46 protein-coding genes and 1 pseudogene (1 of these 47 only partly in view) are annotated in these 57,111 nt (G+C 55.5%); 30 read left to right on the top strand and 17 right to left on the bottom strand.

Annotated features, from left to right (window positions below; all coding sequences use genetic code 11):
- From RW65_RS23075 to RW65_RS22455, 7 genes and pseudogenes are all read left to right on the top strand, one after another.
- The coding region (locus RW65_RS23075; RefSeq protein WP_231564400.1) for a hypothetical protein at positions 1 to 284 on the top strand (284 nt) is incomplete at its 5' end.
- A gap of 371 nt (positions 285 to 655) precedes the next feature.
- Positions 656 to 2,263 (top strand): dipeptide ABC transporter periplasmic-binding protein DppA, encoded by a 1,608-nt coding sequence (gene dppA, locus RW65_RS16440; RefSeq protein WP_039057866.1) that lies wholly within the window; start codon positions 656 to 658, stop codon positions 2,261 to 2,263.
- A 111-nt stretch (positions 2,264 to 2,374) separates the two neighbouring features.
- On the top strand, positions 2,375 to 3,394 hold the full coding sequence (gene dppB, locus RW65_RS16435) for a dipeptide ABC transporter permease DppB (RefSeq protein WP_039057864.1): 1,020 nt from the start codon (positions 2,375 to 2,377) through the stop codon (positions 3,392 to 3,394).
- A gap of 9 nt (positions 3,395 to 3,403) precedes the next feature.
- Complete coding sequence (dppC, locus tag RW65_RS16430) at positions 3,404 to 4,306, top strand: dipeptide ABC transporter permease DppC (protein WP_039057863.1); 903 nt, start codon at positions 3,404 to 3,406, stop codon at positions 4,304 to 4,306.
- A 10-nt stretch (positions 4,307 to 4,316) separates the two neighbouring features.
- On the top strand, positions 4,317 to 5,309 hold the full coding sequence (dppD, locus tag RW65_RS16425) for a dipeptide ABC transporter ATP-binding protein (RefSeq protein ID WP_039057862.1): 993 nt from the start codon (positions 4,317 to 4,319) through the stop codon (positions 5,307 to 5,309).
- Positions 5,296 to 6,309, top strand: coding sequence for a dipeptide ABC transporter ATP-binding subunit DppF (gene dppF, locus RW65_RS16420; protein WP_039057861.1), 1,014 nt, complete (start codon positions 5,296 to 5,298; stop codon positions 6,307 to 6,309). The genes dppD and dppF overlap by 14 nt, the downstream gene beginning before the upstream one ends.
- 565 nt (positions 6,310 to 6,874) lie before the next feature.
- Positions 6,875 to 7,326: pseudogene (locus RW65_RS22455) on the top strand (glycosyl hydrolase family 8); the annotation flags it as partial.
- A 39-nt stretch (positions 7,327 to 7,365) separates the two neighbouring features.
- On the opposite strand, the gene bcsG reads toward RW65_RS22455, so the two are convergent.
- From bcsG to bcsE, 3 genes are read right to left on the bottom strand one after another with little or no spacing between them, the layout of a single operon-like run.
- Positions 7,366 to 9,045: a cellulose biosynthesis protein BcsG gene (gene bcsG, locus RW65_RS16410; protein ID WP_039057860.1), complete on the bottom strand. Its 1,680-nt coding sequence runs from the start codon at positions 9,043 to 9,045 to the stop codon at positions 7,366 to 7,368.
- Entirely contained in the window at positions 9,038 to 9,235 is a 198-nt protein-coding gene (gene bcsF, locus RW65_RS16405; protein WP_039057859.1) for a cellulose biosynthesis protein BcsF, read from the bottom strand. The genes bcsG and bcsF overlap by 8 nt, the downstream gene beginning before the upstream one ends.
- Entirely contained in the window at positions 9,232 to 10,791 is a 1,560-nt protein-coding gene (gene bcsE / locus RW65_RS16400) for a cellulose biosynthesis c-di-GMP-binding protein BcsE (RefSeq protein WP_039057858.1), read from the bottom strand. The genes bcsF and bcsE overlap by 4 nt, the downstream gene beginning before the upstream one ends.
- A gap of 172 nt (positions 10,792 to 10,963) precedes the next feature.
- Here bcsE and bcsR point away from each other — a divergent pair, with 172 nt between their 5' ends.
- From bcsR to RW65_RS16350, 10 genes are all read left to right on the top strand, one after another.
- Positions 10,964 to 11,152 (top strand): cellulose biosynthesis protein BcsR, encoded by a 189-nt coding sequence (bcsR, locus tag RW65_RS16395; RefSeq protein WP_039057881.1) that lies wholly within the window; start codon positions 10,964 to 10,966, stop codon positions 11,150 to 11,152.
- Positions 11,153 to 11,164: 12 nt separating this feature from the next.
- Entirely contained in the window at positions 11,165 to 11,920 is a 756-nt protein-coding gene (bcsQ, locus tag RW65_RS16390) for a cellulose biosynthesis protein BcsQ (protein ID WP_039057857.1), read from the top strand.
- Positions 11,917 to 14,514, top strand: coding sequence for a UDP-forming cellulose synthase catalytic subunit (bcsA, locus tag RW65_RS16385; protein ID WP_039057855.1), 2,598 nt, complete (start codon positions 11,917 to 11,919; stop codon positions 14,512 to 14,514). Before bcsQ ends, bcsA begins: the two co-directional genes overlap by 4 nt.
- Positions 14,515 to 14,539: 25 nt before the next feature.
- Positions 14,540 to 16,933 carry a cellulose biosynthesis cyclic di-GMP-binding regulatory protein BcsB gene (bcsB, locus tag RW65_RS16380; protein WP_072037781.1) on the top strand — a complete coding sequence of 798 codons (2,394 nt, stop codon included), beginning with the start codon at positions 14,540 to 14,542 and terminating at the stop codon, positions 16,931 to 16,933.
- Positions 16,934 to 16,939: 6 nt separating this feature from the next.
- Positions 16,940 to 18,046 (top strand): cellulose synthase complex periplasmic endoglucanase BcsZ, encoded by a 1,107-nt coding sequence (bcsZ, locus tag RW65_RS16375; protein WP_072037785.1) that lies wholly within the window; start codon positions 16,940 to 16,942, stop codon positions 18,044 to 18,046.
- Positions 18,028 to 21,516 (top strand): cellulose synthase complex outer membrane protein BcsC, encoded by a 3,489-nt coding sequence (gene bcsC / locus RW65_RS16370; protein ID WP_039057853.1) that lies wholly within the window; start codon positions 18,028 to 18,030, stop codon positions 21,514 to 21,516. Before bcsZ ends, bcsC begins: the two co-directional genes overlap by 19 nt.
- Before the next feature lie 217 nt (positions 21,517 to 21,733).
- Positions 21,734 to 23,731 (top strand): sensor domain-containing phosphodiesterase, encoded by a 1,998-nt coding sequence (locus tag RW65_RS16365; RefSeq protein ID WP_039057852.1) that lies wholly within the window; start codon positions 21,734 to 21,736, stop codon positions 23,729 to 23,731.
- 156 nt (positions 23,732 to 23,887) lie between these two features.
- Positions 23,888 to 25,174: a dicarboxylate/amino acid:cation symporter gene (locus RW65_RS16360; RefSeq protein WP_039057851.1), complete on the top strand. Its 1,287-nt coding sequence runs from the start codon at positions 23,888 to 23,890 to the stop codon at positions 25,172 to 25,174.
- A gap of 214 nt (positions 25,175 to 25,388) precedes the next feature.
- A complete protein-coding gene (locus RW65_RS16355) occupies positions 25,389 to 26,888 on the top strand; it encodes a M16 family metallopeptidase (RefSeq protein ID WP_039057850.1) in 1,500 nt (499 codons plus the stop codon).
- A 190-nt stretch (positions 26,889 to 27,078) separates the two neighbouring features.
- Positions 27,079 to 27,318, top strand: coding sequence for a type II toxin-antitoxin system RelB/DinJ family antitoxin (locus tag RW65_RS16350; RefSeq protein WP_039057849.1), 240 nt, complete (start codon positions 27,079 to 27,081; stop codon positions 27,316 to 27,318).
- Between the two features lie 138 nt (positions 27,319 to 27,456).
- Here the strand turns inward: RW65_RS16350 and kdgK are convergent, their stop codons facing one another.
- Positions 27,457 to 28,386, bottom strand: a complete 930-nt coding sequence (gene kdgK / locus RW65_RS16345; RefSeq protein WP_039057848.1) for a 2-dehydro-3-deoxygluconokinase — start codon at positions 28,384 to 28,386, stop codon at positions 27,457 to 27,459.
- A 230-nt stretch (positions 28,387 to 28,616) separates the two neighbouring features.
- Here kdgK and pdeH point away from each other — a divergent pair, with 230 nt between their 5' ends.
- Positions 28,617 to 29,387, top strand: coding sequence for a cyclic-guanylate-specific phosphodiesterase (gene pdeH / locus RW65_RS16340; RefSeq protein ID WP_039057847.1), 771 nt, complete (start codon positions 28,617 to 28,619; stop codon positions 29,385 to 29,387).
- A 67-nt stretch (positions 29,388 to 29,454) separates the two neighbouring features.
- Positions 29,455 to 31,509 (top strand): AsmA family protein, encoded by a 2,055-nt coding sequence (locus RW65_RS16335; protein ID WP_039057846.1) that lies wholly within the window; start codon positions 29,455 to 29,457, stop codon positions 31,507 to 31,509.
- Between the two features lie 36 nt (positions 31,510 to 31,545).
- Here the strand turns inward: RW65_RS16335 and RW65_RS16330 are convergent, their stop codons facing one another.
- The 3 genes from RW65_RS16330 to RW65_RS16320 all read right to left on the bottom strand — a co-directional run bounded on the left by RW65_RS16330 (position 31,546) and on the right by RW65_RS16320 (position 35,136).
- The gene (locus RW65_RS16330) at positions 31,546 to 32,862 is read right to left on the bottom strand and encodes an MFS transporter (RefSeq protein ID WP_039057845.1); all 1,317 of its coding nucleotides are present in this window, start codon (positions 32,860 to 32,862) and stop codon (positions 31,546 to 31,548) included.
- Between the two features lie 272 nt (positions 32,863 to 33,134).
- Positions 33,135 to 34,184, bottom strand: a complete 1,050-nt coding sequence (gene yhjD, locus RW65_RS16325) for an inner membrane protein YhjD (protein WP_039057844.1) — start codon at positions 34,182 to 34,184, stop codon at positions 33,135 to 33,137.
- Positions 34,185 to 34,233: 49 nt separating this feature from the next.
- A complete protein-coding gene (locus tag RW65_RS16320) occupies positions 34,234 to 35,136 on the bottom strand; it encodes a LysR family transcriptional regulator (RefSeq protein WP_039057843.1) in 903 nt (300 codons plus the stop codon).
- Positions 35,137 to 35,255: 119 nt separating this feature from the next.
- Here RW65_RS16320 and RW65_RS16315 point away from each other — a divergent pair, with 119 nt between their 5' ends.
- Positions 35,256 to 36,014 carry an SDR family NAD(P)-dependent oxidoreductase gene (locus RW65_RS16315; RefSeq protein WP_039057842.1) on the top strand — a complete coding sequence of 253 codons (759 nt, stop codon included), beginning with the start codon at positions 35,256 to 35,258 and terminating at the stop codon, positions 36,012 to 36,014.
- Positions 36,015 to 36,058: 44 nt separating this feature from the next.
- Here RW65_RS16315 and RW65_RS16310 read toward each other — a convergent pair whose 3' ends face one another.
- Positions 36,059 to 36,457 (bottom strand): YdeI family stress tolerance OB fold protein, encoded by a 399-nt coding sequence (locus tag RW65_RS16310; RefSeq protein WP_039057841.1) that lies wholly within the window; start codon positions 36,455 to 36,457, stop codon positions 36,059 to 36,061.
- Between the two features lie 69 nt (positions 36,458 to 36,526).
- On the bottom strand, positions 36,527 to 37,063 hold the full coding sequence (locus RW65_RS16305) for a GNAT family N-acetyltransferase (protein ID WP_039057840.1): 537 nt from the start codon (positions 37,061 to 37,063) through the stop codon (positions 36,527 to 36,529).
- A gap of 155 nt (positions 37,064 to 37,218) precedes the next feature.
- Here RW65_RS16305 and RW65_RS16300 point away from each other — a divergent pair, with 155 nt between their 5' ends.
- Positions 37,219 to 38,808, top strand: a complete 1,590-nt coding sequence (locus tag RW65_RS16300) for an STY4199 family HEPN domain-containing protein (RefSeq protein WP_039057839.1) — start codon at positions 37,219 to 37,221, stop codon at positions 38,806 to 38,808.
- A gap of 39 nt (positions 38,809 to 38,847) precedes the next feature.
- Here RW65_RS16300 and RW65_RS16295 read toward each other — a convergent pair whose 3' ends face one another.
- The 3 genes from RW65_RS16295 to aguB form a co-directional block, all read right to left on the bottom strand.
- Entirely contained in the window at positions 38,848 to 40,488 is a 1,641-nt protein-coding gene (locus tag RW65_RS16295) for an alpha,alpha-trehalase (RefSeq protein ID WP_039057838.1), read from the bottom strand.
- A 572-nt stretch (positions 40,489 to 41,060) separates the two neighbouring features.
- Positions 41,061 to 42,143, bottom strand: coding sequence for an agmatine deiminase (aguA, locus tag RW65_RS16290; RefSeq protein ID WP_039057837.1), 1,083 nt, complete (start codon positions 42,141 to 42,143; stop codon positions 41,061 to 41,063).
- Between the two features lie 3 nt (positions 42,144 to 42,146).
- On the bottom strand, positions 42,147 to 43,031 hold the full coding sequence (gene aguB / locus RW65_RS16285; RefSeq protein ID WP_039057836.1) for an N-carbamoylputrescine amidase: 885 nt from the start codon (positions 43,029 to 43,031) through the stop codon (positions 42,147 to 42,149).
- 131 nt (positions 43,032 to 43,162) lie between these two features.
- On the opposite strand from aguB, the gene RW65_RS16280 reads away from it, so the two are divergent.
- The 4 genes from RW65_RS16280 to RW65_RS16265 all read left to right on the top strand — a co-directional run bounded on the left by RW65_RS16280 (position 43,163) and on the right by RW65_RS16265 (position 45,895).
- Positions 43,163 to 44,059 carry a LysR family transcriptional regulator gene (locus RW65_RS16280; protein ID WP_039057835.1) on the top strand — a complete coding sequence of 299 codons (897 nt, stop codon included), beginning with the start codon at positions 43,163 to 43,165 and terminating at the stop codon, positions 44,057 to 44,059.
- Positions 44,060 to 44,318: 259 nt separating this feature from the next.
- The gene (locus tag RW65_RS16275) at positions 44,319 to 44,852 is read left to right on the top strand and encodes a type VI secretion protein (RefSeq protein ID WP_072037780.1); all 534 of its coding nucleotides are present in this window, start codon (positions 44,319 to 44,321) and stop codon (positions 44,850 to 44,852) included.
- Positions 44,853 to 44,867: 15 nt separating this feature from the next.
- Positions 44,868 to 45,290 carry a putative T6SS immunity periplasmic lipoprotein gene (locus tag RW65_RS16270; protein ID WP_156124016.1) on the top strand — a complete coding sequence of 141 codons (423 nt, stop codon included), beginning with the start codon at positions 44,868 to 44,870 and terminating at the stop codon, positions 45,288 to 45,290.
- On the top strand, positions 45,287 to 45,895 hold the full coding sequence (locus tag RW65_RS16265) for a histidine phosphatase family protein (RefSeq protein ID WP_039057832.1): 609 nt from the start codon (positions 45,287 to 45,289) through the stop codon (positions 45,893 to 45,895). The genes RW65_RS16270 and RW65_RS16265 overlap by 4 nt, the downstream gene beginning before the upstream one ends.
- Positions 45,896 to 45,957: 62 nt before the next feature.
- On the opposite strand, the gene gorA is transcribed toward RW65_RS16265, so the two are convergent.
- Both gorA and RW65_RS16255 read right to left on the bottom strand, forming a co-directional pair.
- Positions 45,958 to 47,310, bottom strand: coding sequence for a glutathione-disulfide reductase (gene gorA / locus RW65_RS16260; protein WP_039057831.1), 1,353 nt, complete (start codon positions 47,308 to 47,310; stop codon positions 45,958 to 45,960).
- An 80-nt stretch (positions 47,311 to 47,390) separates the two neighbouring features.
- Positions 47,391 to 48,233: a 23S rRNA (adenine(2030)-N(6))-methyltransferase RlmJ gene (locus RW65_RS16255; RefSeq protein ID WP_039057830.1), complete on the bottom strand. Its 843-nt coding sequence runs from the start codon at positions 48,231 to 48,233 to the stop codon at positions 47,391 to 47,393.
- 194 nt (positions 48,234 to 48,427) lie between these two features.
- Here RW65_RS16255 and RW65_RS16250 point away from each other — a divergent pair, with 194 nt between their 5' ends.
- The 3 genes from RW65_RS16250 (at position 48,428) to rsmJ (ending at position 52,679) form a co-directional block, all read left to right on the top strand.
- A complete protein-coding gene (locus RW65_RS16250) occupies positions 48,428 to 49,696 on the top strand; it encodes an acid phosphatase (protein ID WP_039057829.1) in 1,269 nt (422 codons plus the stop codon).
- Between the two features lie 182 nt (positions 49,697 to 49,878).
- Positions 49,879 to 51,921 (top strand): oligopeptidase A, encoded by a 2,043-nt coding sequence (prlC, locus tag RW65_RS16245; RefSeq protein ID WP_039057827.1) that lies wholly within the window; start codon positions 49,879 to 49,881, stop codon positions 51,919 to 51,921.
- Positions 51,922 to 51,926: 5 nt separating this feature from the next.
- Positions 51,927 to 52,679: a 16S rRNA (guanine(1516)-N(2))-methyltransferase RsmJ gene (gene rsmJ / locus RW65_RS16240; RefSeq protein WP_039057826.1), complete on the top strand. Its 753-nt coding sequence runs from the start codon at positions 51,927 to 51,929 to the stop codon at positions 52,677 to 52,679.
- Between the two features lie 65 nt (positions 52,680 to 52,744).
- Here the strand turns inward: rsmJ and uspA are convergent, their stop codons facing one another.
- Positions 52,745 to 53,182 carry a universal stress protein UspA gene (gene uspA, locus RW65_RS16235; RefSeq protein ID WP_039057825.1) on the bottom strand — a complete coding sequence of 146 codons (438 nt, stop codon included), beginning with the start codon at positions 53,180 to 53,182 and terminating at the stop codon, positions 52,745 to 52,747.
- Between the two features lie 453 nt (positions 53,183 to 53,635).
- Between uspA and uspB the strand changes: the two genes are divergently transcribed.
- Positions 53,636 to 53,971, top strand: a complete 336-nt coding sequence (gene uspB, locus RW65_RS16225; RefSeq protein WP_039057876.1) for a universal stress protein UspB — start codon at positions 53,636 to 53,638, stop codon at positions 53,969 to 53,971.
- 59 nt (positions 53,972 to 54,030) lie between these two features.
- Here uspB and pitA read toward each other — a convergent pair whose 3' ends face one another.
- Positions 54,031 to 55,527, bottom strand: coding sequence for an inorganic phosphate transporter PitA (pitA, locus tag RW65_RS16220; RefSeq protein WP_039057823.1), 1,497 nt, complete (start codon positions 55,525 to 55,527; stop codon positions 54,031 to 54,033).
- Positions 55,528 to 55,756: 229 nt separating this feature from the next.
- Between pitA and RW65_RS16215 the strand changes: the two genes are divergently transcribed.
- On the top strand, positions 55,757 to 56,959 hold the full coding sequence (locus RW65_RS16215; protein ID WP_039057822.1) for a BaiN/RdsA family NAD(P)/FAD-dependent oxidoreductase: 1,203 nt from the start codon (positions 55,757 to 55,759) through the stop codon (positions 56,957 to 56,959).
- Between the two features lie 78 nt (positions 56,960 to 57,037).
- On the opposite strand, the gene RW65_RS16210 is transcribed toward RW65_RS16215, so the two are convergent.
- A protein-coding gene (locus tag RW65_RS16210) for a DUF1796 family putative cysteine peptidase (protein ID WP_039057821.1) crosses the window boundary here: on the bottom strand, positions 57,038 to 57,111 show its 3' end. It continues 751 nt past the right edge of the window; the window shows 74 of its 825 coding nt (coding positions 752-825); its start codon lies beyond the right edge, outside the window; its stop codon occupies positions 57,038 to 57,040.

Here is a 57,111-nt window from a genome sequence, read left to right as displayed (position 1 = left end):
CAACCGTAAGGTTGGGTTTTTTGCTTTCTGCGCCCGAAAAGAGGATGAGAACCTCCGGGGGCATGAAATTAACCCCGCCGCACAATTTCATTCGAAATATCCCTTATCGCGATTTCCCGCTGCCAGTTCCCTGTTTTGTGCACTATTCCATTGTATTTTTATATGTATGTTTAGATCTTTTTTCGCGTTGCTTATGGATAGCGGCAGCATTTTTAGCTGTGCGTTTTAACGTTCGCGGTATTAATCGCTCAGATATTCAGCAAATCGGCAGAATTTTTTCATAATATCCATGATTGTGAATCACTGATTACCGTCGCGAAATAAGGTCATTATTCTGGCTGCGCGCCAGTAGCACAAATTTCCCTGCTGAAAACAGGCGCCTGAAGTTTTTTTTAACTTTGTTTACCGATTCTCACCGTGGTTGTAAATCCTGGTTACCTGTATTGACGTTTTGACATTCTGTTGACAGATTGTAGGGCATGAGGGGCATTTCAAGGAGAATCTGCACTGCAACTCAGTCAACCTTGTGAAAGGAATCCCCATCTCTCATAACGCCTTCGGGCACAACCGACCAGACCGGGTAAAAATCTAATAAAGGTCTGTCGGATATACCCACTGCAAGGGTAACAACACATATCACATTGGAGCAGAATCAATGAGTATTTCCTTGAAGAAGTCAGGGATGCTGAAGCTCGGTCTCAGCCTGGTGGCTATGACCGTCGCGGCAAGCGTGCAGGCTAAAACCCTGGTTTATTGTTCTGAAGGCTCGCCTGAAGGCTTTAACCCACAGCTTTTCACTTCCGGTACTACGTACGATGCCAGCTCTGTGCCAATCTATAACCGCCTGGTAGAATTCAAAATCGGCACCACGGAAGTCGTTCCGGGTCTGGCAGAGAAGTGGGACGTGAGCGCCGATGGCAAAACCTACACTTTCCACCTGCGTAAAGGCGTGAAGTGGCAGGACAACAAAGATTTCAAACCGACGCGTGAATTCAATGCCGATGACGTCGTCTTCTCTTTCGATCGTCAGAAAAACGCCCAGAACCCGTACCACAAAGTTTCTGGCGGCAGCTATGAATACTTCGAAGGCATGGGTCTGCCGGACCTGATTAGCGAAGTGAAGAAAGTTGACGACCATACCGTTCAGTTCGTGCTGACTCGCCCGGAATCACCGTTCCTGGCTGACCTGGCGATGGATTTCGCCTCTATTCTCTCCAAAGAGTACGCCGACAACATGCTGAAAGCGGGCAAGCCGGAGAAAGTGGATCTTGATCCGATCGGCACCGGTCCGTTCCAGCTGCTGCAGTACCAAAAAGATTCCCGCATTCTCTACAAAGCGTTTGAAGGTTTCTGGGGCACCAAGCCGAAAATCGATCGTCTGGTCTTCTCCATCACACCGGATGCGTCCGTACGCTATGCCAAACTGCAGAAAAACGAGTGCCAGGTTATGCCGTACCCGAACCCGGCAGACATCGCGCGTATGAAGCAGGACAAGAGCATTACGCTGATGGAACAGGCGGGTCTGAACGTCGGTTACATGTCCTTCAACACCGAGAAAAAACCGTTTGATGACGTCAAAGTGCGTCAGGCGCTGACCTATGCGGTAAACAAAGAAGCGATTATCAAAGCGGTTTACCAGGGCGCGGGCGTGGCGGCGAAAAACCTGATCCCGCCAACCATGTGGGGCTATAACGACGACGTTAAAGACTACACTTACGATCCTGAGAAGGCGAAACAGCTGCTGAAAGAAGCGGGCCAGGATAAAGGCTTTACCGTTGAGCTGTGGGCAATGCCGGTACAGCGTCCTTACAACCCGAACGCACGCCGCATGGCGGAGATGATTCAGGCTGACTGGGCGAAAGTGGGCGTACAGGCCAAAATCGTCACTTATGAGTGGGGTGAATACCTGAAGCGCGCGAAAGCGGGCGAACACCAGGCGGTGATGATGGGCTGGACCGGCGACAACGGGGATCCGGATAACTTCTTCGCCACCCTGTTTAGCTGCGCGGCGGCAAAAGACGGTTCTAACTACTCTCGCTGGTGCTACAAGCCGTTTGAAGATCTGATTCAACCGGCACGCGCCACCGACGACCACAACAAGCGTATTGAACTCTACAAACAGGCTCAGGTAGTTATGCACGATCAGGCTCCGGCGCTGATTGTTGCGCACTCCACCGTTTACGAGCCAGTACGTAAAGAAGTCAAAGGCTACCTGGTGGATCCGTTAGGCAAACACCATTTCGAAAACGTGTCTGTTGAATAATAAGCACGATGCCTTTTCCCTTCCCCTGCTGTTGGGGGGAGGGAATTTACATTTGTGAGCAATACAGACGTGCCGTCGCCAGGCGTTGCGTCACTACTGAGAATACGGGTTATGTTGCAGTTCATTCTCCGACGTTTTGGGTTGGTTATCCCTACGTTTATCGGTATCACCCTTCTCACCTTTGCCTTTGTCCATATGATCCCCGGCGACCCGGTGATGATCATGGCAGGTGAGCGTGGTATCTCTCCTGAGCGTCATGCCCAGCTGCTGGCCGAGCTTGGCCTGAATAAGCCGCTGTGGCAGCAATACGTCAACTATGTCTGGGGCGTGTTGCATGGCGATTTAGGCGTCTCGCTGAAAAGCCGTCTTCCGGTGTGGGACGAGTTCGTACCGCGTTTTAAAGCCACGCTGGAACTCGGTCTCTGCGCCATGATTTTTGCGGTGGCCGTGGGTATTCCGGTCGGCGTCATGGCCGCGGTGAAGCGCGGCTCTATCTTCGATCATACCGCGGTAAGCCTCGCGTTGACCGGTTACTCCATGCCTATCTTCTGGTGGGGCATGATGCTGATTATGCTGGTCTCGGTGCAGCTTAACCTGACGCCGGTATCGGGGCGCGTCAGCGATATGGTGTTCCTTGACGACAGCAATCCGCTGACCGGTTTTATGCTGATTGATACGGCTATCTGGGGCGAAGAGGGCAACTTTATTGACGCCCTTGCGCATATGATCCTGCCAGCGATCGTACTCGGCACTATCCCGCTGGCGGTCATTGTGCGTATGACGCGCTCCTCAATGCTGGAAGTGCTGGGCGAAGATTATATTCGTACCGCGCGCGCCAAGGGGCTGACCCGCATGCGCGTTATTATCGTTCACGCGCTGCGCAACGCGATGTTGCCGGTGGTAACGGTGATCGGCTTACAGGTCGGTACGCTGCTGGCGGGAGCGATCCTGACGGAAACTATCTTCTCCTGGCCGGGCCTTGGCCGCTGGTTGATTGATGCGCTGCAACGCCGTGACTATCCGGTGGTGCAGGGCGGGGTCCTGCTGGTTGCGACGATGATTATTCTCGTTAACCTGCTGGTCGACCTGCTGTACGGCGTGGTGAACCCGCGTATTCGGCATAAGAAGTAAGGGGCCATCATGTCACAGGTTACAGAAAATAAAGTTGTCTCCGCACCGGTGCCGATGACGCCGATGCAGGAGTTTTGGCACTATTTCAAACGCAATAAAGGCGCGGTTGTTGGGCTGGCTTATGTGGTGGTGATGCTTATTATCGCCATCTTCGCCAACTTCCTCGCCCCGCATAACCCGGCGGATCAGTTCCGTGATGCGCTGCTGGCGCCGCCGGTGTGGCAGGATGGCGGCACCTGGACGCACATTCTCGGTACCGATGATGTTGGCCGCGACACCCTGTCGCGCCTGATGTTTGGTGCGCGTCTGTCGCTGCTGGTGGGCTGCCTGGTGGTGGTGCTGTCGCTGATCGCCGGGATTATCCTCGGCCTCGTGGCCGGTTACTTCGGCGGCTTTATCGATAACATTATTATGCGTGTCGTCGATATCATGCTGGCGCTGCCGAGCCTGCTGCTGGCGCTGGTGCTGGTGGCGATTTTCGGCCCCTCCATCGTCAATGCCTCGCTGGCGCTAACCTTTGTCGCCTTGCCGCACTATGTCCGTCTGACCCGCGCCGCGGTGCTGGTGGAAGTGAACCGCGATTACGTGACCGCTTCCCGCGTGGCGGGGGCAGGCGCAATGCGCCAGATGTTCGTCAATATTTTCCCAAACTGCCTTGCGCCGCTGATCGTTCAGGCGTCGCTCGGTTTCTCCAACGCCATTCTCGATATGGCCGCCCTTGGCTTTCTTGGCATGGGTGCGCAACCGCCAACGCCGGAGTGGGGCACCATGCTCTCCGACGTTTTGCAGTTCGCACAAAGTGCCTGGTGGGTTGTGACCTTCCCCGGTGTCGCGATCCTGCTGACGGTGCTGGCATTTAACCTGATGGGTGACGGCCTGCGTGATGCGCTCGACCCCAAACTGAAGCAGTAAGAGGCGCGAGATGGCGTTATTAAATATAGATAAGTTGTCGGTGCATTTCGGCGACGTAGGTTCTGAATTCCGCGCCGTAGACCGCGTGAGTTATAGCGTAAATCAGGGCGAAGTGGTCGGCATCGTCGGTGAATCCGGTTCCGGTAAATCCGTTAGTTCGCTGGCCATTATGGGGCTGATTGATTTCCCCGGCCGCGTGATGGCAGAAAAACTGGAGTTTAACGGTCAGGATCTGAAACGCATTTCGGAAAAAGAGCGTCGCAGTCTGGTCGGCTCTGAAGTGGCGATGATTTTCCAGGATCCGATGACCAGCCTGAACCCGTGCTACACGGTCGGTTTCCAGATTATGGAAGCCATTAAAGTTCATCAGGGCGGTAATAAGAAAACCCGTCGTCAGCGGGCCATTGACCTGCTGACGCAGGTGGGTATTCCCGATCCGGCGTCGCGTCTGGACGTTTACCCGCATCAGCTCTCCGGCGGTATGAGCCAACGCGTGATGATTGCGATGGCGATTGCCTGCCAGCCGAAACTGCTGATCGCCGACGAACCGACTACCGCGCTGGATGTGACAATCCAGGCGCAGATCATCGAGCTTTTGCTGGAGCTACAGCAAAGAGAGAACATGGCGCTGATCCTGATCACCCACGATCTGGCGTTAGTAGCGGAAGCGGCGCACAAAATCATTGTCATGTACGCAGGCCAGGTGGTGGAAACCGGCGAAGCGAAGGATATCTTCCGCGCGCCGCGTCATCCTTATACCCAGGCGCTGCTGCGTGCGCTGCCGGAGTTTGCTCAGGATAAAGCGCGTCTGGCGTCGCTGTCGGGCGTGGTGCCGGGCAAATATGACCGTCCGCAGGGCTGCTTGCTGAATCCGCGCTGCCCGTACGCAACGGACAAGTGCCGCGAGCAGGAACCGGATCTGAACACCGTCGATAACGGCCGTCAGTCCAAATGTCACTACCCACTCGATGACGCCGGGAGGCCGACCTATGAGCACGCATGAGGCCACTGTGCAACAGCCGCTGTTGCAGGCTATCGACTTAAAAAAATATTACCCGGTGAAGAAGGGGATGTTCGCCCCGGAACGGCTGGTAAAAGCGCTGGATGGTGTCTCATTTAACCTCGAGCGCGGTAAAACCCTGGCGGTGGTGGGCGAGTCCGGCTGTGGTAAATCCACTCTTGGTCGCCTGCTGACGATGATTGAAACCCCAACCGGCGGTGAACTTTACTACCAGGGGCAAGATCTGCTCAAGCATGACCCGCAGGCGCAGAAGCTGCGTCGGCAGAAAATCCAGATCGTTTTCCAGAACCCGTACGGTTCGCTGAACCCGCGTAAAAAAGTGGGGCAAATTCTGGAAGAGCCGCTGTATATCAACTCGTCCCTCGGTAAAGAGGCGCGTCGGGAAAAAGCGCTGGCGATGATGGCGAAAGTCGGCCTGAAAACCGAACATTACGACCGTTATCCGCATATGTTCTCCGGCGGTCAGCGCCAGCGTATCGCTATCGCCCGCGGTTTGATGCTGGACCCGGATGTGGTGATTGCCGACGAACCGGTTTCCGCCCTCGACGTTTCCGTGCGGGCGCAGGTGCTAAACCTGATGATGGATTTACAGCAGGATCTGGGGCTCTCCTACGTCTTTATCTCCCATGATTTGTCGGTGGTTGAGCATATTGCGGATGAAGTGATGGTGATGTATCTCGGCCGCTGCGTTGAGAAAGGGACCAAAGAGCAGATCTTCTCTAACCCGCGTCATCCCTATACGCAGGCGCTGCTCTCGGCCACGCCGCGCCTGAACCCGGACGATCGTCGCGAGCGCATCAAACTGACCGGCGAGCTGCCCAGCCCGCTGAATCCGCCGCCGGGCTGTGCCTTTAACGCCCGCTGCAGCCGCCGTTTCGGCCCCTGCACGCAGCTGCAGCCGCAGCTGAAAGAGTACGGCGGCCAGCTGGTTGCCTGCTTTGCCGTCGATCAGGATGAAAACGGCGAGAAACCGCACGTCTGATTCGCTCTTTCTGCCTGATGGCGCGGCGTGAATCGGGTCTATACTTTGTTATAAGCTCGGTAAACGTGGCGACATCAGGCCCGATTTGTTGCCATTTATCACCTAAAATCTTCACCCCGCGTTTAATATAATTTCCCCGGCAAAGCCCTGCCCGAAGAGAGTGAAAGAAGTGCGGAATAATAAGGGATTAGAGGAATAATTCTTTTTAAATACCGTCACGCTTTATTTCCTGTATCTGCCTCAAATATTCCTGACCCAATAATTTGTATTTAACATTTCAATCTAAATGTTTTGTTTATGGCGACATTTAAAATCGCGAATTTTCTTAAGGCATGGTTTTTATGTGGATTATTCCAGCGCGTCAGGATGTTCCTGCTTTAATATATTAGATGCAAAAAAAGATAGCACTTTCATAGACAATATTTATATATTTGCTGCAAATAAAGCGTGTGTAAGCCCCGCTAAAATATAGCATGTGAATCAAGCGAATTATCGCCGAGAATAACGTCGTATCCACGCCAAACAGCGTAGCCAAAATTCAACGTCTTTCATCGCACTTTGTCCGGACGTCCTGCTGGCGTGGGCGCTGCTAAACGCTTGGGAGCGCTGGAATCACGCCGCTTATCTCACTGCTTCCGACGCGATCACCCAGGCGGTGATAAAACACACGGTGATCAACTTTGCCGGTTACCGCGTGATGCTGCCCGGCGCGCAAGGTTTTAACCTTAACACCCAGGTGAATCTTAATCCGTCCTACTTTTCCCCGCCTGGCAGGATCCGCAAAGCGCGCTGTTAACCCCGTGGCGTAACAGGTGGCAGGGATTTAACCGCACCCGGAGCCCGGCGTGGGTGAATGTGGCGACCAACGAGACCGCACCGTACAACATGAGCGGCGGTCTGTTAGCGGTGCGGGATCTGACGATGGGCGAGGCGCGGGTGGAACCCGATATCACCGCGCAGGATGAGTACTACTCCGCCAGCCTGAAAATGCTGGTCTGGATAGCGCAGCAGCGCTAACTAAAAAGCCTCTCCCCGCCGGGGGAGAGGCCTGTCCGCTTACTGCGGGTACGGCACCCAGTCACCGCCGTTCAGGCGTACATAGGGTTTATTCTGGTACTGCAGCACCACGGCGTTAGCATTCTCAGAAACCGGCGCGGTTTGCGGCAGTTTGCTGGTTAACTGCTGCCAGTCAACACTCTCCTCGGTAAAGATTTTGCCATCCAGCACGCGGGTCACAATCTCAGAAATAGCCAGGAAGCTGCTCGGCTGGGTAATGGTGATCGGCGCGCCCTGATGCGGCGCTTTCATACCGAAGAACTTAATCGCTGTCGGCACGCTGGTTATTGACGGGCTGGGGATATCGCGCAGACCGGAGACCTGCATTTTATCCCCCTGCAGCGCCGCGCCATGTTCCGGTATCAGCACCACCATCACTTTGCGCCCGGATTTCTCGAGCTGGGTGAAGAACGCATCGAGTTCATCAAACAGTTTCTGGGCGCGTAGTTTGTAATCGGCGGTCTTACGATCGCCCGGATAGTGGTTACCGTCATGCAGCGGCAGCAGGTTGTAGTAGGTTGCGGTGCGCTGGCCCTGTTTTGCGTTTTCCGTCTCCAGCCAGCGGTTCAGCACCGCCGTATCGTCATAGATTGGCGAGCCATCAAACGAGAGCAGCACCGGCGGCAGCCCCGCCTGATTCATCAATGGCGTCTGGATACCGCCGTTGTCGCGCACTTCTTTTAAGAAACCGCCGAACTCGCCGTTATGGTCCATCATCATCTGCTGGTTAAAGCCGAGCTTTGCCAGGTTATCAAACAAGTAGCACTGGGCATTGGCCTGCTGATAAAGGTTCTTATGCGACGTCTGACCGCAGCTGGCGCGCAGCAGACGAATCGCCGCCGGGCCGCTATAAGCGGTGGCGGAATTGAAGTTCTTAAATTCGATATCAAAGTGTGACCACAGCGGGTGCGATGCCAGCCCGGCCGCTTCGACATCGGCCCAGGAGAGAGAACAGATATTAATAAACAACAGCTCGAACGGCTGGGCATCGGCCGGAAGCTGCGCCGGGAAGGTGCTCTGGCGCTTGCCTTCCGCCGCGTAGAAACTGGCCAGCCAGGCGTTGAGATTTTCGGAGGTTGGCGGTGCGGTTTGCGCCGGGATATCGCCAATTACCGGCGTATCCCCCGTCGCGGCAACCGTTGCCGCCGCCGAGCCGCCGGTGGTGGTCACGGTTGAGACGGGCTGCCCGGCAGGCCATAGCGAGAACGCCGGACCGGTGAGGGTCAGCACGTTAAGCCAGATCATTATCGCCACCACAAACACCGTGACGCGGATCCATTGCGATAAAAACATCCAGCCAATCAGCAGCACGAAAATCGCGCCAATCATCTGCCAGTTGATAAAACGCAGCACCAGATCCAGTAGGTAGTTAGCGCTAAAGCCCGCCACCTGCGAACCCTGGCTCATCATACTTTCAAGACCCGGCAGCCAGGTGTCGTGCCAGAACAGGCCAAAACCAATGGGAATGGCTATCCAGTGACGTAGACGATGCAGCTTAAGGTTTGGCAGCGGCATCAGCAAAAATGCCATAAATACCAGATTCAGCAGCGGATGAAAGTTCAGGTAGCCCGCCCACAACAGGCCGAATTTCACCAGAAAATAGAAATTCCAGCCCGACAGGCCCCGCCAGTATTGCCAGAGTGGCGAAGGCGTTGAAGTGGTCATAGTGTGATTACTCATGTTTACGGTCTGCCTTGACGAACGATTCCCGGCGCAAAACGCCGACCGGTTTTACATAGCGGGGTTTAATAAAAAGGATGCGAAACGCGCTGCGAATAGGGCGGATCCAATGGCGGACAAAGTAGCCCAGCGGGAAAAAGATCAGCGCGCAAAGCGCCACAAGCTGGAGAATATCGCTGATTGACATCATGAGGCGCGCTCCGTGGCGTCATTGAATAACCGTAACGGCTCCGGCACCCTGCGCCAGACTGCGCCGTCGTGCTCAGCGTTAATGATTTTCTTCTCTGTATGGCTGCCCGGCAGCGGTTTCGCCCATGCTTCCGGCGACAAGGTGCGCATCTGCACCAGCTCCGCGGCGATTTGATTATCTTCAAACCAGACTACGCGGTTAGAGAAAACGTCCGCCGTCGGCAGAGGGAAGATATGGTTTAGCGCCGTATCCAGATCGTTTACCCGGCAAAAAGATAAAAACAGCACCAGGCGGTTATCGCCGATGCTGATGATATCGCCGACGCGATTCGGACGACACAGCGTCAGCGCTTGTTCAACGCGGATGCCGGGCACCGGGCGCAGGGCGACCAGCACCCCTTTGCCGTCGGCGGGCAGCAGCGGGTTGTTGATCATATTGCTGACGGCGTCGCAAAACTGGTCCCACGGCTGAAAACCGCGCAGCTTCAGCGGCTGGGTCATCGAGAGCAGGGTGGCGATATCTTCCGGCACCAGGCGGTTAAACTGCTGGCCCTGCACGCTTTCGATAAGGGTCAGGCAGCGGGAAAGCGGCGCATTCCACGGAATCACCATATTTGCCCCGCAGCCTATCAGCAGGCGTTCATCCGTTGCGCGCAGGCTGGCCTGGCTTTCGCGAATAATAATTTTTAGCCCGCTGCCTCGCTGGCGGCGCAGGGTATGAACCTGACGGGCGATGGTCTCAATTTGGTTATTTTGCGTGAGGGCGAAAATCAGCGTCGCCGCCTGGCTGGAGCGCGCTTCTTCAAATAAGGCTTCGTTGGTTTTAAACAGTGTCCAGTGTTCCGACAGCGGCGGCGCGCCTTCCAGCACGGTAACATTGCTTAAAATGCGTTTCTCATCGCTGCGTGGCTGCACCGATGTCTCTTCCTGCTGTGCGAGTTGCCAGCGACCATCTTCATGATGAAGGACTAATTGCTGGCGGGCGCTAATACCTTTTTCATTACACCACCAGGCAACATCATAAAGATGCATTTCATTTCGAAAACGCAAACTCGCCAGGCCAAATAAAGAACGATATTCGCTCATCAGAATCGAGGCTTGTTTATCGTTATTGTTTCCTGGGTTAATAACCAATAAGGTGCATTTATGATATTTTGCCCAGGCCTGAGATTTTTCCAGCCATTGCTGTAAACGCGGGGTGGATATATTTTGCCAGGCATTATTTGCACACACCAGGATCAGTAAATAATTCTTAGGCTCAAACGAGCACAGCAAATCGCGGGTAAAAAAGTGTAGACTATTTTCTTGATTTGGCATGGCGAATAGCTGAATTTTTTCCGGGCCGTGATCGCGCGCTATTTTAAGATGCTCTCGCAGGTTGATTCCCATGCCGATCGCCGCCACTTTCGCGGCGCTATCCTGCGCCGCGATGGTTTGATTTATCAGGCTTAATGCGTCCTCCTCGCGATCGGTATTGACCCACCAAACGCCGCCCGCAGGCATATGACGCAATTCGTCCCATAATGACTGAATACCGATAGAAAATATGGGCTCCACGATGTCCCTCTTGATGAAAAAATGCCTGTTTCTCAGTTTACTAGCGAAAGGCGAGAAATAAACCTAACATTGAAATTAAAGAACATTCGATTTAGCATGTAAATGAATTTTGTCAGGCACGAAGCCTTGCTACATCTGTATGTGTATTTTTATTCAAAGGGATCGTGCCAGTATGCATAACAATGACACTCAAAAGCAAACAGACCCCGCTCTGGGTTATACATTCCAAAATGATTTCCTGGCGTTAAGTAAGGCCTTTTCCTTGCCCGAAATAGACTACGCCGATATTTCCCAGCGTGAACAGCTGGCGGCGGCTATTAAGCGCTGGCCGCTACTGGCTGAGTTAGCCCGTCAACAATAAGGGATATCCAGGATGGCCATCTTGGGACTACAGGGGATTCGTGGTGGCGTGGGTACGACGTCAATAACTGCGGCTCTGGCCTGGTCTTTACAACTCTTAGGAGAATCGGTGCTGGTGGTGGATGCCTGCCCTGATAACCTCTTACGCCTGTCATTTAATGTCGACTTTGTCCATCAGCAGGGCTGGGCGCGCGCGGTGCTGGATGGCCAGGACTGGCGCGACGCAGGCATGCGCTATACTTCTCAGCTCGATCTGCTGCCTTTTGGTCGTCTCACCAATAGCGAATGGGAAAACCTTCATCTACTGCATGAACCCCTCAGCCAGTTAACCGCCATTTTGCAGACGCTAAAAACACAGCACCACTATCAGTGGGTATTGATTGATATACCGCACGGCGTTTCCCCGCTGGTGCGTCAGGTCGTTGAGCAGTGCGACCATCTGTTCACGGTGATTAAGCCCGATACCAACTGCCATATCCGCCTGCATCAGCAACTGCTTCCGGCAGGCGCGCATATTTTGCTTAACGATCTGCGCATTGGTAGCCAGCTGCAGGATGATTTGTGGCAGGTATGGCTGCAAAGCCAGCGCCGTATACTGCCGACGCTGATTCACCGTGATGAAGCGATGGCCGAATCCCAGGCGTCGAAACAGCCGCTGGGTGAATACCGCGCCGATTCGCTGGCGGCGGAAGAGATTCTGACGCTGGCGAACTGGTGCCTGCTGCACTGCACGCAGCCCGCTGACGCCAGCGGGGAGCCGGGGCAATGAGCCGTCTCTGGTGGCTTGCCCCGCCGGTCAGCGCCCGTTTAAGTGAGCGCTACTGGCGCTACCGTCAGCATGGGGCTTCCGGCTTTAGCGCGGCGATGGGCTGTTTTTGGGCGATCCTCGCCTGGATAGTGATTCCGCTGGAGCATCCGCGCTGGCAGCAGCTGCGTGCGCAACAGCATCAATGGTTTCCGCATATCGATCCCAATCGCCCGCGTCCCCTTGACCCGGCGCGCTACCTGCTGCAAACGCTATGGTTACTGGTGACTTTACCGTGGGGCAATCGGAGATCGCCAAAGCGGCGACATTTAGCCAGGATGCGCGTACTGCGTGGTCGCTGGTATCACTGGCTGGATACGCTGCCGCAGCGCGTTACCCACCGCACCGGTCACCTCGATAATAAAAAGGAACTGGCGCATATTAGCCCGCGCGCCCGGCGTATTATTCTCGGCATCATTGTGGTGTTCTCGCTGCTTCTTGCCGTGGTTTGCATTACGCAGCCGTTCAATCCCCTTTCACAGTTTGTCTTCCTGATGCTGCTGTGGGGCGTGGCGCTGCTGGTACGCCGCATTCCGGGGCGTTTCTCCGCCCTGATGCTGATTGTGCTCTCGCTGACGGTTTCCTGCCGCTATATCTGGTGGCGCTATACCTCGACGCTAAACTGGAACGATCCCGTCAGCCTGGTGTGCGGCCTGGTGCTGCTGTTGGCCGAAACCTACGCGTGGATTGTGCTGGTGCTGGGCTATTTTCAGGTGGTTTGGCCCCTTAACCGCCAGCCGGTGCCGCTGCCAAAAGATATGTCGTTATGGCCATCGGTGGATATCTTCGTGCCGACCTATAACGAAGATCTCAACGTGGTGAAAAACACCATTTATGCCTCGTTGGGTATCGACTGGCCAAAAGACAAGCTCAAGATTTGGATCCTCGATGACGGCGGGCGCGAAGAGTTCCGCCAGTTTGCCAGAAGCGTCGGCGTCGAGTATATCGCCCGCCCCACCCATGAACATGCCAAAGCGGGCAACATTAATAATGCGCTGAAGTACGCGAAGGGTGAGTTTGTCTCGATTTTCGACTGCGACCATGTGCCAACGCGTTCATTCCTGCAAATGACCATGGGCTGGTTCCTGAAAGAGAAAAAGCTGGCGATGATGCAGACGCCGCACCACTTCTTCTCGCCGGACCCCTTTGAGCGCAACCTGGGCCGCTTTCGCAAAACGCCGAACGAAGGCACGCTGTTTTATGGACTGGTGCAGGACGGCAACGATATGTGGGACGCCACCTTCTTCTGCGGCTCCTGCGCGGTGATCCGCCGGGGGCCGCTGGATGAGATTGGCGGTATCGCCGTGGAAACGGTGACCGAAGATGCCCATACCTCGCTGCGCCTGCACCGCAAGGGGCACACGTCGGCCTATATGCGTATTCCGCAGGCGGCGGGGCTGGCGACCGAGAGCCTCTCGGCGCATATCGGCCAGCGTATTCGCTGGGCGCGCGGTATGGTGCAGATTTTCCGCCTCGATAACCCGCTGCTGGGTAAAGGGCTGAAGTTTGGCCAGCGTCTGTGCTATGTCAACGCCATGTTCCACTTCTTATCGGGCATCCCACGGCTTATCTTCCTGACCGCACCGCTGGCGTTCTTGCTGCTGCATGCTTATATCATTTATGCACCCGCCCTTATGATTGCGCTCTTTGTTCTGCCGCACATGATCCACGCCAGTCTGACCAACTCGAAAATTCAGGGGAAGTATCGCCACTCGTTCTGGAGTGAGATCTACGAGACCGTGCTGGCCTGGTACATAGCGCCGCCCACCATGGTGGCGCTGTTCAACCCGCATAAAGGGAAGTTTAACGTCACCGCCAAAGGCGGCCTGGTGGAAGAAGAGTACGTCGATTGGGTGATTTCACGCCCTTACATCTACCTGGTGCTGTTGAACCTTTTGGGCGTGTTGGTAGGTATCTGGCGTTATTTCTACGGCCCGGATAACGAAGTGCTGACGGTTTTCGTCAGTATCGCGTGGGTGTTTTACAACATGATTATTCTTGGCGGTGCAGTGGCGGTCTCCGTTGAGAGTAAGCAGGTGCGCCGCGCGCATCGCGTTGAAATGACCATGCCCGCAGTAATTGCCCGCGAAGATGGTTATCTCTTCTCCTGTACCGTGCATGACTTCTCAGACGGCGGCCTCGGCATCAAGATTAACGGCCAGGCGCAGGTGCTCGAAGGCCAAAAAGTGAGCTTGCTGCTGAAGCGCGGCCGTCAGGAGTATGCCTTCCCGACAACCGTCGCGCGGGTTAACGGCAACGAAGTCGGTTTGCAACTGATGCCGTTATCCACCCAGCAGCATATCGACTTTGTACAGTGTACTTTTGCCCGCGCCGATACCTGGGCGCTGTGGCAGGACAGCTTCCCGGAAGACAAGCCTCTGCAAAGTCTGATGGATATTTTGAAACTGGGTTTCCGCGGCTACCGCCATCTCGCGGAATTTGCTCCCCCGTCAGTCAAAGTGATTTTCCGCTCGTTCACCACGCTGGTGTCCTGGGTGGTCTCTTTTATTCCGCGCCGCCCGGAACGGAATGTGACGGTGCAGCAACCGATGACGTGATTGGCTTAACAATGATGAATACGCGATGAACAGAAAAATTTCATGGATTTGTGCAGTGGCTATGGGGGCAAGTGTGTTGTCCCCGCTGATGACCTATGCAGCGCCCGCGGTCCCGTCGCCGACGACACCGACCGTCGCCCCGGCGACCGAACCCGCCGTTACCCCAGCGCCCGGAGCGACGGAAACATTGACTCCCGCCACGCCCGTTGATGGACAAAACGTGGTCGGCCAGGTGATGCCTGGCGTACCGGGCGCGAACGCGCCGGTGGTGGCCTCCAATGCGCCGTCGCGCGATGTGAAACTCACTTTCGCCCAGATAGCCCCCCCGCCGGGCAGCATGGTGCTGCGCGGCGTTAATCCGAACGGCGGCGTTGAGTTCGGTATGCGCAGCGATGAGCTGGTGTCGAAAGCGGTGCTTAATCTCGAATACACCCCTTCACCCTCGCTGCTGCCGGTGCAGTCACAGTTAAAGGTCTATCTTAATGATGAGCTGATGGGCGTCTTGCCGGTGACCAAAGAGCAGCTCGGTAAGAAAACCCAGGCGCAGATGCCGATTAATCCGCTGTTTATTACGGATTTCAACCGGGTACGGCTGGAGTTTGTCGGGCACTATCGCGATGTGTGCGAAAACCCGGCCAGCAGCACCTTGTGGCTGGATATTGGCCGCAGCAGTTCGCTGGATTTAACCTACCAGACGCTGGCGGTCCAAAACGACCTGTCGCACTTCCCGATCCCGTTCTTTGACCCGCGTGATAACCGGGCAATTACTCTGCCAATGGTCTTCGCCGGCGCGCCGGATAGTACCCAGCAGCAAGCTGCCGCCATTATCGCCTCCTGGTTTGGCTCGCGCAGCGGCTGGCGCGGGCAGAGCTTCCCCGTCAGCTATAACAGCGTGCCAGATCGTAACGCCATTGTGTTCGCCACCAATGACCAGCGCCCCGACTTCCTGCGCGATGCGCCGGCGGTAACAGGGCCAACCATCAGCATGATCAATCACCCAACGGATCCCTATGTGAAACTGCTGGTGGTGATGGGCCGTGATAACAAGGATCTGTTGCAGGCGGCGAAAGGTATCGCGCAGGGTAACGTGCTGTTCCGTGGTTCACGCGTCACCGTTGACGAGGTGAAACCGCTGCTGGCGCGCCAGCCGTATGATGCGCCGAACTGGATACGTACCGATCGGCCGGTCACCTTTGGCGAGCTGAAAACCTATGAAGAGCAGTTGCAGTCAACGGGGCTGGAACCGTCGTCTATCAACGTCTCGCTGAATCTGCCGCCGGATCTCTATTTGCTGCGCAGCAACGGTATCGATATGAATCTCAATTATCGTTATACCGCGCCGCCGACCAAAGACAGTTCGCGCATGGATATCAGCCTTAACAACCAGTTTCTGCAATATTTCAACCTGACCAGCGACCAGGATACCAACCGCCTGCTGCTGCGTCTGCCGGTGTTGCAAGGGCTGCTGGACAGTAAAACCGAAGTCTCTATTCCGGCGCTGAAGCTGGGCGCGGTAAACCAGCTGCGCTTTGATTTCCAGTATATGAACCCGATGCCGGGCGGCACCATTGAAAACTGCGTCACCTTCCAGCAGGTGCCAAATCGCGTGGTGATTGGTGATGATTCCACCGTCGACTTCTCAAACTATTACCATTTTATTGCGATGCCGGATTTACGCGCCTTTGCCAACGCGGGCTTCCCGTTTAGCCGCATGGCGGATCTGTCGCAAACCATTATCGTTATGCCACCGAAGCCCAATCCTGCGCAAATGACCACCCTGCTGGATTCATTAGGCGCGATAGGCGCGCAAACTGGCTTCCCGGCGATTAACCTGCAATTGACTGACGATGGCAGCCAGATTCAGGGCAAAGACGCCGACATCATGATCGTTGGCGCAATTCCGCCACAGCTGAAAGACACTAAACATATCGATCTGCTGGTGAACGCGGCGCAGAGCTGGGTGAAAACACCGCTGCGCCAGACCGCTTTCCCGTCAATCGTGCCCGATGCGGCCGACCGCCAGGCTGAAACCCAAACCGGCGTCACCTCCGATGGGCCGATGGCGGCGATTGTCGGCTTCCAGTCGCCTTATAACGATCAGCGCAGCGTCGTAGCGCTGCTGGCCGACAGCCCGCGCGGGTATGAATTACTCAACGGCGCGATGAACGACAGCGGTAAGCGTGCGGCGATCTTTGGCTCGGTGACGGTTATCCGCGAATCGGGCGTTAACGGCCTGCGGGTGGGCGATATTTACTACGTCGGGCACCTGCCGTGGTTTGAACGCGTCTGGTATGCGCTCTCTAACCATCCGGTGCTGCTGGCGGTGCTGGCGGCCCTGAGCGTTGTGCTACTGGCCTGGGTATTGTGGCGTCTGCTGCGCATCATTAGCCGCCGCCGTCTCGACCCGGATAACGAGTAACAGATGATGAAAACGCTACGCTGGGTCGTCATAGCCACGTTGATGCTGGCGGCCATGAATGTACGCGCCGCCTGCAGCTGGCCTGCCTGGAACCATTTCCAGCAGGCCTATATCAGCGACGGCGGACGAGTCATCGATCCGAGCGATCGGCGCAAAATCACCACCTCGGAAGGACAGAGCTATGCGCTGTTCTTCGCCCTCGCCGCCAACGACCGCGACGGGTTTGCCCGGCTGCTACAGTGGACGCAAAACAACCTGGCGCAGGGCGATCTTACTGCCCATCTTCCCGCCTGGCTGTGGGGTAAAAAAGAGGACAATAGCTGGGCGGTGCTGGATAGCAATTCGGCCTCAGATTCCGATCTGTGGATAGCCTGGTCGCTGCTGGAAGCGGGGCGATTATGGCAAAACGAGGAGTACAGCCGCCTCGGTAAAGGGCTGCTGGCACGCATTAGCAAGGAAGAAGTGGTGAAGGTGCCGGGGCTGGGCTTTATGCTACTACCGGGGAAAATCGGTTTTGCTGAACCGGATGCCTGGCGTTTTAATCCCAGCTACCTGCCGCCGCAGCTGGCGAGCTACTTCAGCCGTTTTGGCGCGCCGTGGTCAACTCTGCGCGAAACCAATCTGCGACTGCTGCTGGAGACCGCGCCGAAAGGTTTTTCACCGGACTGGGTAAGTTTTCAAAAAGCGCGCGGCTGGCAACTACACTCAGAGAAAGCGCTGGTCGGCAGCTATGATGCCATTCGCGTTTATCTGTGGATTGGCATGCTGCACGATGACGACACGCAAAAAGCGCGGCTGCTGGAAAAATTCAAACCGATGGCCAGCGTAACGATTAAAAACGGTCGCGTGCCGGAAAAAGTGGATGTTTTAACCGGACAGACTCATGGCGATGGCCCGGTGGGCTTTGCCGCCGCGCTGCTGCCTTTTTTACAGGACAGGGAGGCGCAAGCCGTACAGCGCCAGTGGGTTGCCGACCATTTTCCCGGCGAGGATGCCTACTATAGCTATGTTTTGACCCTCTTCGGCCAGGGGTGGGATCAGCATCGTTTTCGCTTCACCTCTCGCGGTGAGTTACAACCTGACTGGGGCCAGCAATGCGCAAGTTCACAGTAAGTTTACTCTGTTTCTCACTCGGCCTCGCGCTGGGGCCTGCCGCGCGTGCGGCGGAACCTGGCGCGCAGCAACAGCTGCTGGAGCAGGTGCGCCTTGGTGAAAGTACTAAGCGAGAAGATCTGGTGCGCCAGTCGCTGTACAGGCTGGAGCTTATTGCGCCGGACGACCCGCAGGTCATTGCCGCGCGAATGCGCTATTTGCTGCGCCAGGGCGACCACGCCGGCGCACAAAAACAGCTTGAACGCATGAAACAGCTGGCGCCCGACTCCAGCGCCTATAAATCGGCGGTAACGACGATGGCGCTGTCATCGCCCGAAGGCCGCCAGGCGCTACAGCAGGCGCGTTTACAGGCCACTACCGGACACACGCAGGAAGCGCTTGCCGCCTACGATGCCCTGTTCAAAGGCAGTCCGCCGGAGGGCGATCTGGCGGTGGAATACTGGCAGCTGGCGGCAAAAGTCCCGGCGCGCCACGCAGAAGCAGTCAATCGCCTGCAAGCGTTGAATGCCGCCACCCCAGGCAACGATCAGTTGCAGGGGGCGCTGGCGCAAATGCTCTTTGCCGACGGGCGTAACGCGGAAGGTTACGCCTTGCTGGAACAGATGGCGAAAACGAGCAATGGCCGGGAGGCGGCGGCGAGTATCTGGTATCAGCGGATTCAGGCGATGCCGACCAGCGACGCCAGCGTGCAGGCTCTGCAACGTTTTCTGTCGGTTTTCAGTTCCGGTGATAGCGTAGACAGCGCCCATACGCTGCTTGCCGCACAGCAGAAACAGCTGGCGGATCCGGTCTTTCGCGCGAAGGCGAGCGGGCTGGCGGCGGTGGATGCCGGGCAGGGCGCGAAAGCGCTGAGCCAGCTACAGCAAGCCGTTAATGCCAACGGTGCAGACAGCGAAGCGGTTGGTGCGCTGGGGCAGGCCTTTTCGCAAAAAGGCGATCGCGCCCGTGCCGTCGCACAGCTGGAAAAAGCCATCGCCCTCGATCCCACCAGCAGCAACCGCAGCAAGTGGGACAGTTTGCTTAAAACCAACCGTTACTGGTTGTTGATTCAACAAGGCGACACGGCGCTGAAAGCGAACAATGTGGTGCAGGCGGAACGCTTGTATCGCCAGGCGCGCAATGTCGATAACACCGACAGTTACGCGGTGCTGGGTCTCGGCGACGCAGCCATGGCGCGGAAAGATAACGCGGCGGCAGAAGGCTTTTATCGCCAGGCGCTGCGTATGGACCCCGGTAACAGCAACGCCGTGCGCGGGCTGGCGAATATTTACCGTGCCCAGTCGCCGGAGAAAGCGGACCGTTTTATTCAATCTCTGTCCACCAGCCAGCGGCGTAGCATTGACGATATTGAGCGTGGGCTAAATAACGATCGATTGTCACAGCAGGCACAAGCGCTGGAAAACCGGGGGCAATGGGCGCAGGCGGCGGAAGTGCAGCGCAAACGTCTGGCCCTCGATCCCGCCAGCGTATGGATAACTTACCGGCTGGCAAGCGATCTTCGCCAGGCGGGGCAGCGCGGTGAAGCCGATTCGCAAATGAACCGCCTGGTGACCCTGAAACCGCACGACCCGGAGCAGGTTTACGCCTATAGCCTCTATCTTTCTGGCAATAATCAGGGGATTGCGGCGCTTAATCATCTGAATGGGCTGCCGAAAAGCCAGTGGAACAGCAATATTCAGGAACTGGCGGACAGGCTTCAGACCAACCAGCTAATGGAGAACGCCAATCGCCTGCGCGACAGCGGTCAGGAGGATCGCGCCGTGGCGCTGCTGCTACAGCAACCCGCCTCATCGCGTATCGATTTAACCCTTGCCGATTGGGCGCAGCAGCGCGGCGACAGCGCCGAAGGGCAACGTTATTACCAGCGTGTTCTGCAAAGAGAACCCACCAATGAGGAAGCGCTGCTTGGCCTGACGGAGCTGTATGCCGCCGATGGCGATCCGATGGCCGCGCGCGCGACGCTGGCGAAGCTGCCTGCTCCATCGACCGCACAGCCGCCGTCCATCAATACCCAACGGCGGCTGGCGCTGGTTCACAACCAGCTAGGCGATAGTGCGAGCGCCAGGCAGATCTTTGCGGATATTGTACCTAAAGCGAAATCCCAACCGCCGTCCATGGAGAGCGCGCTGGTGCTGCGTGATGCGGCGCGTGTCGATACGCAAAACGGCAACCCGCAGCGGGCGCTGGCAACCTACAGAGATGCGATGGTGGCCGCCGGTATTGCGCCTGTGCGCCCGGCGGATAACGATACCTTTACGCGCCTGACGCGCAATAATAAAAAAGATGACTGGCTAAAACGCGGCGTGCGCAGCGATGCCGCCGATCTCTACCGCCAGCAGGATATCAACGTTACGTTGCAGCATGAGTATTCGGATTCCAGCGGCACGGGCGGGTATTCGAATTTAAAAGGCCATAACACCATGTTGCAGGTGGATGCACCGCTGGCGGACGGGCGGATGTTCTGGCGTACCGATGTGGTGAATATGAATGTCGGCACCTTTAGTCTGCGTGACGATGGGACGTATCGACCGAGTTTTGGCACCTGCCGTGATAATCCGTGCGTAGGCGGCGATCGCCATCAATCCGACAGCGGTGCCAGCATCGCGGTCGGCTGGCGGAATAAAACCTGGTCGATGGATATCGGCACTACGCCGATGGGGTTTAACGTTGTTGATGTGGTTGGCGGGCTCAGCTACAGCAGCGATGTCGGGCCGATTGGCTATACCGTGGATCTTCATCGTCGTCCCATCTCCAGCTCGTTGCTGGCCTTTGGCGGGCAAAAAGATCCCGCCGGTAAAACCGGTACAACCTGGGGCGGCGTACGGGCTAACGGCGGCACGTTAAGCCTCAGCTACGATAAAGGCGAAGCGAACGGCGTGTGGGCCAGCCTCGGGGCGGATACGCTGGAAGGCAAGAATGTTGACGACAACTGGCGCGTGCGCTGGATGACGGGTTATTACCGCAAGCTTATCAATCAGAATAACCGGCGCGTTACCGTTGGCCTGAACAATATGATCTGGCACTACGACAGGGATTTGAGCGGTTATACCCTCGGCCAGGGCGGCTATTACAGCCCGCAGGAGTATCTCTCATTTTCAGTGCCGGTACTTTGGCGGGAGCGGACGGAAAACTGGTCCTGGGAGCTGGGCGGTTCGGTATCATGGTCCCATTCGCGTACCAAAGCCATGCCGCGCTATCCGTTACCTGATCTGATTCCCGCCGATTATCGCGAGCGGGTGAGGGGGATTCCAGTAGCGGGCAGCAGCAGCAATGGATACGGCTATACCGCGCGCGCGCTGATTGAACGCAGAGTGACCGCTAATTGGTTTGTCGGTGCCGGAGTCGATATTCAGCAGGCGAAAGACTATACCCCAAGCCACGCGCTGATTTATGTGCGTTATTCCGCTGCCGGCTGGCAGGGTGATATGGATATGCCGCTACAGCCGCTGGTGCCGCACGCAGACTGGTAAAAAAGGACTATTCCTGGCGGGAGATAACGGCCCTGATTATGTATCGTGACGTTATTTACCGCCGTGTATTCAAAGGGTTAATGCCTGATTTTCTGCCGCTAACACACAGTCTGATATTCTGCAAAGCCGTTTATCTCTTCAACCCCGCGATAGAGTATACTCTGGCGCGTAGTTCCCTTTATCTGTTCTGCGCTCATAGTGTTTCTGGAGAGTGATTTTGCGTGTCAGCCGTTCTTTAACCATTAAACAGATGGCCATGGTTGCAGGTGTTTCTATGGTGTTTGTTTTTATCTTCTGCGTCATTTTGCTGTTTCATTTCTTACAGCAGAATCGCTATAACACGGCGACACAACTGGAAAGTATTGCCCGCTCCGTGCGCGAACCCCTGTCAGCAGCGATTTTAAAAGCCGATATTCCCGAAGCCGCGGCGATTATTAAACAGATTAAACCGGCGGGCGTGGTCAGCCGCGCCGATGTCGTGTTGCCGAATCAGTTCCAGGCGCTGCGCATGAGCTTTATCCCCGAGCGTCCGGTGCCGGTGATGATCACCCGCATGTTTGAGCTACCGGTACAGATTTCGCTGCCCATTTATTCCCTTGAGCGCCCGGCAAACCCGCAGCCGCTGGCCTATCTGGTACTACAGGCGGATTCATACCGGGTGTATAAATTCGTTATCAGCACCCTTTCAACGTTAGTGACCGCTTACCTGCTGTTGACATTAATGCTCACCGTCGCCCTTACCTGGTGCATTAACCGGCTGGTGGTTCATCCGCTGCGAAAAATCTCTCGCGAGCTTAACGATCTGCCGCTGCAGGAACTGAGCGGGCATCAGCTGCCCGTGCCGCGCCTTCATCACGATGATGAAATTGGTATTCTGGTACGCAGTTATAACCGCAACCAACAACAACTGCTGCGCCTGCAGGACGATCTGAGTACCCAGGCGACGCATTTCCCGGTGTCTGAATTGCCAAATAAAGCGTTCCTGATGGCGCTGCTGGAGCAGACCGTTAGCCGGGACAACCCCGCCACGTTACTGGTGATTGCCTGCGATACGCTGCGCGATACCGCCGGTGTGCTGCAGGAAGCCCAGCGCGAAATGTTGCTGCTTACGCTGGTAGAGAAGCTGAAATCTGTTTTACCGCCGCCCATGGTGCTGGCGCAGGTGAGCGCCTGGGAATTCGCGATTATTGCTTACGGTATCAACGCGCCGTGGCACGCCATGGCCCTCGGTAAGCAAGTACTTACTGTAATAAATGAACGCGTGCCGCTGCACGGCATTCAGCTGCGTCCAACGGCCAGCATCGGTGTGGCGATGTTTACCGACACGCTCTCGGCAGGCCAGCTTTACCAGCGGGCGATTTCCGCTGTCGCCAGCGCGCAGCGCAAAGGGAAAAACCAGATTCAGTTTTTCGACCCGGAGCAGATGGAGCAGGCCCGGCAATGGCTGGCGCAGCAGAGTGATTTGCTTACCGCGCTGGATGAGGGACGTTTTGCGCTCTGGTTGCAGCCGCAGGTGGATCTCACCCGCGATGAAGTGGTCAGCGCGCATGCGCTGCTACGTTTATGCCAGTCAGACGGCAGTTGGGAAGCGGAAGGACTTGATGAACGTATTGCTGCCTGCGGTTTAACGGCCAACGTCGGCTATTGGGCGCTGGAAGAGGCCTGTCGCCTGCTGGCGGGCTGGCAATCCCGCGACGTAATGCTGCCGCTGACGGTGAATCTTTCTGCCGGGCAGCTTCTGCATCACACGATGGTCGCCGATCTGCTTGAGCTGATGCAGCGTTACCAGATTGCGCCGCAAACGTTGATTCTGGCGGTGTCAGACAGTCGCACGTTTGCCGATCCCGAGATGACCCTGGTACGCGCGCTGCGGGAGGCTGGCGTGCGCGTTGCGCTGGACGATTTCGGCATGGGTTATGCCGGGCTGGGCCAGCTGCAGCAGAGAAACGCGCTGCCTGTCGACCTGTTAAACATCGGTAAAACCCTGGTCGCAAGCCTGCCGGACGATAGCCGCATGCTGGCGGCAGTTATCCAGCTGGCGCACAGCCTGGATCTGCAGACGATGGCCGCCGGTGTGGAGAACGACGCGCAACGGAGGTGGCTGGCGGAGGCGGGCGTGGACCTTGCGCAAGGGGATCTCTTTGGCGACGCGGTTCCGGCAGAGGAGTTTGCAGGACGCTTTTTTGCCGCTGCGCAACAGCCTGCAAACGGGTAAATTGTTACGGGGTTGTGCGAGCCAGCTCAAAGTTTTTAACATTATTGTTTCGGAAATGATGTAAGTTCATTTCTGTCATGTATTACGGGTGTTATTTTTAAACCGCAGGTAAACGAAAACCCTATAAAGCCTGTGGTTTAATCTCAAGGACACCCAATGAAAACCTCCCTGTTTAAAAGTCTCTACTTTCAGGTTCTGACCGCGATTGCCATCGGTATATTGCTGGGCCACTTCTACCCTGAACTCGGTGCGCAGATGAAACCTCTTGGTGATGGCTTCGTGAAGCTCATCAAGATGATCATCGCGCCGGTGATTTTCTGTACCGTTGTTACCGGTATTGCCGGTATGGAAAGCATGAAGGCGGTCGGCCGCACCGGTGCGGTTGCGCTGCTCTACTTTGAAATTGTCAGTACCCTGGCGCTGATTATCGGCCTTGTTATTGTGAACGTGGTGCAACCCGGTGCGGGCATGAATGTCGACCCGGCTACGCTTGATGCCAAAGCGGTGGCGGTATACGCCGAACAGGCGCAACAGCAGGGGATAGTCGCCTTCCTGTTGGATGTGATCCCGGGCAGCGTTATCGGCGCGTTCGCCAGCGGCAATATTCTGCAGGTGCTGTTATTTGCGGTGCTGTTCGGCTTCGCGCTGCATCGTCTCGGTCATAAAGGCCAACTGATTTTTAACGTCATCGAAAGCTTCTCGCAGGTGATCTTCGGCATCATCAATATGATCATGCGCCTGGCACCGATCGGCGCGTTCGGCGCGATGGCCTTCACCATCGGTAAATATGGTGTCGGTACGCTGGTACAGCTCGGCCAGCTGATTATCTGCTTCTACGCCACCTGTATCCTGTTTGTCGTGGTGGTGCTGGGAACGATTGCTCGCGTGACCGGTTTTAGCATCTTCAAATTTATCCGCTATATCCGCGAAGAGTTGCTGATTGTGCTGGGAACTTCCTCATCTGAATCCGCGCTGCCGCGCATGCTGGAGAAGATGGAGCGCCTGGGCTGCCGCAAATCGGTGGTGGGGCTGGTTATCCCCACCGGCTACTCGTTTAACCTTGATGGCACCTCTATTTATTTGACGATGGCGGCGGTATTTATTGCTCAGGCCACCAACACCCATATGGATATCTTCCATCAAATCACCCTGCTGGTGGTGCTGCTGCTGTCATCGAAAGGCGCGGCCGGGGTAACGGGCAGCGGCTTTATTGTGCTGGCGGCGACGCTTTCCGCCGTCGGGCATCTGCCGGTGGCCGGTCTGGCGCTGATTCTCGGCATTGACCGCTTTATGTCCGAGGCGCGCGCGCTGACTAACCTGGTGGGTAATGGTGTCGCCACTATCGTGGTGGCGAAGTGGGTGAAAGAGCTGGATCAAAAACAGCTGGTCGACACGCTGGATAACCGTTCCGGCGCGGCAAAAAATCCCGAAATTTCCTCCTGACTTTGTGACTTGTGCCCGTAGTCCCTTGTCGGGCTGCGGGTAGCTGCGCATAATTACCCTCTGAATTTGTCTCTTTGATAATGAAAATTCGCGAAAATTTACCTCGCGGTGAGACATTTTGCATTTCCCGTGGTCAAAGAGCGGAGTGTTTAAGACGCTTTCTGCCCTTTTGGCGGGCATACTTTTTAACCAGGAATGTTGATTAGGGGTTCACATGCAGGGCACAAAAATTCGACTGATAACGGGCGGTTTGCTGATGCTGGCAGCTGTCGGTTATGTGCAGGCTGATGCGCTCCAGCCCGACCCGGCCTGGCAACAAGGGACGCTGGCAAACGGTTTTCAGTGGCAGGTTCTGGCCACGCCCCAGCGCCCCAGCGATCGCATTGAAATTCGCCTGTCTATTAATACCGGTTCACTTACCGAAGGCTCACAACAGAGCGGCTACAGCCACTTTATCCCCCGTATCGCATTGACCCACAGCGGCCGCCTTGAGCCTTCGCAGGTGCGCTCGATGTGGCAACAAGCTATCGATCCCAAACGGCCGCTGCCGCCAGCGGTGGTCTCTTATGAATACACGCAATACAACCTCAGCTTGCCGAACAACCGCAGCGATTTGCTGAAAGAGGCGCTGGTTTACCTGGCGGATGCCGGTGGCAATCTCACCATTACGCCGGAAACGGTAAATCATGCCCTTGCCAGCAACGATATGGTGGCGACCTGGCCTGCGGATACCAAAGAGAGCTGGTGGCGCTATCGCCTGAAAGGCTCATCGCTGCTGGGCCACGATCCCGCTGAGACGCTGAAAGAGCCGGTCGATGCGGCAAAGCTAAACGCGTTTTATCAAAAATGGCATACCCCGGACGCTATGACGCTTATCGTTGTCGGCAACGTGGATAGCCGTGCCACTGCAGAGCTTATTAATAAAGCCTTTGGCGAACTGAAAGGTAAACGGCAATCGCCTGCGCCGGTAGCGACCCTGTCGCCGCTGCCGCGTCAGCCGGTAAGTTTGATGACCGAGGCGGTGACGCAGGATCGCTTGTCGATTATGTGGGATACGCCCTGGCAGCCCATTCGCGAGTCCGCCGCCCTTGAACGTTACTGGCGCGCGGATTTGGCTCGCGAAGCCCTGTTCTGGCACATCCAGCAGAATTTGAGTAAAAACAGCGCTAAAGAGATAGGTCTTAGCTTTGATTGCCGGGTGCTGTTCCAGCGCGCCCAGTGCGCCATTAACATGGATTCACCTAATGACAAGCTCAACGGCAATGTTGGGGTGATTGCACGCGAACTGGCGAAAGTGCGTGAAAAAGGGTTGCCGGAAGAGGAATTCAAGGCACTAATTGCGCAGAAGAATCTCGAATTACAAAAACTGTTCGCCACTTACGCGCGTGCCAGTACCGATATCCTGACTAATCAGCGTATGCGTTCGTTGCAAAATCAGGTGGTGGATATTGCGCCAGAGCAGTATCAGAAGCTGCGCCAGAACTTTCTCACTAACCTGACGCCGCAGATGCTTAACCGGGATCTGCATCAGCAGCTTTCGCAGGATATGGCGCTGGTGCTGCTGCAGCCGCAGGGCGAGCCGGAATTCAATATGAAGGATTTGCAGGCAACCTGGGATGAAGTGATGGCACCGCCAACGGAGAACGCGGCCGCGCCTGCGACCACGAGTGACGATACCCATTCTGACGTTTCGGATATCCCACCGCAGCAATAAAACTTGTTTAGCCCTCTTCCCGGATGGAAGAGGGCTAACTTGTCGTGTGAAATCTATCCCTCGTTGCGACGTCACCAGCAAGCGCTGTTTGGTAAGGGTTTCCCGGTCTGCAGGCGGCCCCGGGGCTTGTCATTCGTATCTGCGAGTGCAATGCTTGTAATGACGTTTGTAAATACAAAAGGTGTATTAAATGGGGAGTATTAATCTACGAATTGACGATGAACTCAAAGCTCGCTCTTATGCTGCGCTGGAAAAAATGGGCATTTCGCCTTCCGAAGCGCTTCGCCTGATGCTTGAGTATGTTGCTGAAAATGAACGTCTGCCTTTCAAACAAACGCTTCTGAGCGACGAAGATGCCGAACTTGTTGAGATCGTAAAACAGCGGCTTCGCGATCCTAAACCGGTGCGCGTGACCATGGATGATCTTTAATGGCCTACAAACTGGATTTTGACGAACGCGCTTAAGGAGTGGCAAAAAATAGGTTCAACTGTACGCGATTTCGTTTACCCTGCCTCGCCACCTGCGCTTGAATCAGCCCTCTCCCCTACAGGAGAGGGCCAAAAGCCATTATTGCGGCATTGCTTCGCGCGGGATAATCGCGCCACGGTACTGAATAACGGTGCTGGCGGTTAAGTGGCCGCGTTTCGCCGACGCTTCGGCGTCGCCACCCGTCAGGCGTACCGACAGGTAACCGGCGCTGAAGGAGTCCCCGGCTGCGGTAGTATCCACCACTTTCTCTTTCGGCAGTTTCACCGCCGGTACGTCCACCAGCGCTTCACCGGCAATGGCGACCAGGCAGGAGTCTGCGCCGCGTTTGATCACCACTTCGTTAACGCCCGCGCGCTGCGTGCGCTCGATAACCTCTGCTACCGGTTTTTCGCCCCACAGCAGATCTTCATCATCCAGCGTCAGGAAAGCGATATCCGTGCAGGCCAGCATCTGCTGATACACTTCACGCGTCTCTTCTTTGCTGGCCCACAGGCGCGGACGGTAGTTGTTATCGAAAATCACTTTGCCGCCGTTGGCGCGGCACTTCTGCAGCAGCGTCAGCAGCTTGCTGCGGCTTTCCGGGCTCAGAATGGCCAGGCTAATACCGCTCAGGTAGAGATAATCGAATGTCGCCAGTTCTTCACAGATGGCCGCCGATTGCTCGCTCTCCAGCCAGAATTTTGCCGCCGCTTCGTTGCGCCAGTAATAGAAGGTGCGCTCGCCGGTGCTGTCGGTCTCAATGTAATAGAGCCCCGGCAGGCGGTTTTCCATCCGTTGCGTCAGGCGGGTATCGACCGCTTCGCTTTCCCAGGCGTCCAGCATCTGCTGACTGAAATTATCGCTGCCAAGGGCGGTGACATAGTGCACGGAGAGCGCCGCAGGATCGACCTGGCGGGCGATATAAACGGAGGTGTTGAGCGTGTCGCCACCGAAGCCACGGTTCACTTCCGCGCCTTTTTGTGACAGTTCAATCATGCATTCGCCGATGACGGCAATTTTCCTGGCCATATTCGTAACCTGAATCAGTTAAATTAACGGTAGTGTGCGTTGTGGGTGATTCGTGGTCAACTATATTAAAACATCGTTCCAGTAATTTTTTGCGCTAAAGCCTGTTCCCTGCAGATTTCCCGTCAAACGTTTTTAAATTAGCCAGCCACCAGGGCGTAAAGTTATCGCCACACGCGCCGATAACTCATTGACGAATTCACCCGCTCATCCTCTTTGATAGGACATCAGAAATGAAGTTAAAGCAGGTCATCCAGCAGCTCAGCACTCCTGAGGCAAGTATCGAAAGCTTGCAGGAGCGCCGTTACTGGCTGCAATGCGAACGTGCTTATACTTATCAGCCCATCTATAAAACCGATGGCCGACTGATGGCGGTTGAAGTGTTGACCATTGTGACCCATCCCTCGCAGCCTGAAACCCGTATCGCGCCGGATCGCTACTTTAGCGAAGTGGCGGTGCGCCAGCGGGTTGATGTCGTACACGAACAAGTGGCGTTACTGGCGGCTCAAAAAGAGTTTTTCCTCTGTAATGAAGTGCTGGCGTCGGTGAATGTTGATGGTCCAACGCTGCTGGCCATGCGGGAAAATAAAGAGCTGATGGCGCTGGTCAATACGCTGCCGTGGATCCGCTTTGAACTAGTGGAACATATCCGCTTACCCCAGGATTCCACCTTTGCTTCGATCAGCGAAATAGGCCCGCTGTGGCTGGACGATTTTGGTACCGGGATGGCGAACTTCTCGGCGCTGAGTGAAGTACGTTACGACTACATTAAAGTGGCGCGCGACCTGTTTATCATGCTGCGTAAAACGCCGGAAGGGCAGAATCTGTTCACTTTGCTGCTGCAACTGATGAACCGCTATTGCCAGGGCGTGATTGTCGAAGGGGTTGAAACCCTTGAAGAGTGGCGCGATGTCCAGCAGTCGCCCGCCTATGCCGCACAGGGCTATTTTCTCTCGCGCCCGGTTCCCTTAGCCAAACTTGAACATGTGATTCTCGAGCTCTAATCGCTGCTCTTTCCGTGAGCCTCTACTATCTTTATGACAGGTAAGGCTTTAAAGGAAAGGCAAAACAATGACCAAAACGAGTAAGGCGATCATTGCCGTCTTCGTGACGCTGCTGTTACTGATTGTGGTCGCCATCATCATCATTGCCACGTTCGACTGGAACCGCCTCAAACCCACCATTAATGAGAAAGTCTCCACCGAATTGAACCGTCCGTTCGCCATTCGCGGCGATTTGGGCGTGGTATGGGAGCGGCAAAAAGAGGAGCCCGGCTGGCGCAGCTGGCTGCCGTGGCCGCATATTCACGCCGAGGATATTATCCTTGGCAACCCGCCGGGCATCGACGAAATCACCATGGTGCATCTTCCCCGCGCAGAAGCCACCCTTGCGCCGCTGGCGCTGTTCACTAAAACCGTTTATCTGCCGTGGATAAAACTGCAACAGCCCGATGCGCGCCTGATTCGCCGTTCTGAAAAACTCAATAACTGGACTTTCACCCTGGCCGGTGATGACGACAAAGAGGCCAATGCGCAGCCCTCAAGCTGGTCGTTTCGGCTGGATAATATCCTTTTCGATCGCGGGCGCATTAATATTGACGATGCGCTGAACCATGCCGATATCGAGATCCTCGTCGATCCGTTAGGTAAACCGCTGCCGTTTAGCGAAGTGACGGGTAAAAAGGATGGCAACAACAACGCCGGGGATTATGTTTTTGGACTGACGGCGAAAGGGCGTTACAACGACCAGCCGCTCTCCGGTAAGGGGAAAATCGGCGGTATGCTGGCGCTACGTAGCGAAGGGACACCGTTCCCGGTGCAGGCTGATTTCCGTTCCGGCAATACGCGGGTGGCTTTTGTCGGCACCATTACCGATCCGATGAATATGGGCGGTGCCGACCTGCAATTAAAATTTGGCGGTGATTCCCTCGGACAGCTCTATGACTTGACCGGCGTGCTGCTTCCCGATACGCCGCCCTTCGAAACCGACGGGCACCTGATTGCGAAGCTGAATGGCGACAACGGATCGGTATTTGATTACCGCGATTTTAATGGCCATATCGGCGAGAGCGATATTCACGGCACGCTGCGTTATACCAATGGCAAGCCGCGACCGAAGCTTGTCGGTGATGTCGAGTCGCGCCAGCTTCGACTGGCGGATTTAGGGCCGCTGATCGGCGTCGATTCTGGTAAAGGCGCTGAGCAGTCGAAACGTGCCGAGCAGCAAAAAGGTGAGAAGCCGGTGCAACCGGCGAACAAAGTGCTGCCCTACGATCGCTTCGAAACGGATAAATGGGATGTGATGGATGCCGACGTGCGCTTTAAAGGCCGGCGTATTGAACATGGCTCGACGCTGCCCCTTAGCGATCTGTCGACCCATATCCTGCTGAAAAATGCCGACCTGCGTCTGCAACCGCTGAAATTCGGCATGGCCGGCGGCACCATCTCAGCCAATATTCACCTTGAAGGCGATAAAAAGCCGATGCAGGGACGGGCGGATATACAGGCGCGACGCCTCAAGCTTAAAGAGCTGATGCCCAATGTTGAATTGATGCAGAAAACCCTCGGTGAGATGAACGGTGACGCGGAAATTCGCGGCGTGGGTAACTCCGTTGCCGCCCTGCTCGGCACCAGTAACGGCAACCTGAAACTGCTGATGAGCGATGGGCTGGTAAGCCGCAACCTGATGGAGATCCTTGGCCTTAACGTCGGTAATTATATCGTCGGGCAGCTGTTTGGCGATGATGAGGTGCGGGTGAACTGCGCCGCGGCGAATCTCGATTTAGTGAACGGCGTCGCGCGTCCGCAAATCTTCGCTTTTGATACGGAAAACGCGCTGATTAATATCACCGGCACCGCCAGTCTGGCGTCGGAGCAGCTTGATTTAACGGTTAATCCGGAGAGTAAAGGCATTCGTATTGTGACGCTGCGTTCACCACTGTACGTGCGCGGTAGCTTTAAAAATCCGCAGGCGGGAGTGAAACCCGGGCCGCTGATTGCGCGTGGTGCGGTAGCGGCGGCGCTGGCCACGCTGGTCACACCGGCGGCGGCATTACTGGCGTTGATTTCGCCTTCAGAAGGGCAGCAGAATCAGTGCAAAGCGATTTTATCGCAGATGAAAAAGTAAAAGCGGGCCCTCTCCCGTACGGAGAGGGCCAATAGCTTACAGTGACTGGTGTTTGGTCTCATGGGTCAGCAGCAGCGCAATCAGCGTTAACGCCGCCATTGCCGCCAGGTAAATCCCCACGTACATCAAACCATAATTCGCCTGTAGCCAGGTGGCGATATAGGGCGCGACAGAGGCACCAAGGATCGACGAGACGTTATAGGAGAACGACGCGCCGGTATAACGCACTTCGGTTGGGAACAACTCCGGCAGCAGCGCGCCCATCGGGCCGAAGGTCAGCCCCATCAGGCTCAGGCCAATCAGCAGGTAGGCCATCACCAGCGCCGGGCTGCCGGAACCGAGCAGCGGCGGAAAGACAAACAGCGCAAACAGAATGATCAGGGTAGTAATAACAATCATGCTTTTGCGACGACCAAAGGCGTCCGCCAGCAGGCCCGCTACCGGCACCATCACGCCAAAGCCGATCACCGCCATCATCAGCATCCACAGCACTTCATTTCGCGGCAGGCCCAGCCCCTGCGGCGAGGTACTGTAGGTCATCGAATAGACCGTCATAATGTAGAACAGCGTGTAGGTTGCCAGCATGATGAAGGTGCCCAGCACCGTCACGCGCATATGTTTAGACAACAGCGTACCGAGCGGCACTTTCACCTGTTTCTTCGCGGCGGCAACTTTGGCGAACACCGGCGTTTCATGCAGAGAAACGCGCACATACAGGCCAATCAGCACCAGCACTGCGGAGAAAATAAAAGGTACGCGCCAGCCCCACGCCATAAACTGCTCATCCGTCAGCAGCCACGACAGCAGCAGGAAAGTGCCGTTGGCGAAGAAGAAGCCAATCGGTGCGCCCAACTGGGGGAACGAGCCGTACAGCGCGCGTTTGCGCGGCGGGGCGTTTTCCGTCGCCAGCAGTGCCGCGCCGCCCCATTCGCCACCGAGTCCCAGCCCCTGACCGAAACGCGCCAGCGCCAGCAACAGCGGTGCCATCACGCCGATGGTTTCGTACCCCGGCAGCAGGCCGATAAGCACGGTGGAGATACCCATGGTCAGTAGCGATGCCACCAGCGTCACTTTGCGGCCCACGCGGTCGCCGAAGTGACCAAACACGGCGGAACCAATCGGGCGCGCAATAAACGCAATGGCAAAGGTCGCCAGCGATTGTAGCGTGGCCGCCGTCGGGTCGCCCTGTGGGAAGAAGATATGCGGGAACACAATCACCGCGGCGGTCGCGTAGATATAGAAGTCGAAGAACTCGATGGCGGTGCCAATCAGAGAAGCCACGACGACTTTACTGCGTGAATTTACCGGCGGGATGTCCTGCTCGTTGTCGAAGGTGGTAGCTGTAGCTTGCATAGAATTTTCTTATTTTTGTGCGAACGAACGACCATATTAGCCACAGCAAAAGCGACATTTCAATCTGTAACACGGCAGGGGGAAGGTCAAAAAACAGCCAAAAAGCGAATAATTTTCAGACTTACGATTTGGCATCTATGAAATGCTTCACAATTTTTTATAATTAGTGAATAAAACTGGTTTTCGGTTAAATAAAAGTTACGTTCTGGATTTTCATGCTGAAATCTCCGTTCGGGCTGAAATTTTCCATTTCCTTCAGCCCGATAGCACCGTTAGCGGTGGTCTTTATCCGGCATACGCGGGTCGTCTTTGTACTGGGCGGTGGCTATCCATGCGGCGCAGAACAAGATCAGGCGGGCAAAGAAATAGAAGAACGCCATCAGGCCCAGCACCGATCCAAACGCCGCACCGGACGGCGATCGTACCAGCGATGGCAGCGTCCAGGTCATGATGATTTTAATCACCTCAAAGCCAATAGCGGCGATTAGCGTGCCGCGAATAAGCGCTTTCTTGCGGGGACGGTGACGCGGCAAGCGCCAAAAGATCCAGAAGAAAAGCAGATAGTTGGCAAAAATGGATATCGCCAGACCAATCAGCCGCCACGCCGGTTTTAGCCACTCAATGTAATCGAGGTGCAGCGCGGAGATAATCAACTCCTGAGCGGCACCCGCCACCGAAGTGATGGAGAGGGTCACGACCAGTGCCACCAGCAGACCAATTAACGAGGTGAAATCGCGGAAGTATTTCAGCCAGATTTTCTCCTGATCCTGCGGCTTTCGCTCCCAGACATCGCGCGACTGTGCACGGATTGCCTCGCGCAGATTGCCCATCCAGTTCACGCCGGAGTAAAGGGCGATCGCCAGCCCGACAATCCCCACGGTGGTACGCTGCTGAATGGCGATATTTAGCGTGTTTTTCAGGGTCGCCGCCATGGTCGGATCGCTGACGCTGGTGAGGATTTTATTGAAGATGTCCTGCAGCAGCGTGGGATGCGAAGCCAGCACAAAACCCGCGGCGGCAAACGATACCATCATGATGGGGATCATCGAGAGAAACGAGAAGTAGGTTATCGCCGCGCCAAACTGGTTACCCATGCGGTCATTAAACCGTTCGGTGGCGCGGATCAGGTGCGCGACCTTCGGCCAGCTTTGGATCTTTTGCGCTATATTGCGCAGCGTAGCCAGCGTTTTGTTTGAAGATGACGATGACGATGACGAGGCAGGGGCGGAACGCGGCGTTTCTGTGGGCTGTTCCACCATCTTTCTGACGGGTTCGTAATCGAGGTCTTGCGTCGGGCGTTTTTCGTGATTATCCACTGCCATCAGGTCTCCTTTCCTTTCCCTGAGTGTATTGTAAATGAAATTATAGCCGCTAGTGGTCGACGTAATCCTTTAGCACCGTCGCCAGCCACTCCATAAACAGATGCACGCGGCGCGATAGGTTGCGACGGTGCGGGTAAATTAGCGATACCGGCATTGGCTCCGCACGGTATTGCGGCAGGATTTCTACCAGTTTGCCGGTGCGCAGCGCCTCGCGTACACCCACGCGCGGCACCTGAATTATCCCCAGCCCGGCAAGGCAAGCAGCCCGATAAGTTTCGGTGCTATTTACCGTTAAGATCCCACCGGTCTTAACCCAGCGGGTTTGGTTATCCAGCCAAACTTCAAAGCCCTGCGGACGCGTACCGAGATTCAGCGCATAGTGCACCAGCGCATGGGAGGATAAGTCGTCGAGAGTCTCCGGGTAGCCGAAACGCGCCAGATAATCGGGGCTGGCGCAGTTGATGACCGACAGCCGACCAAGCTGGCGGGCAATAAATCCCGAATCTTTGAGGGTGCCTACGCGCACCACGCAGTCGAACCCTTCGCGAATAATATCTACCCGCCGGTCGCTACTGCTGAGTTCAAGTTCGATGCCTGGATAGAGTTGTAAAAAGCCAGGCAGACGCGGCATCACCAGATTTTTCGCCACCCCTACCGGCATATCTACACGCAGGCGGCCACTGATGCTCGATGGATCGTGCAGGAACATACCGTCGAGTTCATCCATATTGGCCAGCACGTCTTTAGCCCGCTCGTAATAAACCATCCCGTCCTGAGTCAGCTGTACGCGGCGCGTAGTACGGTGCAGTAGCTGTGTGCCGAGGTGCGTCTCCAGCGCCTGGATTTGGCGCGAGACGCTGCCTTTTGGCAGCCCTAATGAGTCCGCCGCGCGGGAAAAACTCTCCAGTTCCGCGACGCGGATAAACAACTGCATTGCGTGAATTTTATCCAACGTTAGACCCGTTTATTGACGATAGTGAAACAGTGAAGCGTAATTTAGCACCTTTATTGTTATTTAATCACCTAATAAGCTTTCCTCACTTCCCCACAACAGCGAAAACGAGGTTTCTTATGACACAACATATTGCTTTAGTGACTGGCGGCAGCCGCGGTTTAGGTAAAAACGCGGCGCTGAAGCTGGCGGCGAAAGGAACGGGAATTATCCTGACCTACAATAGCAACGCTGAAGAAGCGCAGAAGGTAGTGCATGAAATTGAGCAAAAAGGGGTGAAAGCAGCAGCATTGCAGCTCAACGTCGGTGATATTGCGCAATTTGAACATTTTACCCATAAGGTACGTGAACAACTGCATGCGGTGTGGGGACGCGAGACCTTTGATTATTTATTGAACAATGCCGGGATCGGTATTCACGCCTCTTTCATCGACACGCAAGAAGCGCAGTTTGATCAACTGGTTAATATCCATTTCAAAGGACCGTTTTTCCTGACGCAAAGCCTGTTGCCACTGCTGCAAGATGGCGGGCGAATTCTTAATGTCTCCAGCGGACTGGCGCGCTTTAGCCAGCCGGGTTACTCGGCCTACGCTTCGATGAAAGGGGCGATGGAAGTGTTAACGCGTTACCAGGCAAAAGAGCTGGGGGCGCGGGGCATTTCGGTCAATATTATTGCACCTGGGGCAATTGAAACGGATTTTGGCGGCGGCATGGTGCGTGATAACGCGCAGGTGAATCAGCATATTGCCGCACAGACGGCGCTGGGCCGCGTTGGCCTGCCGGATGATATTGGCGATGCGATCGCCGCGCTGCTGAGCGACGAGCTGGCATGGATGAACGCACAGCGTGTTGAGGTGTCAGGCGGGATGTTTCTGTAAAACCTACTGCGCCCGGCAGATGTTTCACCCCGGGCGCGAAGCCGTTACTCTTTCTGGAAATGGGTGACGCGCACGCGTGCCTGCTGCTGTTTTTTATCCAGCGAGCCGCTAATCCCGACCAGTTCATCCGGCGAGACGGATTTGCCTTCGAACATCGCCATCGGGATATAGACCTGAATCTGGTCGGTTTTGTCGCGAAACATATACAGATCGCCACTCTCTTTCTCTACCAGGTTGCCACGCAGGGAGACGGACGCGCCATCATGTAGCCCTTTCGCCTGTTTAATGGTCATGGTGCGCGCATCTTCCATGCCGCGATAGCCATCATCCATTTTATGCGGCGGCGGTGGGGCTTTGTCTGCTTTCAGACCCGGGGCATCCTCTGCAAATGCCGTGACGGAGAACAGGGCCGCCAGGCCAGCGGCAAATAGTATCTTCTTCATTACTTCTCCTGAATGATTGCCGGAACACGTCTTTAAGCCTGGCAGAGCAGAGCAAAGTATGCTGACGAATTAGCGTTTTTCGTCATATTCTTGGTGCAGTAAGCCAAACAGCCAGTCGTTATGCCAGCGTCCACCCAGCCAATAAGCCTCACGCAGTTCGCCTTCAAGGATAAACCCTGTTTTTTCCAGTAAGTTTCTCGACGCGAGATTGCCCGCCGTCACGGTGGCGGTCAGTTTGCGGATCCCGCCATCACCGAAGGCATAGTCACACAGCGCGCTGAGGGACTCCTGTCCGTAACCTTTGCCCTGCGCCGCCGCAGCGAAGAGGAAGCCCACCTCGGCGCAATCATCCTCGCGGTGAATATAACCGGTCACGCCCAGCGGTTCGTTTGTCGCCCTGTCGCATACCAGCAGGCAAAGCCAGTGCGCGCTGCCGGGCGTCCAGGGCGGCAGGCGCGAATCGAAGGCCTCGCGAATCTGCTGTTCGCTGCGGGCGTCGGCTACATAGCGCATCACGTCGGGATGCTGCTGCAGGGAGAGAAAAAACGGCCACGCCGCTTCCGTTATTGGCGAGCAGGTTAGTCGCGGGGTTGTAAGCATTAACAAAGTGAATCTCTCCTGCGTTTTTTTGTGGCTTGAAAGGGCTATCACTGATAATAATCTTTAACTGCGCTATCTTTTAGTGACTCATAAATAAAGAAAAAATACGGCTCTCCCCTTAGCCAGTTAATTGTTTCTTCAGTTGTACTTTAAGGAAAATAATGACACTTTCTGCCCCCTTGAACACGGGTGAACAGTTTGAAAAAAGCATTGCTATTATTCGCCAGGCGTCCGTCGAAATCTTATTGCTGCTGAATGTGCATTTTGATGAAGGTAACGACCCGCGCTGGTTTTTGGAACAACTGGATGTTGCGCGCCTTAGCCTGGGTGGCTGGGGAGCGGTGGCTAAACGACTCAAACTCAACGATGCGGAATTAACCCAGTTCACCCTACAGCTTCGTCACCTGCAGCAGCTCGTTCCTCATTATGAGAGCGGGCAGAACGTGACGGAAAACCAGCTTATTGCCGCGCTACGCTTTATCAGCGCGCTGGAGAACCTGCGCCAGAAGCAAAAATTGCTGACCTACAATACCGTTCTGCCGTCGAATGATGCGCAGCAGCGCCATGGGCTGCAGCAGTTACGCGCCATGGAGTCGATGATTAAAGCGCTGGTAATGCAGGCCTGGCCGGATACGGAACGGCTGCGTAATCATCTGAAGACGCAGTTTGGTGCCGATCGTGTGCGGCGCTGGCTGCGGCTGGGCGATCGCAATGACGTATTAAGCGGGATGCGCTTTAGCGAGCTGGCATTGCTGCTGGTAGATAAAAAAGAGTTCAGTCAGCACTATGCGCGTCTGTTTAATGAGACGTCGGGGCTGACAATGTTTGTCGATACGCGTAAGACGCTGCAAACCTTCCTCGATGATATACGCCAGATACGCCTGAATGTGGTCGCTGGCAAGCCGCTGACCTCCAATGAACTGGCGCTGCTCGACAGCTACTATCCGCAAATCAGCGGGCCGGTACAGCGTGCTTATGAAGAGGGACGCAGCAGCACAAACCCCGATGAACTGCTGACGCAGGCCGGGGGGGAGTTAGACGCTTACTGGGATCAGGTGCGTAAAAAAGACCGGGCTGGCGGCGGGGATGCGCTGCCGATTGGTGAAAGCATTGATAAACCCACCACTCACCACGTACGCAGCCGTGAGGAGCGTGACCAGATGCTCTCTGGCGCGCTCTGGAGCGCGGTCGGCGTGATGGTGCTGCTGATGGTGATTGGCGCGTTCTGGATGTTTACCAGCGGCGGCGCAGCGTCGGTCTCGCGGCAAGCGGGGGTTAACGTGCCGATTGCCGAAGATCGTGAAAAACCGTCGCCCAAGGAAGAGTTGAGCAGCATGGGGCTGGCGCGTGATGAGAACAATTTCCGCTCGGCTATCGATCGTAACGATACCCGCGTGGTGTCGCTGTTTTTACGCACCGGCATGAGTTGGAAGCTGTCGTGGACGGAAAAAGCGTTGGTAGAAGAGCATAACGATGTGCTGGATCTGCTGCTGCGTTACCGCCTGCAGATGGATGAAAACCGTCCGTGCCGCCGGTTTATTTCCACGCTGACCCATGAAATGGTCTCTAACAACAAGCAGCTTACTTCTATTACCAGAGATTACCTGCGCGCGTTTTGCGCCCGGCAGCCGGTGGTTGAGCGTCAGCGTTATGATATGGAACAGGCGCAACGGCGTTTTGATGCCCAGCCTACGGATGAAAACCGTAAGTGGTCGGATATTCAGACCGCTATTTATGACGTTATCGATTAAGCGTCAGGTAGCCGGTGGGATAAGCCACCGGCTTTGCGCTTAGGGTTCGCCGTAGAGGCCGATTAAGCGACGGACAACGCCGTTGGTCCAGCCGAAGCCATCCTGCAACGGATATTCGCCCCCACCCCCTTCACGCGGCGTACTGCTGGCAATATGGTACTTCTCAATCAGCTTATGGTGCTGCTGATAATAGTGATTGACCGTTTGCAGCCAGCTGTGGGCGATTTCATTGCCCAGCGAATCGTTGCCGTACATTTTAAAGCCCTGAATCGCCATCCACTGCAGCGGTGCCCAGCCGTTAGGTTTATCCCACTGTTCGCTGGTTTCATATTCCGTTGCCAGAATACCGCCGGGCGTCAGCAGACGCGTTTTCACCGCTTCCGCCAGCCGTTCTGCCTGTTCGTGGGTCGCCATACCAACATACAGCGGCACGATACTGGCCGCGGAGAACAGCGCCATCTGTTCGCGACGCCAGTCGTAATCGCGGAAACAGCCATTTTCCTCATCCCACAAATAGCGGTTTACTGCCGCGCGGCGCTCGCCCGATTTTTGGCGGAACTGCGCTTCCCGTTCCCGGTCGCCCTTCAGCCCGGAAATATTGGCGATGGCGCACTCCAGTTTAAACAGAAACGCGTTCAAATCGATGGGGATAAACTGCGTGGTACGAATACTCGCCAGCCGCTGCGCATCGCGCAGCCAGCGCGATGAGTAGTCCCAGCCGGACGCCGCACCGGCGCGCAGATCACGATAAACTTCGCTGGCAGGGCGCGAGGAGTGACGGGCGGTTTCCACGTCTTCAAGCCAGGATTCATCGCGCGGCGTATCGCGATCGTCCCAGTAGCGGTTGAGCAGCGAGCCGTCCGGCATACGCACCACGTGACGATACGCCTGGTTCAGGGAGAGGGATTCCGCGCCATCCATCCAGAAGGCGTATTCCATCAGCAAGTGATCGAGGTAGCGCCGCGCGCCACGCACGCCATCCTCTTCAAACAGCTCGACCATCAGTGCGAACACCGGCGGCTGCGAGCGGCTTAAATAATAAGTACGGTTGCCGTTCGGGATATGGCCGTAACGCTCAATCATCCAGGCGAAGTTATCCGCCATACAGCGCAGCAGATCGTCGCGTCCGCTCTCCGCCAGCCCCAACATGGTGAAGTAGGAGTCCCAATAGTAAGTCTCGCGAAAGCGTCCACCGGGCACAATATAGGCCTGCGGCAGCGCCAGCAGAGACGACCACGGGATATGATCCTGCGGCTCACGGGTGAGAATCGGCCACAGCTGGTCGATGTGCTCTTTAAGAGTGCTGTCCGGGTTAGAGACATACTCTTTGGAGTAGTCTTTCGGCATCCAGAAATGCGCCTTGATAAACTGGCGCAGGTCGAATTCCGGCTTGCGTTTTATCTTCCGATAGCGAATCAGAATATCGAGGGGATCCATTTTCGGCGCACAGTCAGGGAACGTTTTACTGTCAGCAAAAATACGCGATGACTGCACGTGTTCAAACAGTTCGAGATAACGATCGGCAGGGGTCAGCGCATCGGACGCAGGCAGCCCCTCGATCATCTCCGGCTCCGGTTCCGCCTCGATCATTTCATCCAGTTTTAACTCGCACGGATCGGTTTCGTAGAGCATCTCTTCCTCTCTAAGGAACTCAGCGCTTTGTAGTTTCTGGTTGAACATAGGGACTTTGGCCTCCGGATGTCGTCGAAAAAAATGACGGGTATTGCCCGGCTATCTATTAAGCATAGTCATTCGCTTCAATCCGTGAAAGATAAAGTGTGCGGTCGATCACGTTTTGACGCTGGGTAAGATCAAAGCGAAAACCGACAACCTATTGATTAATAGTGTATAAGTTCTTTAATTGCGATAGTAACGCAGCGGCAACTTTAGGAGCATTCGGTTTGCAACGATTTGTGAATAATCCCCGGCTGCACCTCATCAACGTGGAAAAATAACCTCCTTTTCCCGTATCGACTGAGATGAACCATTTTCGTGCGTCTCTATTACGTTAGAGCAATGTCTCGGTATCCGCCATACGCTACTGCGGCCATATTTTGTACGCACTGTTTCACGGGGTAACGTTGATAAAAATACCGCACATTTCGGCGTGCTGGAAAAGGTGATGCAGTGGGATTAAGCAGGCCTCAACTACAGCGTTTAAGGCCACCGCGCAGGGTGCGGTCTTATCTAAATGCGACGCGCGATATATTTGCGTTGTGAAAAAACCGGCGACGCGAGCCGCCGGTAATTATTTAGCGGGGAATTTGCTGGGTAATGCAGTGGATATTTCCGCCGCCCAGCAGAATTTCACGCGCCGGAACGCCGGTGATAATGAAATCCGGGTACATCTCTTTAAACAGCGCCTCGGCTAGGCCATCGGTCGCGGCATCCAGCAGCGGATAGATAATCTGCTGATTGCTGACCAGATAGTTTACATAGGAGCCGGCCAGGCGATTGCCTTCCTGACGCTCAATCGCCGTGCCTTTTTCAACATCACTGGTCTCTTCGGCGCTGGCGAACAGCGGCGGCGGCGAGGGCATTTTCCACACTTTCAGCGGGCGGCCCTGCGCGTCTTTACTGTTTTCCAGCACCGCTAATGCCGCAACGGAGCGCGCATATTGCGGATCGTTTTGATCGTCCGTCCAGTGCAGCGCGACTTCGCCGGGGCGGACGAAACAGCACATGTTATCGATGTGACCGTCGGTTTCGTCATTAAACACTCCTTCCGCCAACCAGATAATCTGCGACACGCCCAGGTAATCACGCAGCTGCTGCTCAATCTGCGCTTTGTTTAAATGCGGATTGCGGTTCGGGTTCAGCAAACATTCGGCGGTGGTCAGCAATGTGCCTTCGCCATCGACATGAATGGAACCGCCTTCCAGCACCAGATCGGTGTGATAGCAGGGCAGATGGTGATATTTCGCCACCTGTTCGGCAACGAGCTGATCGCGATCCCAGCTGGCGTAAAGCCCGCCGTTCAGCCCGCCCCAGGCGTTAAATGTCCAGCTGATGCCACGCTGTTCACCGGCCTGATTGACAACCACCGTCGGGCCGGTGTCGCGCATCCAGGCATCGTCGCTTTCCATCTCCACCAGCGTCACCTGCGCAGGCATGGCGGCGCGCGCTTTTGCCATTTCGGCGGCAGGCACGCCCATAATCACCGGCGTATTACGGGAAATAGCCCCGGCAACAGCGGCAAACGCCTGCTGTGCCGGTGCGGCGTCGGCGCGCCAGTTATCCGTGCGGTAGGGCCAAATCATCCACACCGCCTGATGCGGTGCCCACTCTGCCGGCATAGCGAAGCCGTCTTTTACCGGCGTGGTCAGCTGTACCATTCCTTAGCTCCTTACGCTGCCGTCGGAGGTGGCAAGCGCGCCGTACATATTCGGGCGACGATCGCGGAACAGACCCCAGGAAGCACGCTGGGCAGCAATGGCGTCCAGATCGAAGGTGTGCACCAGCACCGCTTCGTCGGTTTTGTTCGCCTGCTCAACCAGCGCACCGGTCTGATCGGCAATAAACGACGAACCGTAGAAGGTCATCTCCAGGCCATCAATATATTTGCTGGCTTCGGTGCCGATACGGTTAGAGGCAATCACCGGGATCAGGTTGGCTGCTGCATGGCCCTGCTGTACGCGGGTCCAGTGCGGCTGGCTGTCGATATCCGGGTACGCCGGTTCTGACCCGATCGCGGTCGGATAGAACAGAATTTCTGCCCCCTGCAGCGCCAGCACGCGGGCGGTTTCCGGGAACCACTGATCCCAGCAGATGCCGACACCGATTTTCGCATAGCGGGTGTTCCATACCTTGAAGCCGGTGTCGCCAGGGATAAAGAACTGTTTTTCCTGGTAAGCCGGGCCGTTCGGAATATGGGTTTTACGGTAGGTGTCAAGCACGCTGCCGTCGGCATCAATCATCACCAGCGAGTTGTAGTAAGCGTTGTTGGCCTTTTCAAACAGGCTCAGGGGCAGCACCACTTCCAATTCTTTGGCCAGCGCCGAGAAGTGTTTAATCAGCGGGCTATTTGCCACTTCCTGCGCCAGCGCATAGTGTTCCGGGCTCTGATCGATGCAGAAGTAAGGCGCGGCGAACAGCTCCTGAATCAGGATCACCTGCGCGCCTTTGCTATGGGCTTCACGCACCAGACGTTCAGCGTTCTGAATGTTTTTCTCCAGATCCCAGCTACAGGCCATTTGCGTTGCGGCGACTGTGACATTTCTCATAAACAAACTCTCCCGTGGTTCGCGGTTCAGGCAGTGCAAATTAACAGCACTCATTTTGCTGCAAACTATAGCAACGAAAAGCGTTATGCATAAAATGTATTGTTATCATGAAAACATGAACAGGATGCATAGTGGTGATTGACCTTAATCTGTTACGGCTGGTGCCGATTCTGGCGAAAGAGAAAAGCGTGACCCGTGCGGCGCAGCGCGCCAATCTGTCGCAATCCGCCTTTAGCCATGCGCTCAATCGCCTGCGCGAGCAGCTGAAAGATGAGATGTTTATCCGCACGCGCAACGGCATGGAGCCAACGCCCTATGCGGCAATGATGATTCCGGTAATAGAGAGTGCGCTGAGTAAGCTGGATACCGCCACGCGCGGGCCGAGCCATTTCGATCCGCTGCGCGATGCGCATACCTTCTATATCGGCGCGGTAGACTATTTCGAATTTATGTTTATGCCGGTGCTCACCGCCCGCTTTAAAACCGTTGCGCCGAATGTCCGCCTGTCGGTGGATATTCTCTCGGAAACCATCAAGGTCGAGCGGGTGGAGCAGGGGCAGCTGGATGCCTTTATCGGCGTCGATAACGTGCAGCATATTCCCCACTACTTTAATAAGCACAAACTGGTTTCTGATCGCTTTGTCGCTATCGCTTCCGTTGAGCGCACGGATTTGCCGGAACAGTTAACGATGCGGCACCTGGTGAGCGAGGCGCAAATCCATTTACCGGCGGTGAGTTCGGGCGCGGATCATATCGACGGCTGGCTGCTGGAGCAGCATCTCTATCGCCCGCTGGCAACGGTGGTGCAAAGCTACGCCGTCGGCGGGCGCGTGGCGGTGGCGACAGGGTATTTGATGTGCGTACCGTTTCGTATTGCCCAGGAGCTGGCGCAGATGCTGCCGTTGCGCATAATGCAGTTGCCGGAAGGCGCGCCGGAATATAATTTGCTGTTGCTCACCCATCGGTTATTTGACTATCAACCTGCGGTGCGGTGGCTGATTGATGAACTGAAGGCGGCGAAGATTTAATAGGATAAGGTATCTCCATTTCTCGGCCTGTTCGTTGTGTTGTACTTTTGAAGCCGATTTTTACGCTGGTCTGAAATTATAATTTTTGCTAATGCTTTTAAGCAGTTATTTCTGGTAGGGGGTGTATGTAATAGGAATATTCTTAATGCCTGTGTGAAGCAAAATTTATATAAATAGTGTTTTTAAGAGTTTCTCGGGAAACTGCGCTGGTAAATAGCAGTTATTAATTCATTTTTACGTATTAATTTAGGCAGATATTATGGCGGATAATGAAGGTGAAACGAGGCTATTAACTTCAGGTGAATTACGTCTTGCAAAGTCAGTGTTTGGTAATTCAATAAATTATCATACTGTTTGGATTCATCATGACAGTTATTTACCTTTTGGCCTGCAAAACAAAGAATATGCTATGTCACCTAACGGAGAAATTTATTTCCGAGATTGGTATCGAAAGGATTTTTCACAAGAAAAAATAGACCTGCAGCATTTGTTTATTCATGAGATGACCCACGTTTGGCAACGTGCTCGTGGTATGCATGTAAGACTTAGGGGACTCTTTAGCTGGAATGCTGATTATGGTTATAGATTAGATGGACGTAAGCTGTCGCAATATCCACTTGAACAGCAGGCCCAGATCGTCGCTGATAGCTTTGTTCTCAAAAATTATGGCTTAAGCAAATGGATCGAGCTAAAGACTTCCAAGACCATAACTATTAAAAATATTGTTCAGGGTGAAGATGGGTTAACGGCGCTGTATAATAATGCGTTACGTTATTTCCCCAATGGATTATAAAAAATGAAAAAACACATGAAATATTTTCCTCTGTTAGTGCTGCCGCTGCTGAGTGCGTGCACTATGGGCGATCGATTGGATCAGCGTTATAAACCCGCCGAAACCGCCGCGGTCGTACTAAAAGGGGATCAGGTTTGTTTCGCCATCCCATCACCTGACGACTATCAGCCGGTATTTATCTCAGTGGCACCGCGTCATACACCACATCGCGCGCGCTGGTATCAACAACAGCCGCGTTTATCCGTCGTTAACGGCGAAATGTGCATTCCGCCGCAGGTGTATAAATTCCCGGATAAAGGCCAGTTTGTAACGAGTTTCACTCTGGCGTCGAAAGAGAAAGCCCAAACAACCGAATTCAATACCCGCCGTTTCGACGCGGCATTTGAGATTGATAATGGCCGCGCAACCGCCATCAAAGTGGATAATAACGAGTTTTGAAAGCACTGCTGATTCGCCATCCCCAAACCGAGTGGAACCGCGCCGGGCGTCTGCAGGGGCGGCTCGACAGCCCGATCACGCCACGCGGGCTGGCGGAGTGCGATGCGTTGATTACTGCGATTGCGGCGTCAGGGCTAAAGCCGGAACGGGTTTTCTCATCGCCGCTCGGCAGAGCGCAGCAGACGGCTTTGCTGATTGCTGAACGTTTTCACTGTGCGCTACAGCTGGAAGCGGCGCTGCAGGAGCAGGATTTCGGCGAATTTGAGGGGCGGGTGCTGCATGAGATTCGCCGCGAATATCCGCTTTTTGCAGAAGATGAACACTTCCAACCCCCGCTGGGCGAATCATTAGCGCAGGCCGTCGCGCGGGTACAGGCTTTTTTGCAGCGTTTACCCACGCAATGCACGCACGAGGCTGTCGCGCTGGTTTCCCACGGGCAGATTATTCAGGGGATAATCGCGCAGCTTATGGATAACTCACTGGCGAATATGGCGCGTTACCGTCATCCCAACGCCAGCTATGCGCTGCTCGACATTGACGGGGATGCTTGTCGGGTGGCGCGCTGGGGGATTGCCAGCCATCTGCTGCGTTTGCCAGACGTTTAAACGCGTGCAAAAAAAGAAGCTCCGGACGGAGCTTCTGTGATCAATTGCGTGAACGGCGTTGATTAACGCATGGTCACAAACTCTTCCGCAGCCGTTGGGTGGATCGCCACGGTGTTGTCGAAGTCTTTTTTGGTCGCGCCCATTTTCAGTGCCACCGCGAAGCCCTGCAGCATCTCGTCCATCCCCGATCCGATACCGTGAATACCGACAATCTTCTCGTCCGGGCCGACACAAACCAGCTTCATTCGGCACGGCTGGCGGTGCGTAGTAACGGCGGTATACATCGCGGTAAAGGACGATTTATAGATTTTCACCTGATCGTCGCCGTACTGTTCCCGCGCCTGCGGTTCCGTCAGACCCACGGTGCCGATCGGCGGATGGCTGAACACCACCGTTGGGATATTGCTGTAGTCCAGATGCTCGTCCGGCTTGTTATTAAACAGGCGCTCGGAGAGACGACGACCGGCAGCAACCGCAACCGGGGTTAGCTCCACCGCGCCGGTGTTGTCGCCCACCGCGTAGATGCCCGGTACGCTGGTATTCTGGAACTTATCGACTTCGATATACCCTTTGTCGTCGGTTTTCACACCGGTGACCGCAAGGTTGAAATTATCCGTTGAAGGTTCGCGGCCAATCGCCCAAATCAGGCAGTCGACGGTTTGCGAGCGGCCATCTTCCAGCGTCAGCGTCAGGCTGCCGTCGGCATGCTTAACCACCTCTTTTGGCACCGCGTGGGTGTGCAGCGTCGGGCCTTCTGCCGCCATTACTTCTACCAGCGTGTCGGTGATTAACGGATCGAAACTGCGCAGCGGCGCGTGTTTACGCACAAATAGATGGGTTTCGGCGCCAAGACCGTTAATCACGCCCGCCAGTTCGACGGCGATATAGCCTGCGCCGACCACCGCGACGCGTTTTGGCAACGCGGGCAGTTCGAAGAAGCCATCGGAATCAATACCGTACTCAACGCCCGGAATATGCGGATGGCTGGGGCGACCGCCGGTGGCAATCAGGATATGATCGGCGGTAATCGTCTCACCGTTCACTTCGACGGTTTTAGCATCGATAAAGCGGGCAAAGCCGCGAATCACATCGACATTGTTTTTACCCAGCACGTTGTCGTACGAAGTATGAATGCGGTCAATATAAGCGCTGCGGCTGGCAACAAGCTTGCCCCAGTCGAAGTGGTTCACCGTGGTGTCGAAGCCGTAATCCGGGCCATAAAGATGAATCGCCTCGGCGATCTGCGCCGCGTGCCACATCACTTTTTTCGGTACGCAACCTACGTTCACACAGGTGCCGCCCAGCTCTTTTGCTTCGATCAGGGCGCATTTTTGACCGTACATAGCGGCACGGTTAATCGAGGCGATCCCGCCGCTGCCGCCGCCAATAGCGAGATAGTCGTAATGTTTGCTCATGGTTGTTTCCTTATCCTGAACGAAGTCGAAATATTCGCGATTGTAGCGCGCAGCCCAAAAGGTTCCACCAATGGCTGCGATTACTCCGCAACCAGTTGATGAACCAGCGTGTGGCCGGTACCGGCCGGAACCAGTTTGTTATGCAGCCACGGCAGCAGGGCGTTCATTTGCGCTTCCAGCTTCCACGGCGGGTTGATCACAATCATGCCGGACGCCGTCATCCCGCGCTGATCGCTGTCCGGACGCACGCCGAGCTCGATTTGCAGAATGTTGCGAATACCGGTCTCTTCCAGCTCGCGCAGCATACGTTTGATTTGCTGGCGCAGCACCACCGGATACCACAGGGCATAGACGCCGGTGGCAAAGCGTTTATGGCCTTCGCTGATGCCGCTCACCACCGCCTGGTAATCGGTTTTAATTTCATACGGCGGGTCGATAAGGATCAGACCGCGACGGGAAACGGGCGGCAGTTTGGCTTTGAGCTGCTGATAGCCGTCGCTGCGCTCCACGCGGGTACGGTTATCTTTTTGGAACTCCTGGCGCAACAGCGGATAGTCGCTCGGATGCAGCTCCGTTAACTGCAGGCTGTCCTGTTCGCGCAGCAGTTCGCGCGCAATCAGCGGCGAACCCGGATAGTAACGCAGCTGCCCGCTACGGTTGAAATGGCGTACCACGTTCATATAGGGCTCCAGCTCTGCGGGCAAATCGTCCTGCTGCCAGATACGGGCAATACCTTCCAGATATTCGCCGGTGCGCTCCGCATGTTCACCAGACAGCTGATAGCGCCCGGCGCCCGCGTGGGTGTCGAGATAGAGAAACGGTTTCTCTTTCTCTTTCAGCGCTTCGATGATCAGGCTCTGAACGGTATGTTTGAGGACGTCGGCATGGTTGCCTGCGTGGAAGCTGTGGCGATAGCTGAGCATGGATACTGTGATTCCGGAATATAAACGAGTTTGCGCACAGTTTACCGTAGATTGCCGCAGATTACCGTAGCCCGCGCCGGCTTGTTTCAGCGTGCTGAGAAAGGTTGCAAAACATAACGGTGTCATAAAAGTGTCAAACGATGGCGCTAGCGTCGTTGTCAGGCAAGGTAATCGTTTGAATACAAGGATGAAACATGAAAATACGTCTTACGTTTTTAACCGCTGCGCTGCTGCTGGCTCATCAGGCAACGGCGAAAGATATTTCTCTGACGCAGGCGCGCGACATCGCTAACACCACCACGCCCGCATCCACAAGCCAGACCTTTGTCGCGCTGGAAGGGCAATCGCTGGCACAGTTACGCAAGGCGATTCAGGGTAACGCCGCGTCCCTTAGCCGCCAGCAGCTTGAGCATTCCGCCCAGCAGCAACAAGCCGACAGCGCATGGTTAAAAGCCCGGGGATATGATTTCCAGGTAAAAGCCAATCAGCAGGCGGGAATTGAGCTGCTTTCCGCCTTTAGCACGCTGCCGAAAACCACCCTTGATGCCAGTCTGCAAACCGTTGAAGAGATCAACCTCAACGCGACAAAAGCCCTGCGCCAGCAGGCGCTGGCCGACGCCGAAGGCATTAATCACCTCTATTTTCTTGCCGATGCGCTGGGGCCAAAGCTGGGCAACGCGTTTTTGACCGCTTATGACAAAGGCGAGTTGGGCAAAGCGGCGGCGCTGATCAAAGCCACGGAAATCAGTACCGGCGCGGCGAAAAAGCATTTTAATTACAAACGCCCGTTCCTGATCGCCGGTAATACCGTTCATCTGGTGCCGGATGATGTAGTGGTAAAAGATAACCAGCCCTACAGCGCCGATGGCGGCGCGTTCCCGAGCGGCCATACCAATACCGGCTATACCGATGCGCTATTAATGGCGGAAATGGTGCCGGAGCGCTTTGAGGCGCTGGTCACGCGCGGCGCACGCTACGGCTATTCCCGCGTGGTACTCGGTGTGCACTATCCGCTGGATGTGATGGGCTCGCGCATGGTAGCCCAGCGTAACGTCGCCCATTTCCTCAACGATGCGGCCTACCGCGCGATGTTCAACGAAGCCCGCGACCAGCTGCGTACCGCACTGGAAAAAGAGTGCGGCACGACGCTTGCGCAGTGCGCGCAAAGCGCCGGGAAGGACGACCCTTATCGCGATCCGGCGATGCGGGATTTCTACCGGTTTACCCTGAGCTACGATTTGCCGCAGCAAAAAGGCGCGGCGAAGGCGGTTAACGTGCCGCAGGGTGCGGAAGTGCTGCTGGAAACGGCGCTGCCGAACCTCTCCGCCAGCCAGCGTCGCGCGCTAATGAGCAAAACAGCGTTACCGGCGGGCTATCCGCTTTCCGGCACCACCGATGAGCAGAATTTCTGGCAACGTCTGAACCTGCCTGCGGCATTCGAAATGGCGCACAAAGCGCGCTAAGCTATCATTACATTACGCCCGCAGGCGCAATGCTGCGGGCGTTTTCTGCGCCGCTGATTATTGCAGCGATAGCCCGGCTAAGCGTCACGTCCGGGATTGAAATCTCCTGGACTTAACCCCATGCTAGAACACATTGCCAGGCGCTCACGCGCTTGATTCACCTCATTCCAAGGACTGCCCCTATGACCAACCCTTTATTGACGCCTTTTGAGCTGCCACCGTTTTCTCAAATCCTGCCTGAGCATGTTGTTCCCGCTGTGACTAAAGCGCTGGAAGATTGCCGGAGCGCGGTGGAAAACGTGGTCGCACAGGGCGGCCCGTATACCTGGGCGAATCTTTGCCAGCCGCTGGCGGAAGTGGACGATCGTCTCGGCCGCCTCTTTTCGCCGGTGAGCCATCTGAACTCGGTAAAAAACAGCACGGAGCTGCGTGAAGCCTACGAACAAACGCTGCCGCTGCTGTCTGAATACAGCACCTGGGTCGGACAGAATGAAGGGTTATATAACGCTTATCGCGATCTGCGCGACGGCGAACATTACGCCTCCCTGAGCGTCGCCGAGAAGAAGGCCGTGGATAACGCCCTGCGCGATTTTAAACTGTCGGGCATCGGTCTGCCGAAAGAGAAACAGCAGCGTTATGGCGAAATTGCCGCGCGCCTTTCTGAACTGGGCAATATCTACAGCAATAACGTGCTTGATGCCACGATGGGCTGGACCAAGCTGGTGACCGACGAGGCGGAGCTGGCCGGTATGCCGGAAAGCGCGCTGGCGGCGGCGAAAGCGCAGGCTGAAGCCAAAGATATGCAGGGCTGGCTGCTGACGCTGGATATCCCAAGCTACCTGCCGGTGATGACCTATTGCGACAACCAGGCGCTGCGCGAAGAGATGTACCGTGCTTACAGCACCCGCGCTTCTGATCAGGGCCCGAACGCCGGGAAATGGGATAACAGCCCGGTAATGGCAGAAATCCTCGCCCTGCGTCATGAACTGGCGCAGCTGCTGGGCTTTGAAAGCTATGCCGATAAATCCCTCGCCACCAAAATGGCGGAAAATCCGTCGCAGGTGCTGGAGTTCTTAACGGATCTCGCTAAACGTGCGCGTCCGCAGGGTGAAAAAGAGCTGGCGCAGCTGCGCGCCTTCGCGAAAGCGGAATGTGGCGTCGATGAGCTGCAGCCGTGGGATATTGGCTACTACAGCGAAAAACAGAAACAGCATCTTTACAGCATCAGCGATGAGCAGCTTCGCCCCTATTTCCCGGAAGATCGCGCGGTAAACGGCCTGTTCGAAGTGGTTAAACGCATTTATGGCATTACCGCCAAAGAGCGTAAAGATATCGATGTCTGGCACCCGGATGTGCGTTTCTTCGAACTGTATGACGAAAACAACGAACTGCGCGGCAGCTTCTACCTCGATCTCTATGCCCGTGAGAACAAGCGCGGCGGCGCGTGGATGGATGATTGCGTGGGCCAAATGCGCCTCGCCGATGGTTCGCTACAAAAACCGGTGGCCTATCTCACCTGTAACTTTAACCGGCCGGTCAGCGGCAAACCGGCGCTGTTTACTCACGACGAAGTGATCACCCTGTTCCATGAATTTGGTCACGGCTTGCATCATATGCTGACCCGCATCGAAACCGCCGGTGTGGCGGGTATCAGCGGTGTGCCATGGGATGCGGTCGAGCTGCCGAGCCAGTTTATGGAGAACTGGTGCTGGGAGCCGGAAGCGCTGGCATTTATCTCCGGTCATTATGAAACCGGCGAGCCGCTGCCGCAGGAACTGTTAGATAAAATGCTGGCGGCAAAAAACTACCAGGCGGCGATGTTTATCCTGCGCCAGCTGGAGTTCGGCCTGTTCGACTTCCGTCTGCATGCGGAGTTTAGCCCGCAACAAGGGGCGAAAATCCTCGAAACTCTGGCAGAAATCAAACGCCAGGTCGCGTTGATACCGGGTCCGTCGTGGGGACGTTTCCCTCATGCTTTCAGCCATATCTTCGCCGGGGGATATGCGGCGGGTTACTATAGCTATCTGTGGGCCGATGTGCTGGCGGCGGATGCTTTCTCCCGCTTCGAAGAAGAGGGGATTTTCAACCGCGAAACCGGGCAGTCGTTCCTCGATAACATTCTTACCCGCGGCGGTTCGGAAGAGCCGATGGATCTGTTTAAACGCTTCCGCGGCCGCGAGCCACAAATTGATGCGATGCTTGAGCATTACGGGATTGAAGGCTAATTCCATTGAAGATCTGTTTATTGGATGAAACGGGCGCCGGAGACGGCGCCTTATCCGTTATTGCGGCCCGCTTTGGGCTGCAGGCGGATGAGGACAATCTGATGGCGCTGGTGCTCACGCCAACCCATCTGGAGCTACGTAAGCGCGATGAACCAAAGCTTGGCGGCATCTTTGTCGATTTTGTTGGCGGCGGCATGGCGCACCGGCGGAAATTCGGCGGCGGGCGCGGTGAAGCAGTGGCAAAAGCCGTCGGTATTAAAGGCAGTTATCTGCCAGACGTGGTCGATGCAACAGCAGGCCTCGGACGCGATGCCTTTGTGCTGGCATCGGTGGGCTGCCGGGTACGTATGCTGGAGCGTAATCCCGTTGTCGCCGCGTTACTGGAAGATGGCCTTCATCGTGGCTATGCCGATGCCGAAATTGGCCCCTGGCTGCGCGAGCGGTTGCAGTTAATTCATGCTTCCAGCCTGACGGCGCTTACGGATATTACGCCGCGTCCGCAGGTGGTTTATCTCGATCCGATGTTCCCGCATAAGCAGAAAAGCGCGCTGGTGAAAAAGGAGATGCGGGTGTTTCAGTCGCTGGTCGGCCCGGATCTCGATGCCGATGGTTTGCTGGAGCCTGCGCGACGGCTCGCCATTAAACGCGTGGTGGTTAAACGCCCGGATTATGCGCCGCCGCTGGCGGGCATCGCCACGCAATCGGCGGTGGTCACCAAAAGCCACCGTTTTGATATTTACCCCGGCTCCGGGGAATAAAAACGCCCGGTCGCGTTGCGCGCACCGGGCGGTATTCAGTCAGGCGTTATCATGCCTGCGAGAGATCAATCGTCCTCTTCATCCCGCAGCGGGACAATCAGCATATCGACATGAACGGTGTTGATAAGCTGGCGCGCGGATGACATCAGCTTGCTCCAGAAATCCTGATGGTGGCCGCAGACCACCAGATCCATATCGTATTTTTTAATCGCATCCACCAGCACCTGGCCTAAATCACCGCTGCCGCTCAGGGTTTCCGTGATTGGGTAGCCCGCGTTGGTGGAGAGCTCCGTCAGGGCCTGATGGGTTTCGTCGGAGATGCGTTTTTGCATATCGCCCAGGTTGACGTCGATAAGACCGGTATAAAGATCGGAATAATTTACATCGACATGAATCAGGGAAATCTTCGCGTTGTAGGGACGCGCCATGGATACTGCTTTCTCAACCAGTAATTTGCTTTCGGGAGAGAGATCGACGGCGATAAGAATATGTTTGTAAGCCATAGTGTTACTCCTTCCATAAGTTGTCGATGACCATCGGGGCTGAAACCCCTGATGCTGTTGCACTGCGCCCGCATCCTGCGTTTCACGTGAGCGTAGCGCCCGGCCTTAAGGATCTCATTGTGAAGATGTTTCTACCTTATAACGCCCTTTTCGTAGCGTCAATTAACCTTGATCAAGATTCACTTAACCAATATTTACAGGCATATGCATTGATGATATTTCTACCGGTGGTAAAAAAATAAACAGATCTCCTACACTATTAATAAACCGTACGGAAAAGAGACGGTGTACCTCAGTTGTCCGGGGCAGGGAAGCGAAGTCGATTGCGGAACACCGCCTGGCTAATCTGTCCGTTTGGGGGTTGATAATACTCTTCGTTGTTTGGCCGTTGGGTATCCAGGAGCGAGAGTCCAGGAGCGAAGCTCTGTGGGCGCTCGCCGGGGAGGGGATATGGTGATCAGCACTGTTGCGCTGTTTTGGGCTTTGTGTGTGGTGTGTGTGGTTAACATGGCACGTTATTTCTCGTCGCTGCGCGCGCTGTTAGTGGTGCTTCGCGGATGCGACCCGTTACTCTATCAATACGTGGACGGTGGTGGTTTTTTCACTTCCCACGGCCAGCCGAGCAAGCAGATGCGCCTGGTGTGGTATATCTACGCCCAGCGCTATCGCGATCATCATGATGACGAATTTATCCGCCGCTGCGAACGCGTGCGCGGTCAGTTTATCTTAACCAGCTCCCTCTGTGGTCTGGTGGTGGTAAGCCTGATTGCGTTGATGATTTGGTCTTAAAGAACGGCAATAAAAAACGGGCCAGCAAGCTGGCCCGTTTTCGTGACGCGCGTAAGGCGTTAAATCAGCTTCAGCGCTATCCAGTAAAGCACGCCGGACAAAATAACCGATGCCGGGAGGGTGAAAACCCACGCCATCAGAATATTGGTCACGGTTTTACGCTGCAGACCGCCGCCGTCAACAATCATTGTCCCGGCAACGGACGATGACAGCACATGGGTGGTTGAGACCGGCATCCCGGTGTAGCTCGCCAGACCAATAGAGATAGCCGCCGTCATCTGCGCCGACATACCCTGCGCATAGGTCATGCCTTTCTTACCAATCTTCTCACCGATGGTGGTCGCCACGCGACGCCAGCCAATCATCGTACCGAGGCCCAGCGCCAACGCAACCGCCATGATAATCCACACCGGCGCGTACTCAATGGTGCTCAGCATATCGCCTTTCAGCTTTTTCAGCAGACGCTGATCGTCGGGGCTGACTTCCGGCAGCTTAGCCACCTGGTCGGTAATATCAGACAGGCAGAGCATAATACGGCGCAGCTGACCGCGCTGTTCTACCGGCAGCTTGTCGTAGCTCTCAATGTTGGTCAGCATCGATTTAGCGCGATCCAGCGCCATAATGGCACGGCCAGGATGGCAGTGGAATTCACCCGGCTGGGCGGCAACTTCTTCCGGCGTTGGGATCAGCGGATCGACACCGGTCGCTTTTTGCAGCAGCGCCGGATGTTGCTGGAAATACGTTTCCACGTTGTTGACGGCATCACGGGTACGGGTGATGTCATAGCCGGAGGCATTCATATTGACTACGAAGCCCGCAGGCGCAACGCCAATCAGCACCAGCATAATTAAGCCGATACCTTTCTGACCGTCGTTAGCTCCGTGGGAGAAGCTCACGCCAATCGCCGAGAGGATCAGCGCAATACGCGTCCAGAACGGCGGCTTCTTCTTACCGTCAATCTTCTCGCGTTCTGCCGGGGTCATATGGATGCGCGCGCGTTTTTTGGTGTTGCTCCAGTAACGGCGCAGAACAAATACCAGGCCGCCGGCGAAGACCAGGCCGACTATCGGCGAGATGATCAGCGAGCCGAAAATATTCAGCACTTTCGGGATATTTAACGCATCCACCACCGAGGTGCCGGTCATCAACGCATTGGTTAAACCAATACCGATAATCGCGCCAATCAGCGTGTGGGAACTGGATGCTGGCAGGCCCAGATACCAGGTGCCAAGGTTCCAGATAATGGCGGCCAGCAGCATGGAAAAGACCATTGCCAGCCCATGCGCGGAGCTCACATTCAACAGCAGATCGGTCGGTAGCATATGCACAATCGCATACGCGACGCTCAACCCACCCAGCAACACGCCGAAGAAGTTAAACACCGCTGCCATCACCACCGCCAGCTGAGAGCGCATAGCACGTGTATAAATGACGGTTGCTACGGCATTTGCCGTGTCATGAAAGCCATTGATGGCTTCATAAAACAGAACAAAAACCAGAGCAAGCACAAGTAATAGCCCGGTATGCAGATCCAGGCCGGCAAACAAATGTTCCATAGGTCGTTAAGCCATTTTGAGGACATGAACGCGGCGCATTATCAGGGACATTGGCAGTGCGGGCAAAGTGAAATATGTATTTTTTTTGACGTAATTTCTCAAAATTGACTGTATTTTTAAAATTAATTTATATTTTTCAATGTCCTGTTACTTTTCACCGTGATTCGCGCTGGTGTGACCAGCTTGAACTCTTTACAATCCGCCACGGTCAGTCATTGAGGGTGCAGTTGTGGAAAAGTTTGATGCCATTGTTATCGGCGCAGGGGCCGCTGGCATGTTCTGTGCCGCGTTAGCCGGGCAGGCGGGTCGCCGTGTATTGTTACTGGATAATGGCAAAAAACCCGGGCGCAAGATTTTGATGTCCGGCGGCGGACGCTGCAACTTTACTAACCTTTATGTCGAGCCGGCGGCTTATTTGAGCCAAAACCCCCATTTTTGCAAATCTGCCCTGGCGCGCTACACCCAGTGGGACTTTATTGAGCTGGTGGGCAAGCATGGCATTGCCTGGCATGAAAAGACGCTGGGGCAACTCTTTTGTGATGATTCGGCGCAGCAGATTGTCGACATGCTGGTGGCAGAGTGTGAAAAGGGTAACGTAATCCAACGCTTGCGCAGCGAAGTACTGAGCGTGGCGCGCGGTGACGACGGTTTTACCCTACAACTTAATGGCGAAAGTGTGCAGGCAACGAATCTGGTGATTGCATCCGGCGGCTTATCCATGCCGGGCCTGGGCGCTTCGCCGTTTGGCTATAAAATCGCCGAGCAGTTTGGTTTAAAGGTTTTGCCCACGCGCGCCGGGTTAGTGCCCTTTACCCTGCACAAGCCGCTGCTGGAGCAGATGCAGACCCTTTCCGGCGTCTCGGTACCGTCGGTAGTGACCGCTGCGGATGGGACGCTGTTTCGTGAGAATTTGCTCTTTACCCACCGGGGTTTGTCCGGGCCGGCCATTTTACAAATTTCCAGCTACTGGCAGCCGGGTGAATATGTCACTATCAATTTGCTGCCGGATATCAATCTTGATTCTTTTCTCAATCAGCAGCGCGATGCACACCCGAATCAGAGCCTGAAAAATACCCTGGCGCTGCAGCTACCGAAACGGCTGGTGGAGTGCCTGCAACAGCTCGGTCAGATCCCGGATGTGACGCTGAAACAGCTGAACCAGCGCGAACAGGAAAATCTTGTCGAACTGCTGACCCACTGGCGCGTGCAGCCGAACGGTACGGAAGGCTATCGTACGGCGGAAGTGACCCTCGGCGGCGTTGATACCCATGAGCTCTCATCGCGCACGATGGAAGCCCGCAATGTACCGGGGCTGTACTTTATTGGTGAGGTGATGGATGTCACCGGCTGGCTCGGTGGGTACAACTTCCAGTGGGCATGGTCGAGCGCCTGGGCCTGTGCACAAGCATTAGCGCAAACCGCCTCCGCCTGACCCTTTCTTACCCAGTAGTACGCAAAGCCCGGCGCGGGCTTTTAGTGATAAATTTATCCTGCGCCGGTTGGTACATCGCTACGCCTGAACCCCTCTGGACGCGAGTGCGGTCATTAGCGATGGCTTGCTGAGACTGTATTGGTCCACCGTTT

It is taken from the genome of Enterobacter sp. Bisph1, from assembly GCF_000814905.1.
Classification (GTDB): Bacteria; Pseudomonadota; Gammaproteobacteria; order Enterobacterales; family Enterobacteriaceae; genus Kosakonia.
The sequence above is the reverse complement of the archived record's forward strand: the minus strand, read 5'-3'. Positions and strand labels throughout refer to the sequence as shown.

Bases quoted from the DNA above. Each gene is read 5' to 3' on its own strand.
- dppA (WP_039057866.1), top strand. From the start codon at position 656: ATGAGTATTTCCTTGAAGAAGTCAGGGATGCTGAAGCTCGGTCTCAGC.
- dppB (WP_039057864.1), top strand. From the start codon at position 2,375: ATGTTGCAGTTCATTCTCCGACGTTTTGGGTTGGTTATCCCTACGTTT.
- dppC (WP_039057863.1), top strand. From the start codon at position 3,404: ATGTCACAGGTTACAGAAAATAAAGTTGTCTCCGCACCGGTGCCGATG.
- dppD (WP_039057862.1), top strand. From the start codon at position 4,317: ATGGCGTTATTAAATATAGATAAGTTGTCGGTGCATTTCGGCGACGTA.
- dppF (WP_039057861.1), top strand. From the start codon at position 5,296: ATGAGCACGCATGAGGCCACTGTGCAACAGCCGCTGTTGCAGGCTATC.
- bcsG (WP_039057860.1), bottom strand. From the start codon at position 9,045: ATGAGTAATCACACTATGACCACTTCAACGCCTTCGCCACTCTGGCAA.
- bcsF (WP_039057859.1), bottom strand. From the start codon at position 9,235: ATGATGTCAATCAGCGATATTCTCCAGCTTGTGGCGCTTTGCGCGCTG.
- bcsR (WP_039057881.1), top strand. From the start codon at position 10,964: ATGCATAACAATGACACTCAAAAGCAAACAGACCCCGCTCTGGGTTAT.
- bcsQ (WP_039057857.1), top strand. From the start codon at position 11,165: ATGGCCATCTTGGGACTACAGGGGATTCGTGGTGGCGTGGGTACGACG.
- bcsA (WP_039057855.1), top strand. From the start codon at position 11,917: ATGAGCCGTCTCTGGTGGCTTGCCCCGCCGGTCAGCGCCCGTTTAAGT.
- bcsB (WP_072037781.1), top strand. From the start codon at position 14,540: ATGAACAGAAAAATTTCATGGATTTGTGCAGTGGCTATGGGGGCAAGT.
- bcsZ (WP_072037785.1), top strand. From the start codon at position 16,940: ATGAAAACGCTACGCTGGGTCGTCATAGCCACGTTGATGCTGGCGGCC.
- bcsC (WP_039057853.1), top strand. From the start codon at position 18,028: ATGCGCAAGTTCACAGTAAGTTTACTCTGTTTCTCACTCGGCCTCGCG.
- RW65_RS16360 (WP_039057851.1), top strand. From the start codon at position 23,888: ATGAAAACCTCCCTGTTTAAAAGTCTCTACTTTCAGGTTCTGACCGCG.
- RW65_RS16355 (WP_039057850.1), top strand. From the start codon at position 25,389: ATGCAGGGCACAAAAATTCGACTGATAACGGGCGGTTTGCTGATGCTG.
- RW65_RS16350 (WP_039057849.1), top strand. From the start codon at position 27,079: ATGGGGAGTATTAATCTACGAATTGACGATGAACTCAAAGCTCGCTCT.
- kdgK (WP_039057848.1), bottom strand. From the start codon at position 28,386: ATGGCCAGGAAAATTGCCGTCATCGGCGAATGCATGATTGAACTGTCA.
- pdeH (WP_039057847.1), top strand. From the start codon at position 28,617: ATGAAGTTAAAGCAGGTCATCCAGCAGCTCAGCACTCCTGAGGCAAGT.
- RW65_RS16335 (WP_039057846.1), top strand. From the start codon at position 29,455: ATGACCAAAACGAGTAAGGCGATCATTGCCGTCTTCGTGACGCTGCTG.
- RW65_RS16330 (WP_039057845.1), bottom strand. From the start codon at position 32,862: ATGCAAGCTACAGCTACCACCTTCGACAACGAGCAGGACATCCCGCCG.
- yhjD (WP_039057844.1), bottom strand. From the start codon at position 34,184: ATGGCAGTGGATAATCACGAAAAACGCCCGACGCAAGACCTCGATTAC.
- RW65_RS16315 (WP_039057842.1), top strand. From the start codon at position 35,256: ATGACACAACATATTGCTTTAGTGACTGGCGGCAGCCGCGGTTTAGGT.
- RW65_RS16310 (WP_039057841.1), bottom strand. From the start codon at position 36,457: ATGAAGAAGATACTATTTGCCGCTGGCCTGGCGGCCCTGTTCTCCGTC.
- RW65_RS16300 (WP_039057839.1), top strand. From the start codon at position 37,219: ATGACACTTTCTGCCCCCTTGAACACGGGTGAACAGTTTGAAAAAAGC.
- RW65_RS16295 (WP_039057838.1), bottom strand. From the start codon at position 40,488: ATGTTCAACCAGAAACTACAAAGCGCTGAGTTCCTTAGAGAGGAAGAG.
- aguA (WP_039057837.1), bottom strand. From the start codon at position 42,143: ATGGTACAGCTGACCACGCCGGTAAAAGACGGCTTCGCTATGCCGGCA.
- aguB (WP_039057836.1), bottom strand. From the start codon at position 43,031: ATGAGAAATGTCACAGTCGCCGCAACGCAAATGGCCTGTAGCTGGGAT.
- RW65_RS16275 (WP_072037780.1), top strand. From the start codon at position 44,319: ATGGCGGATAATGAAGGTGAAACGAGGCTATTAACTTCAGGTGAATTA.
- RW65_RS16270 (WP_156124016.1), top strand. From the start codon at position 44,868: ATGAAATATTTTCCTCTGTTAGTGCTGCCGCTGCTGAGTGCGTGCACT.
- gorA (WP_039057831.1), bottom strand. From the start codon at position 47,310: ATGAGCAAACATTACGACTATCTCGCTATTGGCGGCGGCAGCGGCGGG.
- RW65_RS16255 (WP_039057830.1), bottom strand. From the start codon at position 48,233: ATGCTCAGCTATCGCCACAGCTTCCACGCAGGCAACCATGCCGACGTC.
- RW65_RS16250 (WP_039057829.1), top strand. From the start codon at position 48,428: ATGAAAATACGTCTTACGTTTTTAACCGCTGCGCTGCTGCTGGCTCAT.
- prlC (WP_039057827.1), top strand. From the start codon at position 49,879: ATGACCAACCCTTTATTGACGCCTTTTGAGCTGCCACCGTTTTCTCAA.
- uspA (WP_039057825.1), bottom strand. From the start codon at position 53,182: ATGGCTTACAAACATATTCTTATCGCCGTCGATCTCTCTCCCGAAAGC.
- pitA (WP_039057823.1), bottom strand. From the start codon at position 55,527: ATGGAACATTTGTTTGCCGGCCTGGATCTGCATACCGGGCTATTACTT.